Annotated in this window: 44 protein-coding genes and 1 pseudogene (1 of these 45 only partly in view); 16 read left to right on the plus strand and 29 right to left on the minus strand. The window is 67.5% G+C overall.

Annotation, left to right across the window (positions count from 1 at the left end; genetic code table 11):
* The first annotated feature begins 132 nt into the window (after positions 1 to 132).
* The 3 genes and pseudogenes from ACO1P8_RS13015 to ACO1P8_RS13025 all read left to right on the plus strand — a co-directional run.
* On the plus strand, positions 133 to 1,092 hold the full coding sequence (locus tag ACO1P8_RS13015; protein WP_486296303.1) for a Bug family tripartite tricarboxylate transporter substrate binding protein: 960 nt from the start codon (positions 133 to 135) through the stop codon (positions 1,090 to 1,092).
* 43 nt (positions 1,093 to 1,135) lie between these two features.
* On the plus strand, positions 1,136 to 1,375 hold the full coding sequence (locus tag ACO1P8_RS13020) for a GFA family protein (protein WP_486296304.1): 240 nt from the start codon (positions 1,136 to 1,138) through the stop codon (positions 1,373 to 1,375).
* A gap of 166 nt (positions 1,376 to 1,541) precedes the next feature.
* Positions 1,542 to 1,979: pseudogene (locus ACO1P8_RS13025) on the plus strand (tripartite tricarboxylate transporter substrate-binding protein); the annotation flags it as partial.
* Between the two features lie 13 nt (positions 1,980 to 1,992).
* Here ACO1P8_RS13025 and ACO1P8_RS13030 read toward each other — a convergent pair.
* The 3 genes from ACO1P8_RS13030 to ACO1P8_RS13040 form a co-directional block, all read right to left on the minus strand.
* Complete coding sequence (locus ACO1P8_RS13030; protein ID WP_486296305.1) at positions 1,993 to 3,357, minus strand: ROK family protein; 1,365 nt, start codon at positions 3,355 to 3,357, stop codon at positions 1,993 to 1,995.
* A gap of 255 nt (positions 3,358 to 3,612) precedes the next feature.
* Entirely contained in the window at positions 3,613 to 5,439 is a 1,827-nt protein-coding gene (locus ACO1P8_RS13035; protein ID WP_486296306.1) for an ABC transporter ATP-binding protein, read from the minus strand.
* A 143-nt stretch (positions 5,440 to 5,582) separates the two neighbouring features.
* Positions 5,583 to 6,470 (minus strand): LysR family transcriptional regulator, encoded by an 888-nt coding sequence (locus ACO1P8_RS13040; RefSeq protein ID WP_486296307.1) that lies wholly within the window; start codon positions 6,468 to 6,470, stop codon positions 5,583 to 5,585.
* A gap of 192 nt (positions 6,471 to 6,662) precedes the next feature.
* Here ACO1P8_RS13040 and ACO1P8_RS13045 point away from each other — a divergent pair, with 192 nt between their 5' ends.
* The 7 genes from ACO1P8_RS13045 to ACO1P8_RS13075 all read left to right on the plus strand — a co-directional run bounded on the left by ACO1P8_RS13045 (position 6,663) and on the right by ACO1P8_RS13075 (position 12,806).
* Entirely contained in the window at positions 6,663 to 7,625 is a 963-nt protein-coding gene (locus tag ACO1P8_RS13045; RefSeq protein ID WP_486296308.1) for an agmatinase, read from the plus strand.
* A gap of 10 nt (positions 7,626 to 7,635) precedes the next feature.
* Positions 7,636 to 8,049 (plus strand): RidA family protein, encoded by a 414-nt coding sequence (locus ACO1P8_RS13050; RefSeq protein WP_486296309.1) that lies wholly within the window; start codon positions 7,636 to 7,638, stop codon positions 8,047 to 8,049.
* A gap of 256 nt (positions 8,050 to 8,305) precedes the next feature.
* Entirely contained in the window at positions 8,306 to 9,091 is a 786-nt protein-coding gene (locus tag ACO1P8_RS13055; protein ID WP_486296310.1) for a transporter substrate-binding domain-containing protein, read from the plus strand.
* 184 nt (positions 9,092 to 9,275) lie between these two features.
* Positions 9,276 to 10,664, plus strand: a complete 1,389-nt coding sequence (locus ACO1P8_RS13060; RefSeq protein ID WP_486296347.1) for an MmgE/PrpD family protein — start codon at positions 9,276 to 9,278, stop codon at positions 10,662 to 10,664.
* Between the two features lie 20 nt (positions 10,665 to 10,684).
* Positions 10,685 to 11,356, plus strand: a complete 672-nt coding sequence (locus ACO1P8_RS13065) for an amino acid ABC transporter permease (RefSeq protein WP_486296311.1) — start codon at positions 10,685 to 10,687, stop codon at positions 11,354 to 11,356.
* Between the two features lie 13 nt (positions 11,357 to 11,369).
* On the plus strand, positions 11,370 to 12,020 hold the full coding sequence (locus ACO1P8_RS13070; protein WP_486296312.1) for an amino acid ABC transporter permease: 651 nt from the start codon (positions 11,370 to 11,372) through the stop codon (positions 12,018 to 12,020).
* Positions 12,021 to 12,041: 21 nt separating this feature from the next.
* On the plus strand, positions 12,042 to 12,806 hold the full coding sequence (locus ACO1P8_RS13075) for an amino acid ABC transporter ATP-binding protein (protein ID WP_486296313.1): 765 nt from the start codon (positions 12,042 to 12,044) through the stop codon (positions 12,804 to 12,806).
* On the opposite strand, the gene ACO1P8_RS13080 is transcribed toward ACO1P8_RS13075, so the two are convergent.
* Positions 12,803 to 14,191, minus strand: a complete 1,389-nt coding sequence (locus ACO1P8_RS13080; protein WP_486296314.1) for an MFS transporter — start codon at positions 14,189 to 14,191, stop codon at positions 12,803 to 12,805. The two genes, ACO1P8_RS13075 and ACO1P8_RS13080, sit on opposite strands and share 4 nt — an antisense overlap.
* Positions 14,192 to 14,464: 273 nt before the next feature.
* On the opposite strand from ACO1P8_RS13080, the gene ACO1P8_RS13085 reads away from it, so the two are divergent.
* Both ACO1P8_RS13085 and ACO1P8_RS13090 read left to right on the plus strand, forming a co-directional pair.
* A complete protein-coding gene (locus ACO1P8_RS13085; protein WP_486296315.1) occupies positions 14,465 to 15,469 on the plus strand; it encodes a Bug family tripartite tricarboxylate transporter substrate binding protein in 1,005 nt (334 codons plus the stop codon).
* Positions 15,470 to 15,551: 82 nt separating this feature from the next.
* Positions 15,552 to 17,315, plus strand: a complete 1,764-nt coding sequence (locus ACO1P8_RS13090) for an IlvD/Edd family dehydratase (protein ID WP_486296316.1) — start codon at positions 15,552 to 15,554, stop codon at positions 17,313 to 17,315.
* Between the two features lie 43 nt (positions 17,316 to 17,358).
* On the opposite strand, the gene ACO1P8_RS13095 is transcribed toward ACO1P8_RS13090, so the two are convergent.
* Complete coding sequence (locus ACO1P8_RS13095; protein ID WP_486296317.1) at positions 17,359 to 18,261, minus strand: LysR family transcriptional regulator; 903 nt, start codon at positions 18,259 to 18,261, stop codon at positions 17,359 to 17,361.
* A 254-nt stretch (positions 18,262 to 18,515) separates the two neighbouring features.
* On the opposite strand from ACO1P8_RS13095, the gene ACO1P8_RS13100 reads away from it, so the two are divergent.
* Complete coding sequence (locus ACO1P8_RS13100; RefSeq protein ID WP_486296318.1) at positions 18,516 to 19,460, plus strand: dihydrodipicolinate synthase family protein; 945 nt, start codon at positions 18,516 to 18,518, stop codon at positions 19,458 to 19,460.
* 22 nt (positions 19,461 to 19,482) lie between these two features.
* Here ACO1P8_RS13100 and ACO1P8_RS13105 read toward each other — a convergent pair whose 3' ends face one another.
* From ACO1P8_RS13105 to tssA, 18 genes are all read right to left on the minus strand, one after another.
* On the minus strand, positions 19,483 to 23,394 hold the full coding sequence (locus tag ACO1P8_RS13105; RefSeq protein ID WP_486296319.1) for a type VI secretion protein IcmF/TssM N-terminal domain-containing protein: 3,912 nt from the start codon (positions 23,392 to 23,394) through the stop codon (positions 19,483 to 19,485).
* 26 nt (positions 23,395 to 23,420) lie between these two features.
* Positions 23,421 to 24,098: a DotU family type IV/VI secretion system protein gene (locus ACO1P8_RS13110; protein WP_486296320.1), complete on the minus strand. Its 678-nt coding sequence runs from the start codon at positions 24,096 to 24,098 to the stop codon at positions 23,421 to 23,423.
* Between the two features lie 4 nt (positions 24,099 to 24,102).
* A complete protein-coding gene (gene tssK, locus ACO1P8_RS13115) occupies positions 24,103 to 25,497 on the minus strand; it encodes a type VI secretion system baseplate subunit TssK (RefSeq protein WP_486296321.1) in 1,395 nt (464 codons plus the stop codon).
* A 16-nt stretch (positions 25,498 to 25,513) separates the two neighbouring features.
* On the minus strand, positions 25,514 to 26,218 hold the full coding sequence (tssJ, locus tag ACO1P8_RS13120; protein ID WP_486296322.1) for a type VI secretion system lipoprotein TssJ: 705 nt from the start codon (positions 26,216 to 26,218) through the stop codon (positions 25,514 to 25,516).
* 10 nt (positions 26,219 to 26,228) lie between these two features.
* Complete coding sequence (locus tag ACO1P8_RS13125; protein ID WP_486296323.1) at positions 26,229 to 26,633, minus strand: DUF4150 domain-containing protein; 405 nt, start codon at positions 26,631 to 26,633, stop codon at positions 26,229 to 26,231.
* Between the two features lie 15 nt (positions 26,634 to 26,648).
* Positions 26,649 to 27,365 (minus strand): DUF3540 domain-containing protein, encoded by a 717-nt coding sequence (locus ACO1P8_RS13130; RefSeq protein ID WP_486296324.1) that lies wholly within the window; start codon positions 27,363 to 27,365, stop codon positions 26,649 to 26,651.
* 22 nt (positions 27,366 to 27,387) lie between these two features.
* Positions 27,388 to 28,338, minus strand: coding sequence for a pentapeptide repeat-containing protein (locus ACO1P8_RS13135; protein WP_486296325.1), 951 nt, complete (start codon positions 28,336 to 28,338; stop codon positions 27,388 to 27,390).
* Positions 28,328 to 30,964, minus strand: coding sequence for a DUF2169 family type VI secretion system accessory protein (locus ACO1P8_RS13140; protein WP_486296326.1), 2,637 nt, complete (start codon positions 30,962 to 30,964; stop codon positions 28,328 to 28,330). Before ACO1P8_RS13140 ends, ACO1P8_RS13135 begins: the two co-directional genes overlap by 11 nt.
* A 4-nt stretch (positions 30,965 to 30,968) precedes the next feature.
* Positions 30,969 to 33,428 (minus strand): type VI secretion system Vgr family protein, encoded by a 2,460-nt coding sequence (locus ACO1P8_RS13145; protein ID WP_486296327.1) that lies wholly within the window; start codon positions 33,426 to 33,428, stop codon positions 30,969 to 30,971.
* Positions 33,429 to 33,450: 22 nt separating this feature from the next.
* Positions 33,451 to 35,214 carry a type VI secretion system Vgr family protein gene (locus tag ACO1P8_RS13150; protein WP_486296328.1) on the minus strand — a complete coding sequence of 588 codons (1,764 nt, stop codon included), beginning with the start codon at positions 35,212 to 35,214 and terminating at the stop codon, positions 33,451 to 33,453.
* The gene (tssH, locus tag ACO1P8_RS13155; protein ID WP_486296329.1) at positions 35,214 to 38,006 is read right to left on the minus strand and encodes a type VI secretion system ATPase TssH; all 2,793 of its coding nucleotides are present in this window, start codon (positions 38,004 to 38,006) and stop codon (positions 35,214 to 35,216) included. Before tssH ends, ACO1P8_RS13150 begins: the two co-directional genes overlap by 1 nt.
* Positions 38,003 to 39,049, minus strand: a complete 1,047-nt coding sequence (gene tssG, locus ACO1P8_RS13160; protein WP_486296330.1) for a type VI secretion system baseplate subunit TssG — start codon at positions 39,047 to 39,049, stop codon at positions 38,003 to 38,005. The genes tssH and tssG overlap by 4 nt, the downstream gene beginning before the upstream one ends.
* Positions 39,013 to 40,734, minus strand: a complete 1,722-nt coding sequence (gene tssF, locus ACO1P8_RS13165; protein WP_486296331.1) for a type VI secretion system baseplate subunit TssF — start codon at positions 40,732 to 40,734, stop codon at positions 39,013 to 39,015. The genes tssG and tssF overlap by 37 nt, the downstream gene beginning before the upstream one ends.
* Positions 40,735 to 40,762: 28 nt before the next feature.
* Entirely contained in the window at positions 40,763 to 41,182 is a 420-nt protein-coding gene (gene tssE / locus ACO1P8_RS13170) for a type VI secretion system baseplate subunit TssE (protein WP_486296332.1), read from the minus strand.
* Positions 41,183 to 41,218: 36 nt separating this feature from the next.
* On the minus strand, positions 41,219 to 41,707 hold the full coding sequence (locus ACO1P8_RS13175; RefSeq protein ID WP_486296333.1) for an Hcp family type VI secretion system effector: 489 nt from the start codon (positions 41,705 to 41,707) through the stop codon (positions 41,219 to 41,221).
* Positions 41,708 to 41,802: 95 nt separating this feature from the next.
* Complete coding sequence (gene tssC, locus ACO1P8_RS13180; protein WP_486296334.1) at positions 41,803 to 43,296, minus strand: type VI secretion system contractile sheath large subunit; 1,494 nt, start codon at positions 43,294 to 43,296, stop codon at positions 41,803 to 41,805.
* Positions 43,297 to 43,299: 3 nt separating this feature from the next.
* A complete protein-coding gene (gene tssB / locus ACO1P8_RS13185) occupies positions 43,300 to 43,818 on the minus strand; it encodes a type VI secretion system contractile sheath small subunit (protein WP_486296335.1) in 519 nt (172 codons plus the stop codon).
* Between the two features lie 23 nt (positions 43,819 to 43,841).
* Positions 43,842 to 45,455 (minus strand): type VI secretion system protein TssA, encoded by a 1,614-nt coding sequence (gene tssA, locus ACO1P8_RS13190; protein ID WP_486296336.1) that lies wholly within the window; start codon positions 45,453 to 45,455, stop codon positions 43,842 to 43,844.
* A gap of 348 nt (positions 45,456 to 45,803) precedes the next feature.
* Between tssA and ACO1P8_RS13195 the strand changes: the two genes are divergently transcribed.
* Complete coding sequence (locus tag ACO1P8_RS13195) at positions 45,804 to 49,442, plus strand: ATP-binding protein (RefSeq protein WP_486296337.1); 3,639 nt, start codon at positions 45,804 to 45,806, stop codon at positions 49,440 to 49,442.
* Positions 49,443 to 49,460: 18 nt separating this feature from the next.
* Here ACO1P8_RS13195 and ACO1P8_RS13200 read toward each other — a convergent pair whose 3' ends face one another.
* From ACO1P8_RS13200 to ACO1P8_RS13225, 6 genes are all read right to left on the minus strand, one after another.
* Positions 49,461 to 50,813 (minus strand): amidohydrolase family protein, encoded by a 1,353-nt coding sequence (locus ACO1P8_RS13200; RefSeq protein ID WP_486296338.1) that lies wholly within the window; start codon positions 50,811 to 50,813, stop codon positions 49,461 to 49,463.
* On the minus strand, positions 50,810 to 52,411 hold the full coding sequence (hydA, locus tag ACO1P8_RS13205) for a dihydropyrimidinase (RefSeq protein WP_486296339.1): 1,602 nt from the start codon (positions 52,409 to 52,411) through the stop codon (positions 50,810 to 50,812). The genes ACO1P8_RS13200 and hydA overlap by 4 nt, the downstream gene beginning before the upstream one ends.
* Positions 52,408 to 53,139, minus strand: coding sequence for a maleate cis-trans isomerase family protein (locus ACO1P8_RS13210; RefSeq protein WP_486296340.1), 732 nt, complete (start codon positions 53,137 to 53,139; stop codon positions 52,408 to 52,410). The genes hydA and ACO1P8_RS13210 overlap by 4 nt, the downstream gene beginning before the upstream one ends.
* 150 nt (positions 53,140 to 53,289) lie before the next feature.
* Positions 53,290 to 54,063: an ABC transporter ATP-binding protein gene (locus ACO1P8_RS13215; protein WP_094840208.1), complete on the minus strand. Its 774-nt coding sequence runs from the start codon at positions 54,061 to 54,063 to the stop codon at positions 53,290 to 53,292.
* Complete coding sequence (locus tag ACO1P8_RS13220) at positions 54,060 to 54,881, minus strand: ABC transporter permease (RefSeq protein WP_486296341.1); 822 nt, start codon at positions 54,879 to 54,881, stop codon at positions 54,060 to 54,062. The genes ACO1P8_RS13215 and ACO1P8_RS13220 overlap by 4 nt, the downstream gene beginning before the upstream one ends.
* Before the next feature lie 22 nt (positions 54,882 to 54,903).
* Positions 54,904 to 55,908: an ABC transporter substrate-binding protein gene (locus ACO1P8_RS13225; protein ID WP_486296342.1), complete on the minus strand. Its 1,005-nt coding sequence runs from the start codon at positions 55,906 to 55,908 to the stop codon at positions 54,904 to 54,906.
* Positions 55,909 to 56,380: 472 nt separating this feature from the next.
* Here ACO1P8_RS13225 and ACO1P8_RS13230 point away from each other — a divergent pair, with 472 nt between their 5' ends.
* Together ACO1P8_RS13230 and ACO1P8_RS13235 are read left to right on the plus strand one after the other, a co-directional pair.
* Positions 56,381 to 57,115, plus strand: a complete 735-nt coding sequence (locus ACO1P8_RS13230; RefSeq protein ID WP_486296343.1) for a GntR family transcriptional regulator — start codon at positions 56,381 to 56,383, stop codon at positions 57,113 to 57,115.
* A gap of 195 nt (positions 57,116 to 57,310) precedes the next feature.
* Positions 57,311 to 57,671 carry the 5' portion of an amidase gene (locus tag ACO1P8_RS13235; RefSeq protein WP_486296344.1) on the plus strand. It continues 1,196 nt past the right edge of the window, so only the first 361 of its 1,557 coding nucleotides appear in the window; its start codon is at positions 57,311 to 57,313; the stop codon falls past the right edge of the window.

Raw genomic sequence — 57,671 nt, forward strand, 5'->3', positions numbered from 1 at the left:
TCGGAATGCCGTTGCAGTGTACCAATATTTAGGCCCACGGATGATGGGCTGGACCTGCCGCGTCGCGCCTGCGATGACCTGGATCAAATGAAGGCAAGGGGAATTGAAATGGAAACCTGTAGCAGACGAATCATGTGCGCGGCGCTCCTGGTCGCCAGCCTGTGGACGGCGCCCTGGGCAACGGCGCGTGCCGAGCGCTATCCGGAGCGGCCGGTGATGGTCGTGAATCCTTTTCCCGCCGGCGGGTCCCTGGATAACCTCCTGCGCCTGCTTGCGCAGAAAGTAACGGACTCCATGGGCCAGCCGATGCTGGTGGAAAACCGGCCCGGCGCGTCCAGCATCATCGGCAGCGGTTTTGTCGCACGGGCCAAGCCCGACGGTTATACCTTGTTGGCGCAATCGACCAACTTCACCATCGCGCAGGCGGTCGGCGTCGAACTTCCGTACGACACCGAGAAGAGCTTCGAGCCGGTGACGCTGCTGGCGGCGATACCCCAGGTACTGGCGGTGCCGGCCACCTCGGCCGCGCGCAGCGTGAAAGAACTGGTCGATCAGGCGAAGGGCCATCCCGGGTCGGTTACCTACGGCACATTGGGACCGGGCACCGGCGGCCATATGACCGGAGAAGCATTCCAGCGATCGGCCGGAATCACCTTGAGCCAGATACCGTTCAGGGGCTCCTCGCAGACCTTGCAGGCCCTGGCGGGAGGACACATCGGGATGGCCTTCGGCAACCTGCCGGAAATCCTGGAGTACGAGAAGGGCGGACTCGTGCGGCCCCTGGCCATCGCCACCGAGAAGCGCTCCGCGCTGGCTCCCAATCTGCCGACCATGGCGGAGGCCGGCTATCCGGGGGTGATATCGGAACCGTGGTACGGAATCCTGGCGCCCGCCGGTACGCCGGCCGCCATCGTCGATCGCTTGCAGGTGGAGTTCGCCAAGGCCTTGCGTCAGCCGGACGTCGCGCAACGCCTGCGCGAGCTTGGCATCAGGACGATCGCCAGCACGCCGCAGGAATTCAGGCAATACATCTCCGGGGAAATCCGGCAGTACGGGAAGTTGGCCAAAGAGGCCAATATCAGTTTGAAATGACCCAGGGCGGGCGCGCTCGCGCCTGACCCGTCAGGAGCAGGAAATGCAGGGAAGCTGCCTTTGCGGCACCGTTGTTTTCGAGGTTATGGCCGGATATCACCTGTCGGCGCGCCGCAGCAGCGCGCGTGCCGTGAATGGCTACGCACCCGATCTGGCCGAACGCGTCGCGGCGCAGCCGGACTGGTTCCGTGTGGTCAAGGGTGCCGCTTCGTTGAAGATGGGCCCGACCGCAGCCGGCGGCGACCGGTTGATGTGCGAGCAGTGCGAAACGATATTGCTCTAGCGGGTTTTCCGAACTCCACGATGGTGCCCAATATGCATACAAGGCGTCAGTTCATGATTGCCGGCCTGTCCGTGGCCGCCGCGGGCCTTGCCCGGCAGGCGGCGGCGGCAGGCTACCCGGACAGAACCGTACGGATCGTTGTGCCTTTCCCGCCAGGTATCGCGTCATCGACCACTACGCGCCGGTGTCGCTGGTCGCGGCGCCGCCATACATCCTTGTCGTCAATCCGAAAGTGCCGGCGAATTCGGCCGCGCAGCTCGTCGAGTTGGCGAAACGCGATGGGGCGAATCTGAGCTACGCATCGTCGGGGGGCGGCTCGGCGTCTCATCTGGCGGGGCTGCAACTGGAAAGACGGGTGGGAGTGCAACTGCTGCACATCCCCTACAAGGGCATGGGGCAGGCCCTGACGGATGTGATGTCGGGACAGGTGGCGATGATGTTCGCGCCGGCTCCAGCGGTGCTGGCCCATATCGCGGCAGGCAACCTGCGAGCGCTGGGGGTGACCAGCCGCGAGCGTTCGCCACTGTTTCCGATGTATCCGACGCTGGCGGAAGCCGGGGTGCCGGGATACGAGTCCGTGGGCTGGTTCGGCTTGTTGGCGCCGGCCGCCCGTCCCATCACCGGGATGTGCCGGTGGATTTCCTCGCGCGATCGGGCGGTTTTTTGGCCACCGCGGTTCTCGCGGTCGTGGCCCTGGTCCCCGCCTTCTTCGTCGATTTCTTTGCGGCCGTCTTCGTTGACGTTGTCGGCTTTTTCGCAGCTTTCTTGGCGGCCTTCTTCGTTGCGCTCGTCGCGGCCTTTGTCGCAGCCGGTCTCGTCACCTTCTTCGGCGCCCCGCGGGTTGCCGATGCCGTCCTCAGCGCGGGGCCTGCCGCCGCCTTGCCGGGCTTGTCCGCGTCCCGCGCCGTATCGCCATCCCGCGCCGTATCGGTACGCCGACGCCGCATCGTATAGCGGGCATTGCCGACACCGGTGCCCACCGTCAACACGCCCCAGCGCCGGACGTCGTCCACATAAGGCAGCTGGGACAGGCCCTGCACGACGGCGTCGTTATGCAGCATGACCTGCGTTTGCTGGCCGTCTATCTTCGGCAGCCGCTGGGACAGCGCGCTCGGCAGGTGGAAATTCCGATGCGCCCAGTCTCCCGGCAGGTTCTGCGTGCCGCGGCTGATGGTTCCATCCTGGCGGATCCGTCCCGGGCAGGCGACGCCCACCCACGGGGCCAGCTCGATCCTGTGCTTGCGGGCGTACGCGATCAGGGTGATCAGCATATCGGCGATACCCTGTACCACGTGCTCCTTGCGGGTCGTATTCTCGTCACGGGCATGGCTCCACTTTTCGGCAACCACCACCTTGGCCTTGCGCGGGTCCCGGTCCTTGGGCAGCCGCACGATGCCGCAACGGATGTTGGTCCCGCCGATGTCCACGGCCAGCATCGCGCGGTACCGCTCGGCTATATCCTGTGGCATAAGATGCAGCCAGCCGATCAGGCCGCCTTCGTCCGCATGATGGTGCAGCAGCCGCAGCTGGACATGGACGTCGTCGCGGAAGAGCCGCTTGGCCACCGCGTCCACCGCCAGCTTGCCGATGTCGCTCTGCTTGAGACCGCCGCCGATGATGATGCGCTCCACGCCTTTCCATGACCTCTGCGCCAGGAAACGTTTCACCACGCGCGCCAGCTGTTCCGCATAGTCCTCCAGCGCGCCATGTATCGCCGCCGCGGCCGCGCCTTCGCGCTGCATCATCACGTCCAGCTTTTTCTTGGGGATGTCTTCGGTGGGCTTGTCGCCCAGTGGGTCCTCGCCGTGCAGCGCTTCGAACAGCCTGCGCCAGGCTTCCAGGATGGCCTGGAACGCCGGCCGGCTGGCGTTGTCGCCGACGAAGCCGTTGTCGTCACGCAGCGACAGGCTGTAGTTGTCGATGGTGAAGTCCGGAAACTCCAGTCCGCCGTGCTGCTGCGGGTGGCTGTCTGAATCGGGCATGCTCGCTCCAGTAAGCGGGGGGTGGGCCGGTTCAAGGCAACAGGTTCAAGGAAACACATCCTATCCTGATTCGTCAGGGGGGCCGTCCCTGCGTGGCGCGGGCAGCATTTCCCCTTCTAGCGTTAACAGGCCCTAGCACGCCGCATGCCGCATGCCGGACGCGGCAGCCCAAGCCGAATGCCGGATATTGGAATCCGGTTCCGGTTCCCGGCTTCGGCTGTCCGAAACCCGCGACGGCAAACGGCAACCCGGCTGTCATGCCTGGATCGCGGCGTCTGCCTGCGCCGACGGGCTGGTCAAGGACAAGGCCTGGCGCTCGAACAGGCGGCGGTAGACCCCGCCCGGCCGGGCCACCAGGGCGTCGTGGGGACCTTCTTCGATGATGCGGCCTTTTTCCAGGACGATCAGCCGGTCCAGCGCCCGCACGGTGGACAGGCGGTGCGCCACCACCAGCGTGGTGCGCCCCACCATCAGGCGCTCCATCGCCTGCTGGATCAGCATTTCGCTTTCGCTGTCCAGGCTGGATGTTGCCTCGTCCAGAATCAGGATGGGGGCGTCGGCCAGGAAGGCGCGGGCGATCGCCACCCGCTGGCGCTCGCCCCCCGACAGCTTGACGCCGCGCTCGCCGACCAGCGTGTCGTAGCCGCGCGGCAGCGCCGCGATGAAATCGTGCGCGTTCGCCAGCCGCGCCGCCGCTTCGATCTGCGCCGATGTCGCGCCGGGGCGGCCGTAGGAGATGTTCTCGGCCAGGCTGCGGTGGAACAGTATCGGGTCCTGTTGCACGATCGCGATCTGCTGGCGCAGCGATGCCTGCTGCACACCGGCGATGTCCTGGCCGTCGATCAGGATGGCGCCTTCGTTCACGTCGTGCATCCGCTGGATCAGCTTGACCAGCGTGGTCTTGCCGGAGCCGGAATGGCCGACCAGGCCGACGCGTTCGCCGGGCGCGATGCGCAACGAGAAATCGCGGTACAGCGGGGTGGTATGGCCGCCGTACAGGAAGGTCACATGGTCGAAGCGGATTTCGCCCGCGGCAATGGCGATGGGGCCGGCGCCGGGCCGGTCGGCGATGCCCAGGGGCTGGTGTTCCAGGCCGACCAGTTCTTCCATGTCGTTGACCGAGCGCTGCAGATTGCGCACGTTCATGCCGAGGTCGCGCATGTACCCCTGGAGGATGAAGAACATGGTCAGCACGAAAGCGATGTCGCCCGCGCTCGCGCGCTGGCCGGCCCACAGCAGCAGGGCGACACCCACGATGGCCATCCGCATCAGCGCCAGCATGACGCCTTGCGTGCTGCCGTTGACCGTGCCGCGGATCCAGCCGCGGAAGGTGCGCGCGCGCCATTTGCGAATGACCTTCTGCAGACGCGCGTCTTCGCGCGCCTCGGCGCCGAATGCCTTGACCACCGCGTTGCAGCTGATGGCGTCGGCCAGCGCGCCGCCCAGCCGGGTGTCCCAGGCATTGCCCAGGCGCGCGGCGGGGGCGACATAGCCCAGCGACAGCAGGACGATCACGACCAGATAGACCAGCGCGCAGCCGCCCACGACGAAGCCCATCACCGGCCAATGCAGGCCGAGCAGCACCGCGGCGCCGGTCAGCATGACCAGCGTGGGCAACAGCGCCAGCAGCAAGGTGTCGTTCAGCAGATCCAGCGCCCAGATGCCGCGCGTGATCTTGCGCACCGTGGAGCCCGCGAAGGTGTTGGCATGCCAGTCGCTGGAAAAACGCTGCACGCGGCGGAAGGCGTCCGCGCAGATGGCGCTCATCATCCGCAGCGTCATCGCCGAGATCAATGCGAAGGCGCCCTGGCGCAGGAACAGGCTGGCCAGCCCCAGTCCGATCAGGATGGCGAAGGCCGTCAGGGCGGCGTGCCAGGCGGTCGGGTCGGATGCGGTGCCGGCGGTCACGGCGTCGATCAGGCGGCCGGCGTACATGGGCGTGGCGACGTCGGCCAGGGCGGAGGACAGCATCAGGATGGCCGTGAGGGCAACGCGGACCGGCTGCCGGCCCCAGTGCCGGAAAGTGAATGCGAGGGCGTCCCGGAAGACGTGCCCTCGAAAATCGAAGCGGAAACGGGACATGAAGGAAAGGGGGTGCGGTGAGCGCCGCGGCCGCGGGGAAGGGATGCGGGCGGGCAGGCCACATTATCGCCGACTCCGCCGGCGCGGCCGGCGCGTTCGCGGCCTGCTTGTTTCGCTTCGTAAACGGCGGCCCCGCCAGCGGCCTACGCCACGCCCTTGAAGTCGTGCATTTCCCGCAAAAACCCCAGGAACAATTCCGCGCGGTGGCTGAGCGGCCGGGCGGCTTCCGTCACGGCGCAGCCGGCGTGCTGGAAAACCGGGCTGCCGCGCTGCAGCTTCAGCGCGAAGCGCTTTTCGAGCAATTGGCCGTAATGGGTGGGCAGGATGCCCTGGTAGAAGCCGGTGGCCACCAGCGCCCCGACCGAATCGAGTCCGCCGGCATCCGGCCCGCGCGTGTAGCGCCCCGAGCGCAGCGCCTGCTCCACGTAGGGATGGGCGCGATAGACCAGGGGCAGGGCGCGGCCGGCCTTTTTGTCGGCGATGCGGCCCGATACGTAGACGCGGTGCGTCTCGATGTAGAGCGGCAGGTAGTTGAACTCCGGGTCGTCGCGATAGCGGCCGCGGATGGCAATGTCCACGCGCTGTTCGCGCAGCGCCTGGTTCAGGTCGGTGAACGACATGACGATGATCTCGGGCTGCACATTGGGCGCGTGCTGGCGCAGCCTGCCCAGGGCCTCCGGCAGTTTGCACTGCGGATGGGTCAGCGTGTGCTCGCCGATACCGATGGTCAGCGGACCGGACAGCACGCCATGCGCTGCATCGATCTCCGGCCGGATGCGCGATAGAGCGCGCAGTGCGCTGGAGGCCAGGTTCAGCGCCACCACGCCTTCCGGTGTCAGCTTGAAGCCGCCCGGCCCGCGCTCGCACAGTTTGACGCCCAGACGTTCCTCGACCTCGCGCACGTGGCGGCTGATCGATGCCTTGGTCATGTGCAGCTGTTTCTCGGCGGCGGCGAAGCCTCCGGCCTGGGCCGCGCTGCAGAACACGCGCAGCGACCGCAGGTCGCGCTCGTCGAAATCCAGTCTGACCATCGCCGTACCCCGAAAAGGTGAGTCTTTCCGGAATGCGAAAGGTATCGGATTCCGAAACTATCCCGACAAAAAAATCATTTTTTACCAATAAGCGCGCCTCGTAAAGTGTCCTCATCTTCAGCGGCGCCGCCCCGGCGTGCCACGAGACCGGGGTGACGCTCCTTCCTTTCCTGCCGTGAAGGTGCCGTCTACATGGAAACCCTTACTGTCCCGCCGCGTACCGGGCACAAGACCCTGCTCTATTCCGAGCTGGTTACCGATCTGGAGAATCTGCGCGCCGATATCGCGATACTCGGCATGCCTTTCGGGGCCGCCTATGGTCCGCACGCCTTCACCAACGACCAGACCCGCGCGCCGCAGACCATACGGAACCTGACGGATCGCCTGGTGCGCGCGCCCGAGCACTACGACTTCGATATCGACGGGCCGCTGCTGCAGGGACGCACGGACATCCGGTTCGTCGACTGCGGCGACGTCCTGCCCGATCTTTCCAAGCCTGGCGACCACTACCGGCGCTGCGAACTGGCGGTGCGCCGGATCCTGGGCGGCGGCGGGTTGCCTGTCGTGCTGGGCGGCGATCATGGCATCACGACCCCCGTGCTGCGCGGCTACGACGGGCACGGTCCCATCACCCTGGTTCATGTGGACGCCCACCTGGACTGGCGCGATGAAGTGAATGGCGTGCGCGACGGCTTGTCCAGCCCGATCCGGCGCGCCTCGGAAATGCCCCATGTGAAGCACATCGTGCAGATCGGCCTGCGCGCACAGGGCAGCGGCCGGCCGGCCGATTACGAGGCCGCGCGGCGCTACGGGGCGGACCTGATCACCGCCTATGAGCTGCATGACGTCGGGATGCAGGCGGTGCTGGACCGCATTCCGGATGGCGGCAATTACTACCTGAGCATCGATGCCGACGGCATGGACGCGGCCGTCATGCCGGCCGTGGACGGGCCCGCGCCCGGCGGAGTCACCTTCGTGCAGGCGCGCAAGCTGATACACGGCCTGGTCAAAAAGGGGCGCGTCGTCGGGATGGACATCGTGGAAATCCAGCCTTCCAAGGACAACGCCGCCATGCTGACCTGTGTCACCGCCGGCCGGCTCATCGTCAACCTGATCGGCGCCTCCATCCGCGCCGGCTATTTCGACCGCAAGTGAGAAGCGACCCATGGCACACACACGCATCCGTAAATTCAACACCCGCGCGACCTATCCGGAACAGAAGCTGGACAACGACCTCTGCCAGGCGGTGGTGGCACGCGGCACTTTCGTATTCCTGCGCGGCCAGATCGGCCAGAACCTGGATACTTCGGAGTCCGTGTGCATCGGCGACGTGGCGGGACAGACCGAGCAGGCGATGAAGAACATCGACATGCTGCTCAAGGAAGCGGGCAGCAAGCTGGACCACATCTGCAAGCTGACCATCTACATCTCCGACCCGCGCTATCGCGAGGATGTCTACCGCGTGGTGGGCCGCTGGCTGAAAGGCGTGTTTCCCGTGTCCACGGGCATCGTGGTAAGCGCCTTCGCGCGTCCCGAGTACATGGTGGAGGTGGACGCGACGGCGGTTATCCCCGATTGACTTTCCAGGTCGGTAATCCGATAACGGCGTGCCGGTCTGCCGGCGCGCTGTCCGCGAAGAACATAACAACGCAGCCTTTCAAGGCGGCCCGCATCGACCGTCGATCGATGCGGGCAGGCCGCGAGATATCGATGCCGCTGGGAGCAGGCGGAGCGACGCGGGCGTGTCTCGTCCTTATTCACGGACGAGGCCGCACTAGCCTTTTGTTGACGTGCTTTTTGTCCTGCTCCGGCAGATCTCTTCGTAAGGAAGCGGTATGAAACTGAAACTCCTCGCCATGGCCGCCATCGGCGTCGCCGCATCCCTGTCGGCGCTGACCGCGTCCGCCCAGGATGCCTTGTCCACCATCATGGCCCGCAAATCGATACGCGTGGCCGTTCCCACCGACTATCCGCCCTTCGGCTTCGTGGGCAACGATATGCAGCCGCAGGGCCTGGATATCGATATGGCCCGCCTGATCGCCAGCAAGCTGGGCGTGAAGCTGGAGCTGGTGCCCGTCACCGCGCCCAACCGCGTGGCCTATCTGCAAACGAAAAAGACCGACCTGACGATTTCCTCGCTGGGCAAGACGGCGGAGCGCGCCAAGGTGATCGATTTCAGCATCGCTTACTCGCCTTTTTTCGATGCGGTGTTCGGCGCCAAGGGCCTCAAGGCCAATAGCTACGCAGACCTGAAGGGCAAGGTGATATCCGTGACGCGCGGATCGATGCAGGACGAGGAGTTGCAGCGGCTGGCGCCGGGCGCGGATGTCAAGCGCTTCGAGGATAACAACAGCACCATCGCGGCTTTCCTTTCGGGCCAGACGCAGCTGTTCGCCAGCGGTACCGCGGTAGCTTCGGCGATCCAGCAGAAGAACCCGTCCGCAGATCTGGAGCTGAAGGTTGTTCTGGCGAACGCGCCCTGTTATGTCGGCGTGGGCAAGGGGGAAACGCAACTGCTGGACAAGGTGAACGCGGTGATCCGCCAGGCCAGGCAGGACGGCACCATCGATAATCTGTCGCGCAAGTGGCTGGGCGCGCCGGCGGGCGAGCTGCCGGACTGACGTCGTCCGGCCGTTGCCGTAACGATATCGCCCGGCAGCCGGCCGGGTAGCAGGACCAGCGGGTCCGCCGCCACCGATAAGGCGGCGCCCGCCGGCACGCGCGGCCAGGGCCCGTCAGCCATGGCCGGCACATGCTCCCGCGAGGGCGTGGCGCGGGCCGCCGGATGTACAAGGGGAACACGTGATGCAAGCGGAACGGGATGCGAGCGCGCACATCGCGCGCTGGGTGGCGTCGCTGCGGCCCGATGCGATGCCGCCGGCAGTGCGCGCCCGCGCGCGGGCCTGCCTGCTCGACACCGTGGGCGTGGCGCTGGCCGGCTCGGCCACGGCGGCGGCGCGGTATGCCCGCGCCCTGGCCGACGAGACTTCGGCGCAGGGCGCCTGTACCGCGCTGGGCACCGCCCGGCGCTACGACGCATGCGCGGCCGCCTTCGTCAACGGTACGGCCGCCCATGCGCAGGATTTCGACGACAACTGCTACGCCGGCTTCGTCCATGGGTCGGCCGCCATTGTTCCCGCGGTGCTGTCCGTGGGTGAACGGCAGGACGCCACGGGCGCCGACGCGGTCAGCGCCTGCGTGGCGGGCGCCGAGTGCGAATACGCGGTGGGTGCGGCCACGCGGTCGCGGCTGTATGAGCGCGGCTGGTGGACGACGGGCGTGCTGGGGCCGATCGGTGCCAGCATGGCGGCGGCCTGGCTGCTGCGGCTGGACGAGTCGCGCACGCACGCGGCGCTGGGGTTGGCGATTGCCGGCGCCGGCGGCATGAAGGCGTGCTTCGGCTCGGATGCCAAACCGCTGGGCGCGGGGCACGCGGCGCGGGCCGGCGTCGCCTGCGCGCTGCTGGCATTGCACGGAGCCTCCGGCCCCCGGCAGGCGCTGGAAGGCGCCAACGGTCTGGCCGATCTGTTCAACGATGGCGTTTTCGACGAGGCTCGCATCGGCACTCTGGGGCGGCACTGGTACCTGGAGCAACCCGGTGTGGACGTGAAGCGGATCCCCGTTTGCCTGTCCTCGCACGCCGCGGCCGACGCGGTCGCGGAACTGGCGGCCGAACATGGCGTGTCGGCGGACGATGTCGCGGAAGTCCTCTGCGATGTGCCGCCCATCGTCCTGGCCAATCTGAAGTACGACGCGCCCGCGTCGCCGCGCGAGGCGCAGTTCAGCATGCCCTTCGCCATCGCGGCCACCTTGCTGCACGGCAAGGTTTCGCTGCGCCATCTGTCCGGCGATATCCTGGCGGATCCGGGCCTGCGGGCCCTGATGGCACGTATCCGGCAGTACAGCGGCGAGCGGTGGCGGGATGACCGCCTGCGCGAGCGTGCGCCGGAAGGCGCGGCCGTGCATCTGCGCCTGCGCGATGGCCGGACGCTGGAGCGATTCCGCGCCGCCGCGCGCGGCGGCACCGCCGATCCCCTTTCCGACGACGACCTGGCCGGCAAGTTCGGCGAATGCGCCGGCCCGGTACTGGGCGCGTCCCGCGCCGCCGGCCTGCTGGCGGGCTTGCGGGAGGTCGATGGCGCCACGCCGCTGCGCCACATACTGCGGGGCGCCGCCGGCGCCTCGACCGCCTGAGCCGACCGAGAGCGATATCGATGCTGCAATTTTCCGATGTGCTGGCCGCCTGGCCCATGTTCCTGGGCGGGCTGGGCTTTACCGTATTCCTGACCGTGGTCTCGTGCACGCTGGGCACGCTGCTGGGCATCGCGTGCGCGGGCGCGCGGCTGTACGGTGGACGCATTACGCGCGGCATCGTGGCCTGCTATGTGGAGTTCTTCCGCAATACCCCTTTCCTGGCGCAGATCTTTTTCATTTTCTTCGGCCTGCCCTCCGTCGGCCTGAAGCTCGGCAGCACCAGCGCGGCATTGCTGTCCTTGACGCTGAACCTGGGCGCCTATGCCTGCGAAATCGTGCGCGCCGGCATCGAGGCCACGCCGCGCGGGCAGATCGAAGCCGCCGAATCGCTGGCGCTGAACGGCTGGCAGATATTTACCCGCGTGATCGTGCCGCCGGCGCTGGGGCGCATCTGGCCCGGGCTGACCAGCCAGCTGGTCATCATGATGCTGGCCTCCGCGCTGTGCAGCCAGATATCGACCGCGGAGCTTTCCTACGTCGCCAACTTCATCGCCGGCAAGACCTTCCGCAATTTCGAGTCGTACATCGTCGTGACCCTGGCCTACCTGGTGCTGGCCATTGCCTTGCGGGGGCTGCTGGCATGGCTGGGCCCGCGCTTTATCTTCGGCCGCTTGCCGCACCCATCCGCATGAACAGGAGCCGGTCATGAATGCCTTTTCGAATTGGGACATCATCCGCAACCTGCTGCTGGCCGTGCCCTGGACGCTGGCGCTGTCGGCCATCGCTTTCATCGGCGGTTCGCTGCTGGCGGTGGCGATGCTGGTGGCGCGGCTGTGGAAGCCGGTGACGCTGGGCCGGCTGATCGGCTGGTACGTGCAATTGTTCCAGGGCACGCCGCTGCTGATGCAGCTATTCCTGGCCTATTTCGGCCTGGCGCTGGTGGGTATCGATACCACGCCGCTGATGGCGGCGACGGTGTGCCTGATCCTTTACTCCTGCGCCTATCTGACCGAGACCTGGTACGGCTGCGTGCGGTCGATTCCGGCCGGCCAATGGGAGGCATCGGCCAGCCTGGCGCTGAACCTGCGCGAGCAGCTGGTGCACGTCATCTTCCCGCAGACCTTCCGCATGTCCGTGCCGCCTACGGTGGGCCTGCTGGTGCAGATCGTGAAGAACACCTCGCTGGCTTCGGTGGTGGGGTTCGTGGAATTGACTCGTGCCGGGCAGATGATCGCCAACGTCACCTATGCGCCTTTCCTGGTGTACGGCCTGGTATCGCTGATCTACTTCGCGATTTGTTTTCCCTGTTCGCTTCTGGGCCGGCGCCTGGAAAGACGGACGCGTATCCAGTACTGAAACCGAAAAAGGAAGCTCGCCATGCCCGGCAACGATATCAGCCGCGACCGCAACGCCTGCCTGGTGGAGATCAAGGGGCTGCGCAAATGTTTCGGCGACCAGGAAGTCCTGAAGGGCATCGACCTGTGCGTGCGGCGCAGCGAGGTCGTATCCATCATTGGCCGCAGCGGTTCGGGAAAAAGCACCTTGCTGCGCTGTATCAACGGCCTGGAGCGTTTCGACGCCGGCAGCCTGACGGTCGGCGGATATGCCTTGCGGCATCGCGATGCTCATGCGATGCGGGAATTGCGGCAGAACGTCGGCATGGTGTTCCAGCAGTTCAATCTGTTTCCCACGATGAGCGCGGGCCGCAACATCATGCTGGCGCCGCGCCTGGTGCGCAAGCTGCCCGAGGCCGATGCGCGCAGGCTGGCGGAGTCCCTGCTCGAGCGCGTCGGCCTGGCGGGCCGTTTCGACAGTGCGCCGCACCAGCTCTCCGGCGGCCAGCAGCAGCGGGTGGCCATCGCCCGCGCCTTGGCGATGAATCCGGAAGTCGTGCTGTGCGACGAAATGACCTCGGCCCTGGACCCGGAACTGGTGGGTGAAGTCCTGCAGGTGATCGAAAATCTGGCGCGCGAAGGGTCCACGCTGATCATCGTTACGCACGAGATGGGCTTCGCCCGCAAGGTCAGCGACCGGGTCGTTTTCATGCACCAGGGCCGGGTGCACGAGGAGGGACCGCCGCAGCAGATCTTCGATTGCCCGCGCACGCCGGAACTGCGCAGCTTCTTGTCCCTCCCGGCCTAACGGGCCTGGCCGGCCCGTGAACGCCGGCGCAACACCGCCAGCTGCACCGCGGCCATCAGCGCCAACTGGATCGCCACGACGAAGAAGGGGATGCGGTAATTCCCGGTCAGCGTGACCAGTACCGAGAACATCGAAGGCCCGACGAAATAACCCAGGAAAGAGATCAGAACCGAAGCTGACGTCGCTTCCACGATTTTTTCCGGCGGCGAAAGCCGGGCGATCTCGGCGAGGTAAATGCCGTTCCAGCTGGCGGCGAAAAAACCCGCCGCGCCGGCGGCCGTCCCGGCCAGCAGCAGCGACGGCGATGCCGGCAGCAGCGCGTAGGCCGCCACCAATGCGGCGGCGATGAAGGCCTGGATCGTCAGGTTGTAGGCGGGGCGGCCGGTACGATCGGCCAGCCAGCCCAGGAAGATGCGCGCGAAGACGCCGGCGAACTGCATGCAGGCATAGGCGATGCCGGCGGTCGCCAGCGGCATGCCGCGCGCGGTGACCAGATACGTGACCGAAAACGAGAACAGCGAGCCCTGCACGATGGCGAACGAAAAGGCCAGGGCGGATACCGTCAGCAGCGACGGCGCGGCGCGCAGCACGCGATAGGGCGTCAGGAAGGCGCGCGGATGAATCAGCGCCTTGACGTGTATCGACCGGCGCGGGTCGCGTTCGGTATCCAGCCGCTGGCGTGCCGGCGCGATCACGCAGGCGGCGGCGATGCCGATGGCCATGGATATCAGCATGGCGCCTTCCCAGCCCCAGGCGGCCGCCGCCGGCGCCAGGATCAGGCCGGCGCAGGCCGCGCCCGCCGGCGCGCCGGCCTGCTTGATCGAGAAAATCAACGTGCGATGCCGTGGCGGCGCGGTCGCCGCCAGGATGCGGCTGCCCGCCGGCGGCGACGGGCCGTAGCCGATGCCCATCAGGATGGCGCCGACGATCAGCAACGGCCAGTAGCCGGTGGCCGCCAGGCCCAGGCCGAAGACGGCCAGCAGGGCGCCGGCCTGCAGCATGCGCACCGGGCCCAGCCGTGCCAGCAGCGGCGCGCCGAACAGCAGGAACAGGACGGTGCCCAGCGAATTCAGCGAGGACAGATTGCCGACCCGTTCCGGCGAGAGGCCGGCGCCGGCCGTGAGCAGCGGCGCGATCACGGGCAGGCTTTGGTCGAGGAAGGAGGCCACGGTTTGCATGCCCAGCGTGGTGGACAGCGCCAGCACCCACAGCGGAACGCCGCCGGCCGCGCCGGCGAAGGGTTCGTCCGGCGGCCCGGCGGCGGGCGGGTTCCCTTGGGATCGTGCGGCATCCGATGCCTCCGCGCCGGCACCCGGGTGGCGGGACGTCGGCGCCTCGGCGTCCCGGGAATCCGGCGAAGGCAAAGACGGTGGCGTGTCTTTCATTGCGGGCATGGCGTCCGGGTGCGCAAGCCGCGGGCGGCGGTTCGCATCGCGCGACATGGTAACGCGTGTCGTCGCGAGCGCGTTGCCGGTGTCTTCCCGACCGCAGGGGCACCCTTCGGGCGCACCTGCGGCCGGCGCGCGCCGGACCTGAACAAAATTTCGTTCTGAACCATACAAAACCGAGGTATTCCTCAGGTCCGGCCATCAATAATGGTCGTCGGCCGGACGCCGCCTGCGCGATCGGGCCATCAAAAACACAACGGAGACAAACGCATGCCCATCCGCCCCTACGCGCCGCGCAGGCGCTTGCTGACCACCGCCGCCGCCTGTGCGCTGGCTGTCCTGGCGCCTTTCGCGCAAAGCGCCCAGGCCGCTTTCCCGGATCACGCCCTGAAACTGGTCGTGCCGTATCCGCCCGGCGGCGCCACCGACGTGGTGGGCCGCGTCGTCGCGATGAAGCTGGCGGAAGTGCTGAAGCAACAGGTGGTGGTGGAAAACCGCGGCGGCGCGGGCGGCAACCTCGGTGCCGATGCCGTCGCGCGCGCCGAACCGGACGGCTACACGCTGTTGATGGGCGCGATCACATCGCATTCCATCATGTCGACGCTGGAGAAAAAGACCATCTCGTACGACCTGATGCGCGACCTGACGCCGGTGGCCATCATCGCCGCGGTGCCGCTGGTTTTCGTGGTCAACCCCAAGCTGCCGGTGCACGACCTGAAGGAATTGATCGCCTATGCCAAGGCCAATCCGGGCAAGCTGACCTATGCGTCGTCCGGCGCCGGCGCGCCGCAGCGCATGGCTGCCGAACTCTTCAAGCGCCAGGCTGGCGTGGACATCCTGCACGTGCCGTATCGCGGCAGCGGTCCCGCCATGACGGACCTGGTCGGCGGCCAGGTGCAGACCATGGTGGAAACCGTCCCGGCCGCGCTGCCCTTCATCAAGAGCGGACAGCTGCGCGCCCTTGCGGTTACGATGCCCGATCGCATCTCCATGCTGCCCGATACGCCGACCGCGGCCGAAGCCGGCCTGCCCAACTTCAATGTTGCGTCGATGTTCGGCGTGCTGGTTCCGGCCAAGACCCCCAAACCCGTGGTGGATACGTTGAACGCCGCATTGGCCAGGATCCTGGTCATGCCGGACACCAAGGAGAAGCTGTTGCAGCAGGGCGCCTACGCGGTGGCGCCGGCCTCGGCCGACGACGCGCGCAAGCGGCTGCAGGCGGAGGTCGACCAGTGGGCGCAGGTCATCCAGGACGCGAAGATCACGGTGGACTGATGGCCTTGCGGCGCCACGAATCGCAGTATCGGTATCGCGGCGCACCCGCCCACGGGTGCGCCGGTTTCAATGAAGGATAGTCATGTCATCGAAGTCTTCGTCTCCATCCGATGCGGCCGCCGCCAGCGGCATGCGCAAGGGCCTGACCAGCTACGGCGATGCGGGGTTCTCGCTGTTCCTGCGCAAGGCCTTCATCAAGGGCGCCGGCCTGACCGACGATGCGCTGTCGCGGCCCATCGTCGGCATCGCCAATACGGGCAGCGGCTTCAATCCCTGCCACGGGAATATGCCGCAGCTGGTGGAAGCGGTGAAGCGCGGCGTAATGCTGGCCGGCGGCCTGCCGGTGGAGTTTCCGACCATCTCGGTCCATGAAAGCTTCGCGTCGCCCACGAGCATGTTCCTGCGCAATCTGATGTCCATGGATACGGAGGAAATGATCCGGGCGCAGCCCATGGACGCGGTGGTGCTGATCGGCGGCTGCGACAAGACCGTGCCTGCGCAGCTGATGGCCGCCGCCAGCGGCAAGGTGCCCGCCATCCAGCTGGTCACCGGCTCGATGCTGACCGGCTCGCATCGCGGCGAACGCGTCGGGGCCTGCACCGACTGCCGCCGCTTCTGGGGCAAGTACCGCGCCGAGGAAATCGACGATACCGAGATCGCCGACGTCAACAACCAATTGGTCGCCAGCGTGGGCACGTGTTCCGTGATGGGCACGGCCAGCACCATGGCCTGTATCGCCGAGGCGCTGGGCATCGCGATACCCGGCAGCGCATCGCCCCCCGCGGTGACGGCCGACCGCATCCGCGTGGCCGAACGCACCGGCGCTCAGGCCGTGGCGATGATAGGCGCGCAACTGACGCCCGACCGCATCCTGACCGCGAAGTCCTTCGAAAACGCATTGCGGGTACTGCTGGCGATCGGCGGTTCCACCAACGGCATCATCCACCTGACCGCGGTGGCGGGGCGGCTGGGCATCAGCCTGGACATGGAGGCTTTCGACCGTATCGGCAAGGAAACACCCGTGCTGGTGGACCTGAAGCCGTCCGGACAGCATTACATGGAAGACTTCCACAAGGCGGGCGGCGTGCGCACGCTGTTGCGCGAATTGCGGCCGCTGCTGCATCTGGACGCGCTGACGGTCACCGGACGCACGCTGGGCGAAGAGCTGGACGACGCGCCGCCGCCTTTCCCGCAGGACGTCGTGCGCCCCTTCGGCCAGCCCGTCTTCGCGCAAGGCGGCATCGCGGTGCTGCGCGGCAACCTGGCGCCAGGCGGTGCGATCATCAAGCAATCCGCCGCCACCGCCGCGCTGATGGAACATGAAGGCCGCGCCGTCGTGTTCGAGGACCTGGAAGACCTGGCCCGGCGCGTGGACGATGACGGCCTGGATATACACGCCGACGACATCATGGTCCTCAAGCATATCGGCCCGGTGGGCGCGCCCGGCATGCCGGAGGCCGGCTACATGCCGATTCCGCGCAAGCTGGCTCGTGCGGGCGTGAAGGACATGGTGCGGATTTCGGACGGGCGCATGAGCGGGACGGCGTCCGGGTCCATCGTGCTGCACGTCACGCCGGAATCCGCCATCGGCGGGCCGTTGGCGCTGGTGCGCAACGGCGACCGCATCCGCCTGAGCGTCCAGCGGCGCGAACTGACGCTGCTGGTCGACGATGCCGAACTGGCGCGCCGCCAGGCGGCCTGGCAACCGCGCCCGCCGCGCGAGGGCGACGAGCGCGGCTACCGCAAGCTGTTCCTGAGCACGGTGACGCAGGCGGACAAGGGTTGCGACTTCGACTTCCTGCGCGGCACGAACGACAACGGCAGCACGCCCGTGGGCAAGCCCTAGGCGCGTCCGGGCCGCCTCCGCCGCGGCACGGGCCGGGCGCGATTCAGTCCCCGCGCGCCGCGCGGCGCGCGGGGGCACGCGGAAACACCGCGCGCGCGTCTTCCAGCAAGGTCCCGGCCAGCGCCGCGCGCGCGCCATGCGTCTGCCACACCAGGCCGACGCGGCGCACGGGCGCGCGGCCGGGCAGGGGCACCCGCGTCAGCGCGTAGCGCGACGACCACAGCGAAGACCAGTCCGGCAGCAGCGCCACCCCCAGGCCCTGGTCCACCAGGGCGGCGACACCGAGCAGGCTGTCCATTTCCAGCCGCTGGTGCGGCACGATGTGGTGGTCGCGCAGATAGCGGTCCGCCAGCTGCCCGCCCAGGACGGAGCGGTCGTAGCGGATGAAGGGCTGGGTGCGCAGCAGCTCGTGGGCGTCGCGGCCCTTCATGGCGGCCGGGGCCACGACGACCAGGGGCTCTTCCATGATGGATTGCCAGCGCACGGATTTGCCGATGGCGAATTGCGGCTCTACCACGACGGCGGCATCCAGTTCGCCGGCCGCCACGCGATGGCACAGGTCCACCGACGCTCCCGGCATGACGAACACCGACAGGCTGGAATGGCGCTCGTACAGCCGCTTGAGCAGCGGCGGCAGCACGCTGGTCATCGCGGATACGAATACGCCCAGGCGCAGCTCGCCGATCGAGGCTTCGTCATCCGCGAGGGCCGCCAGGTCGCGCGCATCGCGCAGCAGCGCGCGGGCGCGCTCCAGGATGCGCATGCCGGCCTCGGTGGGGCGCACCGAACGGCCGGCGCGCTTGATCAGCGACAGGCCCAGGGTGTCTTCCAGCGCCTTGATGCGCGCCGCCACCGCCGTCGGCGTCAGGTCCAGCCGCCGCGCCGCCTGGGCGAACGAACCGCTTTCGGCGACCGTGACGAAGCTCTGCAGGTAGCGGGTATCCATCGCGATGATTTCCGGGCGGGGTCGGTCCAGGGCGCACTGCCCGGCGAGCGTGGCGCCGGGCGAATGCTGAAAAATATTGCGGTGTGATAGTAACGGAACCGGCTTTTTTTCTGTTTCCGGCACAGCCACACTGGCAGGCTGCGGCATGGCGTCCGGCCCCGGTATCCCCGGTACGGACGCCCGGAGCCATAATGATCATTCAATGCGCCGGCGTCCGAACCTCGAACGACCGGTCCGCCCGGAGGAGTCCGTCCATGTCCCATCACCACGACCATCGCTTGCGCGGCGTCCTGTCGCCTGTCCTCACGCCGTTCAACCTGGACCGCACGCCCAGCGCGGACGGGCTGGTGCGCCATTGCCGCGCGCTGGTCGAGCAGGGCGTGGGGCTGGCGGTCTTCGGTACCAATTCAGAAGCCGCGTCGATGTCCGTCGCCGAAAAGCGCGGGCTGCTGGACGCGCTGCTGGCGGCCGGCCTGCCGCCGGAGCGCATGATGCCCGGCACCGGCGCCTGCGCCGTGCCGGATGCGATCGAGCTGACGCGCCATGCCGTGCAGGGAGGTTGCGCGGGCGTGCTGGTGCTGCCGCCGTTCTATTACAAGGGCGTTAGCGACGAGGGCCTGTTCCGTGCCTATGCCAACCTGATCGAAGGCGTGGGCGACGACAGGCTGCGGGTGTACCTGTATCACATCCCTCCCGTCAGCGGCGTGCCGATCACCCTGGGGCTGATCGAGCGCCTGCTGAAGGCCTATCCCAAGCAGATCGCGGGCGCCAAGGACAGCTCCGGCGACTGGCACAACACCGAGGCAATGGTGCGCGAATTCGCGGCGGACGGCTTCGATGTATTCCCGGGCAGCGAAGTCTTCCTGCTGCCGGGACTGCGCGCCGGCGCGGTCGGCTGCATTACCGCCACGGCCAACGTCAATGCGGCGGAGATCATGCGCGTCTATCGGGAATGGCAGACGCCGCAGGCGGACGCCTGGCATGAGCGTATCCGCCAGATCCGCGGCATCTTCCAGGCGCTCCCCATGATTTCGGCGATGAAGGAAGCGGTGGCCTGGCAATCCGGCGACGATGCCTGGTCCATCGTGCGCCCGCCGCTGGTCGAGTTGACCGAAGCCCAGGGGGCGGAACTGCGGCGCCAACTGGCGGACGCGGATTACCGCATGCCGATGGCGGAGACGCTGCGGTATTCGGAATAGCGGGCTTATTGCCCGCCTGCATCTATCCGTCCAGCCGGATGACTTCCGGCTTCAACCGCAGCAGGCGCCCGATCTTCGCCGCCGCGTCCTCGGCGGCGTCCCGATTGGTGTAGCCGGTGACGCGTATCTGCCGATAGGTACCGTCCTTGATCGTGATGCCGGAGTCCTGCACCGCGTATCCGCCTTTCTTCAAGGTCTCCAGTACGGCTTCGGGGTGCGAGAAGATGCCGACCTGCACTGCATAAGGGCCCTTGGGACCCGCGGCCCGGGGCGCGGGCGCCGGCGGGCGCGCGGGCGCGACGGTGCCGCGAGGCGGAGCTGACGGCACCGCAATGGGCGGCGCCGGTGGCGGCGCGAGATCCAGCGGAATGTCGTTTACCGGCCCCATGCAATAGCCGACGATGCGTTGCGGCACGGAAGGCAGGGGCGCGGGCGTGGGCATCGTCGAGCCCGGCGCCGTCCCGGGCTGCAGCTCGGCCAGCCGCGCCTTGATGCCGTCCGCCTGCGCGCCAAGCGTCGCAGCCTGCGAGAACGCGCCCACCAGCGGAGCCTGGCCCTGTTGGCGGTAGGTAATCACCAGGTATTGGACATCCGCCTGCGACATGTCGGCCTTCTGGTCGGGAAAGTCGGCCGGCGTGTAGCGTCGCTGGCCGCTGGCGAAATCGCGCAGGAAGTCCACGAAACCGGTCGCGCCGCTCCATTGCCGGGTCAGGTCGAAATTGGCGTAGTGAATGCGCAGCGTCGTATCGCCGCAGGTCTGCATCGACCACGGGAACACCGCGCTGTTGGGGAAGTTCAGGTTCTCCAGATTGATCGTTCCGCTGGCGCATTGCAGGCTCAGCGTCACGCTCTGCGGCAGCGCATGCGCGGTCGGATTGGTTTGGGGCGGCACGGTGTTCAAGGTCACCGTGCCGGTGGTCGCCTGCAATTTGGAGATCTGCTTTTCCAGTTCCGCCTGTTGCTGCGTCAGCGCCTGGGCTTCGTCCGCCGACCGCTTGGACTGCAATTGCTGCGTGGCCAGGGCCACCTGGCGCAGTTGCGTCATGCTGGCGAAAGCGAAGAACTGGCCGTTCAGGGGGACTTTCTTCTCGTCGGCCGGCCGCGCCTGGAAGCGGACGGCATCCTGGTCCACGAAGTATTTGACGTCGCCGTCCATGAACGCCTTGACCTGGCCCCGCTCGCCGTACAGCAGTTGATTCGCCAGATCCGAATCGGTCACGCCCTGGATGGCGCTGAGCACCTTGTTTTCCCATTGCTGCTGCAATTGGCAACCCGCGTTGCGCGCGGCGTAGTCCAGTACGAAATCCATCGGCCCTTCGGCGATGTTCCAGACGACGTGCGACCGCGCGCCGGACGCGCCCTGTTGCGTGCGCAGGCTGTCCAGCGCGGTCTTCGCGTCGTTCAGCGGCACGCTCTTCAGATTGGGGTCATGGCCGTACGACCAGATGTCGATGGCCGCCTTCATCGCGGTACCCTCGCCTTGCTGCAGCGGCGTGATGGTGTCGTGGATGCCTTTGCGATAGGTCTGCAGCAGTTGCAGGGCGGCGCCGTCGCTCTTCAGCTGCGTCAGGCCCTGGTTCAGCGATCCAACCTGGGGCAGCGCCTTGACGACTTCGCCACCGAAGCGCTGCACCACGTCGACTTTCTGCAAGGCTCCGGCGGCTCCCTGGCCGGCATCGGCCAGGCCGTTCAGGGCATCCAGCCTGGCGGCCTGCACGATCCAGTCCGGCCGCGAGCCGATGGGCAGGCGCTCGCCGACGGCGGCCAGCCGCCGCATCAGCCGCAGATAGGGATCGTTCCGTGTCAGGAGCGTGGACATGACGGCGCGGCGCGCCGTGCCGTCGGACAGAAGATCGGGCACGCGGGGGAACACGTCCGCGAACTGGAACCACGCTTCCAGTCCCGCGCTTTGGTAGTGCTGCTGGAATTCGCGACGGCGGGTCGCCCACTCGTCGGTGTTTCCGGTGGCGCGACCCAATTCGTCCAGGAAGCCGGAGGCCGCGCGCTCGCCTTCCGGGGTCAGCGCGGCCGGGATCAGCGGCAGGCCCGGGCGGTCCTGGATGTCCCAGAAGTCGCTCATGCGGACGGGTTTCAGGTTGCCTTGCATGTCGACCCAGGCATAGAGCCAGTGCGTGGACCGGTCCGTCAGGTCCAGGCTTGCCAGGACCTGGCGCAGCCCCCGCGACTCGTCCTTCAGGATCTGCGGATTGCCTTGCCAGGTCAGGTAGTCCCGGTACATATCGCCCAGCAGGACGCCGTCCATCGGATCCCCCAGGGTCTGGTGCGTGCTGGCGAGCAGGACGGGCAATTCGCCGCCCGGGGCGGGCAAGCCGTACACGTCCTTGCCGTCGATGGCGGTGTCGAGCAGGTTCAGCCGCCGCACGACGGTTTGCGCCCAGGCCGCCAGCAGCCTGTCGTTCTGGCCGTTGGCCAGCTGCGGCAGGCTGTTCAGCAGCAGGGGATCCAGATCGGCGGCGATGACTTCGCGATGGAACTGGCCCACGAAGCGGCTCATCAGCGTGCGCTGCAAGGTGTTCACGCGCCGTTGGAAGGGCATCCAGCGCTGTTCCCAATCCGGACGCGCCAACAGGGCGTGAATGGTGGCGCGCTCGCCCTGCAGCGCGTGCAGGTCGCTGGACATCGGGCCGGAGAAGTCCTGGGGCCCGTAGCCCTGGACCTGGGCCATCCGCATCTGGTCGCGGGCGGTATTGCCCGCGCGAATCAAAAATGCCCCGAAGGCGACGCAGGCGCCCAGCCATACGACGACCACCACATGGCGCATCAGGCGGCGCCAGATGCGCCAACGCTCCACCGGACGCCAGGCATGCCGCTGCGACGGCAGCGCGCTGTTGAACAATCCCGGCGCGAACCATCCCGGCTGGCCCCGATCGCTGCCGGGCGCCTGTCCGGTCAGGAACAGGCCGCGCATCAAGGGGGTTTCCGCGTAAGGCGTGGGTTGGAAGGCTTGGCGCAGCACCTTGGACAACTGCTTGGCCAGCGGCGCCATGCGTTCGGGAAGCGCGAACGCATCGGCGGCGGGCTGGGCGTGTACTCCCTGCAGCACCCGCAGGTCGAACAGGCGATGCACGATGCTGTTGAAGGCATCGCTGATGAATTGCGTGACGCTGGCGTTCGGCGTCGGGCTTTGGAAGCCCATGGCATGGCGGGTAAGATCCGGCCCGAGCGCCGTGGCCCAGGCGGAAAAGCCGGGAATGGCCTGGCAGCCCGTCAGGACGATATAGACCGGAATACGGGCATCGTAGATGCGTGTCAGCTCGTCCAGGCGTTTGCGCAGGCCCTGGCCCGCCTCGTTCAGTTCGGCGTCGGTGCCATCGGCGAGCCAGATCGCGTTGAAGGCCACGATCAGGCCGTTCAGCGGTTCGCGCCGGCGCGTGCGCATCATCCAATGCAGCAGCCGGCGCCAGTTGGGCGAATCGGGCGCGCGCTGTTCCTCCGGCATTTCGTCGGTCGGATCCAGCACGACGCCGCTGCGCAGCAGCCACCATTGCAGTACCGCGGGTTCGTCGCCTTGCCCCTGGACCGGAGCCGTGCCCGCTACCCGGCGCAGCAGTTCCGTCTTGTCCGTGTCCCGCGGACCCAGGATCAGGTACCAGGGCAGGACATACAAGGGCGAGCCGAAGCGCGACAGGCGCGACTGCTTGAGCGCGGCCAGGCCGGCGCGCCAGTCGGAATCCAGCCGCGCCGTGCTGACGCTGGTCACGCCGACCGGCCGCGCGAGCCTGCGCCGCAGGCGCCAGGCCAGCCATTGGCCCCGCAGCCACCAGAGCAGCCACAGTCCCACCAGCACGCCCGCGAACAGGGCAACGGAACGCCACAGCGGCCAGCCCAGGTACAGGCCCAGCACCCAGCATCCCAGTGCCAGCAGCAGCAGGCCCAACAACCAGGCGACGACGACAAACAGTTTTTTGATCATTGCGCGGACAGCGTAAGGAATTCGGGTCAGGGGCCGGTGCGGCCGGAAGCGGTAATCTGCGCCGCTTCCACCGCGACGCCGTAATCCAGGTACAGGTACAGGCCCAGCAGGGCGCACAGCGGCAGGACGATCAGGACGAAGGTCGCCAGCGAAGGCGCCAGGCCGCGCCGGTACTGGGCCATTTTGGGACGGCGCGCGCCCGCCATGGGGAACAGCGGCTGGTCGGGATCCAGCGGCGACATCTGGCGCTCGCGCGCGATGCGGTCCAGCAGCGCGGAGCGATACGCGGCCAGTTCACCCGGCGGCCGATGGATATAACGGCCGGCGAAGCCGGCCAGCAATACCAGGCCGTATACCTCGCGTACCTCGATGGCGTCCTCGGGCAAGGCCTCGAGCTTTTCGAAGAATTCCGCGCCGGCACGCGTGGTCGAAAAGTAATGCCGCTGCAGGGGCGTCAGCCGCCACGCCGCCCCGCCGGCCCAGTCGCGCGACATGGCAAGCTCGTCGATCCAGGCCACGACGGCGAATAGCGCGGACTGCGTTTGCGCGGCGGTGTAGCCGCCGGCCTGCGCGCGCGCCACGGTCGCATCGAGCGATTGCTTGAGCTGCTCCGCGACCGCGGCCGCGTCCAGGGCACTATCGGGACCGCCGATCGCGGCCCTGGCCTGCTCCATGGAAGACACCCAGATATTGCTCAGCCGCACGGTTCTATCCCTTGATGACGATGAGTTGCAGGCGCATGTCGCTTGGCGAGTCCGGCAGGAACAGGGACAGGCGGCCGTCCCGGACGACGGCGTCCCAGGCTTCGGACAGGCTTTCGATGCGGAAATAGGCGCTGCCGGCGCGGCGCGGCATGCCCAGCGGCAGCGTTTGCAACGGCATGATTTCGATACCGGGCAGCGAGCGGGTCACCAGCGTTTCGATCTGATCCGGGGTGCCGAGCTTGGCCTCCAGCAGGATGGACTCGGACAGAGCGGCGGGTTCGACGCTGCTGCGCGCCATGATGTAGTAGCGGTGGCGCGGTCCGAAGAAGGACGGCGGCATGTCCGCGCGGAACAGGTTGCCCGAGGCGCCATCCTGTTCGAAGTGCACGAGCATTTCCGGTCCGATGGTGATCTCGTTCAGCAGGCGCCTGATCAGGTCCAGCACGCCCATGAAGGTGGGGCCCAGGTCCGTGTGCTTGTAAGGCCGGACCAATTGCTGGTTGTCGCGCGTTTCCCCGAGGAGGTCGCAGTATTCGGAGAAGGTGCTCAGTTCGCCGGCCAGTTGGCGCAGTACGCCGTACAGATGCCAGGGGTGGGTTTCGCGGGCCTCGACCAGGTGCATGATCTGCGGGCCGTAGCGGTTCAGGACGGACAGGGCCAGCAGGGGCGCGAACTGGCCGTCTTCGCCGGAGCGGCTGGCCACGGGCTGCTTGAAGACCTCCAGCTGGCGCGCGCGGCCGATCACTTCGTCGCGCAGCTCCATCATCATCAGCTGCAGCGGCTTGGACGCGGCCAGATTCAGACATGGCGGCACGAAGCGGGGGACGAGGCGTACGATTTCGCCGTCCTGCTCCAGGCGCGCGATCGGCATGACGTCGTAGTCGCTCAGGTCGTTGACTTCCTCTTCCCAGAACAGCCGCAGGACGTAGGTCATCAGGGTGACGCGGCCCTTGGCGCCGTTGGCATAGCGGTCGGGGACTTCCAGCGGGTCGGCCGGCACCGCCAGCCGCGCATCGGCCTGTACGGCATCGTCCAGGTTCTCGTACTTTTGCACGTTGGCCTGGTCTTCGATGTGGCGGCGCAGCCCCACATAAAGGGTGCGCGGGCCTTGCGAAAAATCGCCGAGCTCGAAGCGCCGCGATTCGATGCGGGCGTTGCCCGGTATTTCCGTCAGGGTGCCGTCACGCCAGCGCAGCGCCAAGTGGTCGACCACGATTTCGCGCGCGGCCAGCGCCGTGTCGTTGATGTCCAGCGCACCGAACCCCCAGCACCACGGCAGGGTAAGTTCGATCTGGCGCGCCAGCAGGCGTTCGGTCCAGGCGTCCTGGTACTGGAAATGATGGGGCTGCAGGAACAGGCCCTGGTGCCAGAACAAAGGTTGATTCAGGTGCGTAGCCATGCTTAGCCGTTGCGGTTCATTGTTTGGACGGAGCCGTCGCGGGGGCCGGGGATGCTTGCCCGGATGCGGGGTACGAGGGTTGCGCGAGAGGCGGGGAAATCTGGCCTCCCTTGGGGCGCACCGGTTCCACGGGCGGTGTGCGGGTGCCTGGAGATTCCTGGATGCCATCGGCGCCCAGGCGCAGCTCGATCTTCAGCGGTTCGGGCGCCGCGTTGCGGGTCTTGACCACGATGCCGCTTGAATCGATTTCCACGCCTATCTGGTACAGGCGCGCGCTGCGCGCCGGGTCCAGGTGGTAGTAGCCGGTCACCAGGCCGACGTACTGCGCCTTTTCGACGCGCGGCAGGACGATGACCCGGTTTTCTCCCGGCGTGACGAACAGCCGGTTCAGCGCCAGCAGCCCTGGCGGCGGCGCGTCGGCCAGGAGCAGCGCCGACATCTTCGACGAGCTGGTGGCGTACGGCGCGAAGACGCTGGGGTCCTCCATCTGCACGACCGTCATCGCCAGCGTATGGGGTTGGCCGGTGGACTGGTTCAGCTTGGGATCGGCCGTGACGGCCAGCTGTATGCCGTCGCCGGCATAGGTCCATTTCATGGCTTTCAGCGCGTCGCCTTCGGAATTGCCGCCCATCATGCTGTTCAGGGAACTGCATGAGGACAGCGCGGCCGCGCACAGCAGGGCGGCGAAGGCGCGGCGGGTCAGGTGGCGGGTGGAATTCATCGCGGTGCGTTCAACCGAGCAGCATGACCACGGTCTGGCTGGGCGCCGAGACCAGGCCGATGGTGTTGTTGGCGTTCTGGGTGGTCATGCAGGTAAGCCGCACGCCGGGAGGTCCGCCCACCATGATGGTGGGGGTGCCGGTCACGAAGGCCACTTCGCCCATGATCTCGCCGCAGGCAACGCCGCCTCCGGCGGTGCCGGCCTGGTCGCCATTGGTCAGCAGGATGGTCGACGCCTGGTTCATCGCGGGCATGCCGCATACCAGGACGTTTTCGACGATGCTTCCCGGGTCCGCCATTTCCGTGGTGCCGATGTTCGGATAGGGCACGGGGATGGGGGCCGGCGCGGCCGGCGTCAGGCAGACGTCGGGCACGGTTGCCATGGCCATCGCGCCGCCGATATTGAGCATGAACATGGTCGCTTCTCCCTATCAACCGATCTGGACGGAATTGGCGTCCACCGCGACGCGGTCGGTCGCCTTCAGGTCCGCCGTCGCGGCCTGGACGGACCAGTCCTCGGCGACCGTCTGCCGCAACGAGCCCGCGGTTACCTCTTCGTGCCCGGCGACACGCCGCACGCTTTGCGCCAGATGGGTCTCGCCGCGCGTGGCGATGTCCAGCCGCGTACCGCTGACATCGGTGCGCGCGGTCCAGGTGGTATGCAACGTTTCCCCCGCGATGCGCAGCGAATCCACGCAGGCCTCGACGCGATGGAAGGCCGCGTCTGCCTCCCGCGCCTTGAGGGAAAGCGACGGGCCGGCGTCCAGCGACACGCCGTGGGCGGCATCCAGTTCGAGCCGGCCCTGCGGCGCCGACAGGCGCAGGCTGCCGGGGATCTCGATACGGGCGACGGCTTCTGGCGACCCTCGCTCCAGCACGCTCAGAACATAGCCGCGGCCGTCCGCCACGCTGACAAGCACGAGATCGCCGACGTCGGGCTGCAGCAGGCAGCCGGCGGCCTGCGCCACCCAGAATGCCCCTTCGTCGGTCAGCGCGCCGTAGCGCGCGCCGTCGCGCATGACGAGCCGCGCATGGTACATGCGGGCGCCCGCGAATGCATCCGTGGAGGGCGGCGCGTCAGGCGGTTCTGCCTGTGGGCCGGTGTGGGGTGCGGTGGCCGATCGAAGCGCGGATTGAGGACGGGTCATGGCAATTCCGGTCGCATAAGGGTTAAACGGGTGGCCGCCAGAGTTCCGCGGCACGCAGTTCGGGATCGTCGCGGCGCACGTTTTCAAGCACGGTCTCGCGCCAGGATGCGTCGGGCAGTTCGGCGGCGTGCAGCTTCGCGCCGGTCATGTCCGCGCGGCTGAAGTCCGCGTGCGCCGCTCGCAGATGCGATAGATCGGCATCCGCCAGTCTGCTGCTCCCGAAGGAGATGCCTACCGAGCTGGCGGCGTAGAACCGCGCGCCTTGCAGCGATGCGCCGGCAAAGCTGGCACGGTCCAGGCGGGCCTGGTCGAATATCGCGCCGTCCAGCCTCGCGCCATCGAAGCGGGCGTTCTCCAGCACGGCGGTGTAGAACGACACGCCGGGGGCGGTAATGCCCGTGAAGTCGGCATCGGGCGCATGGGCGCGATTGAAGCTGCATTGGGCCAGGATGGCGCCTGCCATCGATGTCCCTGCCAGTTTGGTATCGGGCAGATGGCTTTGTTGCCAGGCGGCACCGGCCAGGTCCAGGCCGGACAGGTCGCATTCCGAAAGCCAGGCGCGGTCCAGCTTGGCGGTCTTCAGCCGCGCGCCCGGGAATGCGGTATTCTGCGCCGCCAGGCGTGCCAGTTCGGCCAAATGGAAGTCCGCTTCCTGCCATACGCAATCCTTCATCCAGACCTTGGTCAGTTTGGCCGCGCGCAGCGAAACGGCGTGGCCGCGACAGGCCGTGAAGGATGCGCTCTCCAGCGCGGCCCCATCCATATTGGTGCCGTCCAGTCGGCAGCGCGCCCAGATGGTCCGCCGCATATCGGCGCCGTCGAAACGCGCGCCCCGCACGTCCAGGCCGGCCAGCCGCAGGCCCGACAGATCCGCCTCGCGCAGGTCGGCCCCGGCCAGCGCGTCGGGTGGCAGGGTTTCGCCCGCGCGCAGCGCTTCCAGCAGGGTGTTCCGGTTCTGATCGTCACTGGCCACGGGCGTATTCCTCCAGCAGCCGGCAGCGTGTCAAAAGCGCCTGTTCGAGTTTGATTCCCTGCACGGTGGCGGTACGGGTATCGGCGGCGTGCAGGTTCGCGCCCGTCAGGTCGACGTCCTGCAGCACGACCTGGCGCAGCCGCGCCTTCATCAGGTTGGCGCCGCGCCAACTGGCCTGGACGATACGGCTGCCGGTGAAATCGCAGGTGCGCGCCTCCAGATGCCAGCCGTCCGTGCCGGACAGGTCGCAGTTTTTCAGGAAACCCCGGTCCATGCACGTTTCGCGCAGCGTCGCATGGCCGAGATCCGTGTCCTGCAGCACGGCCCGGTCCAGCCGCGCGCCATTGAAGCTGGCATCGCGCAGGCTGGTGCCCTTGAGCGTGCGCAGGCCCTGCAGGTGCGCGCCGCCGAAGCGCGCACCGCCGGCCTTGCAGGCCGTCAGCGTGGCGCCTCCCAGCGCGGCGCCTTCGAGCGTGGCGCCTTCCAGGCTGCACTTGTCGAACAGCGCTTTGTCGAAGCGGCTTTCGGCGGCGTCGGCCGCGGCGAAGCTGCAGGACTTGTAGCGCGCCTCCATGCCTTGCGCGCGGCGCAGGATAGTCTTGGCGAAGTCGCAGCCGATGGCCTGCGCGTGCGTCCAGGTGCTGGCGCCCAGGTCGGCTTGCGCGAAGACAGTCTTTTGCAGTCGCGCCAGGGTAAAGTCCGCGCCCGCGGCGTCGGCCTTGGCCGCCCGGCAGCCGTTCCACTGCGTGCGCGCGAAACGGGCCTTGGCCAGCCGCGCGCCGTCCAGGTCGCAGTCCTCCAGCAGGCAGCCGGCCAGGTTGGCGCCCTGCAGGTCGGTCCCGCGCAGCACGCATCGGCGCAGCACGGCATCGGTCAGGTCCACGCCGTGCAGGTCCAGGCCGGAAAGATCCAGGCCGGTCAGCGACGTCCAGCGCGCCGATGCGCCGCCGGCATGGCGGGCGAGCAGGGCGGCGCGATCCAGCACGTCGCGCGGTCCACGCGGCAGCCCTTCTTCCGGGATCGGGATATCGGGTGGTTTCTGCTCGCGCAACGCATCGGCCTTGGCGGCGATGTCGGCCGCCTTCGCCTGCACGCCGGCGATCCTGCCCTGGAATTCTTCGTATTGCTTCAGCAAGGCCTGCTTTTTGTCCGGTGCGATGCGCAGGGATGCGATCAGCGCGGCGGGGTCGACGTCGACTTGCGGCCGCGCCTTGGCGCGCGCCATCGCGGCGTCGAAATCTCCGCCGAATTCCTTCCACTTGGCGCGGACCTCGGCTTCCCCGGCGGCCAGGGCGTCGGCGACATACTGCCGGACCGCCGCCTTGAAAGCCGCCGGTTCGCTGGGCCACGCCGGCGCCGGCGGCAGCGGCGCGACGCCGGCGGGATCGGCCTTGGCCAGCTTGTCGGCCAGCGGGCCGAAGCCGAACGCGCGGCTGTGCTGGTCCGCTTCGGCCAATGCGCCCTGGCGCGCATCGGCAATTGTCTTGGCGACGTTGGCGCGATGCGCCTGCGCGGCCTTTTCCGCATCGGCCGTGGCCTGGGCCGCGGCGGCGCTCAGCGCCTGGGCCTCGGGGCCGGGCGCGGGCGGCGCGGAGGGCGTCGGCGTCGCGCGCATGTCGTCCTGCTCCTGCCACTGGCGCGCCCAATATTGCAGTGTCGCGGGCTCGTCGGCCATGCGCTCGGTGAAGACGGCGACACCCAGGACGTCTTCCGCGTCCTCGCGCCGCACGGCCGTCTCGGCACGGTACAGCACAAGGACGCGCTGGTCGTTGGGAAGCAGCCAGACGGTGTCCAGGTCCAGGGGCAATTCGGCGCGCTGGTCGGGCGTGGCCGCATGGCGGAGCAACAGGCGCGGGCGCATGCCGGGCAGCTTGCCGCGCAGTTCCGCGTGGCGTGGATGCATGTTTTCCGCAAACCACGCTTCGTCGCCGCGCCAATAACCCTGGCCGCACTGATCCTGTTCGAAGCGGTCGAACCAGCGGGGATCCGTATCGTCCGGCAGCCATGGCAGGCGATCGCGCTGCCAGCGGGCATCGAAGGATCCCAACCAGCGCGTCAGGTCCGGGCTTCCTTGCGGCAGCACCCCGAGGACGGCGGGCCGCGGCGTGTCGGCCGGCCGCAGCACCGGCGCCTCGGGGCGTTCCACGTTGGGCAGGGCCACGCCATCGGCCTGGTCGGCCGCCGCGCAATGGCCGCGCCCATGCGGGTTGGCGGCCCAGCCCTTGCCGCCGTAGGCCCGCTCCAGGCCCAACGGCATGCGCGCGAAAGGCCGCGGCTGGCTCGCCTGCCAGCCGGCGATGCCGCGGGTCCAGATACGGTCGCCCTGCACCAGCACTTTCTTTTCCAGGCCGCCCACCCCGACGCGGACCGTCAGGCCGGTTACCTCCGAGCCTTCCGGCGCGCAGGCGTCGCCCGCCACGCCGAAGCCGGCGCGCGACTTCTTTTGGGAGAGATCGAAGGGCTGCTTGCGGAACAGGGGCATCAGGGCTGCCCAGGTATCCTGCTCGGATACCAGCTTGCCGTCCAGGCCGCAGCAATAGCCGACGGTCACGGTCAGCGAGGGTTGCCCGCCGCGGGACTGGTGGCCCAGCAGCAGCATCGCGTCGGCGGGTTTGTATACGCGCATCGTGTTATCCGATCGTGACGATGGTGCCGTTGATCGAGACGTCGCCGAACGTTTCGATTTCCACGCCGGTCGTGGCCGACACCGAAAGCGTGGACGTCTCCATGGCGATGGCGGCGTTGGTCAGCTCCATCGTCGAGATCCCGCCCTCGATCGTGGTGGTGGCCAGGCTGGTCAAAGTCGCCGTGCCCCAGCCGTCCAGGGTCAGCGTTTCGCTGGTCAGCTTGGCGCCGGCGGGCTCCAGGCTCAGGCTGGAAGCCACGGAGCCCAGCCATGCATCCGGCGTGAACAATTTGTAGGTCTCCAGCGCGGCGATTTCCATGGCGCCCACCTTTTCCTCCTTTTCGGCCAGCACGCCGCTCCATTTCGCGGCGATCCAGGACGTCAGGGCATTGGTGTGGGCCGATGCATCGTGGACATGGTTCTTTTCGAGCAGGTTGATTTCCTTGGAAAGAACCGCTTCTAGGGAAAGCTTGGCGCCCAGGGTGGTTTCGAACGTGGCGGCTTCGTTCATTTCGGCTTTCGCGCCGAAGTAGTTGCCGATGGTGATGGCCTCGACGCTTTCGATCTTCATGCCGAGGAAGTTCTCGATGACGATGCCGCCGCTCTGGCCGATGCTGACGCCGGTGGGCAGGTCCTGCACTTCCGACCCGGTGAAGTTTGCCAGGCCCTCATTGGTGTCCGATCCCGCCGCCACGCGGTAATGGCCGGGAACCTCGATCAGCATGCTGGTGCCGGAGAACAGTTCGCCGTGCTGCTCCGTTTTCAGGTGCCAGCCGTCGCCCACGCCTTCCTCATCCGATTTGCCCAGGTTCAGCGAGGTCTCCTGGACGGGGCTCGACAGGTAGACGGCCTGCTCGTCCTCGGTGCCGCCCGGCGCGGAGTCCGCCAGCACCAATTGGTTGCCGCCGGGCGTGGTAATCGCGTGGTGCGCGGAGTTCTGCGCGTTGACCACGCTGGGCGCCTCGCTGTTGGGCAGCGCGGAAACAATGACCGGGCGGTCCGGGTTGCCGTTCAGGAAGGCGATCAGCACCTCGGTCCCTTCGCGCAGCGGAAAATGCATGCCCGCGTTGGTCAGCCCTTGCGAGCTTGCGCCGCCGGCGTAGGGCGTGGCCATGCGCACGAAGGCGGAATTCCGGTCGCCGTCGTACCGCTGGCGCGCGAACAGGAAACGCACCTTGTAGCGGCCGTCGGCATCGGGCTGCGCGTAGCGCTTGGGCGAACCCGGCGTGGCGACGTCGACGAAGCCGTTGATCAGGCGCGCGACCTGCGGCACCGGTGTATCCAGCGGGGCCCGGAACTGCAGCGGGCCGGAGGCGCTGTCCTCCGGGTCCAGCGTGCGGGGCAGGGCCACGAATGCGGCGCGATAGGCTTGCAGATCGGTCTGCGGTTCGGTTTCGACGGCTTGCGTGCCTTCATGGGAGACCTGGACCACGTAGTACTGGCCCGGGTCCATGCCGCGCAGGTATTCCGATACGGACAGAAAGCGGCCGGCGCGTATGCCGGGCGTGCGCGCTTCGCCTTCCACGCGCAGGCGTTCGCATGCCAACTGCTGCGCGCGCCACGCGGCCAGCGTGGCGCCGGAGATAACGGTGTCGCCTTCCAGTTGCTCGAAGTGATCGGCGGCGCTGTGGATCTCTCCAAGCGTTTGCACGTCGCCGGGCTTGGGCACGTCGGCCTGGCTGGACAGCGTCAGGGTGGTGTTGCCCTGTTCCTGGAAATCGTGCAGCACGACCATGCCCGGCGGCAGCGCGACACGGCGGTTCAGTTGCGTGATGGCGATTTCGCGGGCGTCGGGATCGATCATGCCCTTGGGATAATGGACGGCGTTATCCGGCGTGTCCGGCTGCTGCGATACGTCATTGGCGAAGACCACCGATTCCCTGTCCGTGCCTTGCTCGAACCAGAAGTACACGCCGTAGTACTCCAGCTTGCGCTTCAGGAAGTCGAGGCAGGTCTCCTCGAACTGGCATGTGAACTCGGTGCGGGTGGACGTCAGCTGCGTGGCCGAGATGCGGTAGTCGTAGGGCGCATTGTCGGTGCTGTACGGCTCGTCCAGGCCGGCATAGCCCAGAAGCTGCTTGATCAGGTCGGCCAGGTCGCGCATCAGGTAGATGTCCGACCAGCGCATGTTGCGCAGGCGCGCCATGCGCGGTTCCAGCGTGAGCCGATAGTAATGGTGGACCTCGTCGCGGCCGCGCTCGACGCCCTGCGTCACGATACCGCTCCATTGGCGGACATCCCCGGCGGGGGTGCGGCAGGAGAGGGTCGCGGGCTGGTTCAGCAGTTTCTCCAGCGCGATGCCGCCCTGGCTCACGGCCAGCGTGATGTCGAACCGGTAGAGCAGCGATATCCCTTCGGTACCCTGCCAGTGCGTCACGAGGACGTCGTCGGCGGGCGACGCCGACGTCCGCAGCATGCCGCTCAGGGCTTCGCATCGGAAGCTGTAGTCGTAGGTGTTGGCCATGGCGGGGTTCCCTATTGTCTTGTCATCCGAAGGTGATCAGCGGTCCGCTGGCGTAGAGGTTTCCGACCGCGACGAACTCGATGTTTCCCAGCGAATGCAGTTCGACCGACGTGCTTTGCACCGTGGCGCTGGCCGGCGTCATCGTCAGGGATGTCGTCTCGCCGACTTCGATCGTGGTCAGCGCGGTCGACTTGATGGTCGTGCTGGTGACGGCTTCGAAGTACAGGCTCGCGCCCAGCAGGCTGGCGCCGCTGACATTCAGGCGCATGAAGGCGGTCGCCGGCGAGCCGATGGCGGTGTTCGGCGAAAGCAGTTCGAACTCCGACGTGGCCACGGTATTCCACGTTCCCACCAGCGTATTGCGCGTCGCGGCGACGCTTTTCTCCGACTCCACGACCTTGGTCGCGGACACGTTGACGTCGCTGACCGCCGCCTCCACTTTGTCCTTCTTGAACGGGGTGAAGACTTTCGACGTCGACATGTCGACGGCCAGCTTGGCGCTGAGATTGAAATCGCAGTTCAGCGACTCCTTCATTTCGGCCTTGACGCCGAGGAAGTTGCTGACCGCCACGCCCGCCGTGTTTTCCACCTTGGCGCCGACGAAGTTGGTCATGACGATGCCGCCGGTGGTGGCCCCGCTGATGCCCGGTGCGAACGACTTGACCGAACTGAGGAAGCCCGCCAGGACCTCGTCGGAGCCGCCGGCCGACATGCGCAGGTGGCCGGGTACTTCGATCAGCATGCTGGTGCCGGCGTTGCTCAGGCCCTGCGTGGACGCGCCGCCCGCATAAGGCGTCGCCATCCGCACGAAGGCGGGGGTGCGCGCCAGCCCCTCGGCGCGCAGGCGCCCGCAGGCCAGTTCCTCGGCCCGCCAGCGTGCCAGCGTGGCGCCGGAAATCTGCGTATCTCCTTCCACCTGCTCGAAGTGGTCGTCACCGCTATGGATTTCGCCCAGTCCCTTCTCGGCCTGCGGCAGCGGCACTTCGGCCTGGCTCGTCAGCGTCACCGAGGTGTTGGCGTAATCCTGGTGGCCGTGCAGGACGACCGTCCGGGGAAGCAGGCCGACGCGGCGGTCCAGCCGGGTAATGGCGATGTGGCGGGCGTCCGGATCCTGATGCCCGCGCGGATAGTACACAGCGGTGTCGGCGGCCGACGGCTGTTGGGTGACGTCGTTGGCGAAGACCAGCGATTCGCGGTCCGACCCCTGCTCGAACCAGAAGTAGACACCGTAGTACTCCAGCTTGCGCATGAGGAAATCCAGGCAGGTCTCCTCGTACTGGCAGGTGAACTCCGTCTGCGTGCGCGTCAATCCGGTTGCGGCGATACGGTAGTCGTAGGGACTGTGCTCGCTGCTGTAGGTGTCCGTCAGGCCGGCGTGCCCCAGCATCTGCTTGATCAGGTCGGCCAGATCGCGCTTCAGGTAGACATCGGACCATTGCATATTGCGCAGCCGCGCCAGGCGCGGCTCCAGCACGACCTGGTAGTAGTAGTGCGTCTCGTCGCGGCCCGCTTCGCCTGCGCGGGTGATGACGCCGTGCCAGCGCCGGGTATCGCCGCCAGGGACCCTGGCCGTCAGGGTGACGGTCTGGTCGAGCAGGGTTTCCAGCGCGAGATCGGCCCGGGCCACGGCCAGGGTGATCTCGAATCTGTACGGCCGCGACAAGGCCTCGACGCCGTGCCACCGGGTCACCAGCACCCGGTCGGCATGGCTCGTCGAGCCCTGCAGCGCACCTTCCAGCGCGGTGCACTGGAAGGTGTAGTCGTAGACGCTGGCCATGGTGGGCATCAGTCGGCGGCCGCCTCCGTGGTCGTGATCTTCCAGTCACCGTTCTCGCCCGGTTCCACGAGCATGGCGCTGAGCGTGCGGCCGTCCGCCATCGCGGACAGCACCGCGTCGGAGAGGACCGGCGTCAGGCTCTTGCGCAGGATGAAATCGATGTTGCGGGCGCCGCTGTCCACCTCGGTGCAACGGGCGGCGATGGTGTCGGCCACCGTCGGCGCGAACTCCAGCCTGATGCGGTTGGACGCGGCCAGCCGCTGTTGCAGCTTGCCCAGCTTGAGTGTGACGATGCCGGCCAGTTCGGAGGCCGGCAGGGTGTAGTAGGGCACCACGGTCATGCGCGCCAGCAGGGCGGGCTTGAAATGTTTGGCGAGAACGGGATGTATGGCCGCGGCGAGGGTGTCGGCGTCGGGCCTGCCGTCCTGCGTCAGGCGCGTGATTTCTTCGGTCGCCAGGTTGCTCGTCAGGAAGACCACCGTGTTGCTGAAGTCGATGACCCGGCCTTCGCCATCGGACAGGCTGCCCTTGTCGAAAACCTGGTAGAAGAGATTGACCACGTCCAGGTGGGCTTTCTCGACTTCGTCCAGCAGGACCACGGAATAGGGGCGCTTGCGTACCGCTTCCGTCAGCACTCCACCTTCGCCATAGCCGACGTAGCCCGGGGGCGAACCGACCAAGCGGCTGACCGTATGCTTTTCCTGGAATTCGCTCATGTTGATCGATACCAGGGCCTGGTCGCCGCCGAACAGTTGGTCGGCGACGGCAAGGGCGGTTTCGGTCTTGCCCACGCCGGACGGGCCGACCAGCAGGAACACGCCCATCGGCTGCTGCGGATCGCGCAGGCCGGATTGCGCGGCCTTGACGACGGCAGCGATCTGGTCCACCGCGTGGTCCTGGCCCCGGATGCGTTCCTTCACATGGTCGGACAGCGCCATCACGCCGCTGACCGCATCGCGCTGCATCTTCCCCAGCGGCACGCCGGTCCAGTCGGATACCACGCGGGCGACGGCGTCCGGATCGGTCTCGACGAACACCAGCGGTTCGCGGCCCTGCAATTCCTTCAGCCGCGTGCGCGCCTGGGCCAGGCGCGCATCCAGCGCCGCGGTATCGACGGGGTCCGCCGTGCCGGCCTCGCCGTTATCCGCCGGGGCGGCGGTGGCGGTTTCCGGCTCGCCCGCATCGGCGGACGCGCCCGGATCCCGGGTATCGGCGGTGCCGGTGGCGTCGCCCGCCTGCGCGCCGGCGGCGCCGGTGGGATTGACCGGCGGCGTACCCTGCGCCTGGCCCAACTGCCGGCGCAGGTCCAGTACGGCCTGCGCCGCCTCTTTCTCTTCGAGCCAGCGGGCCTGCAAGGCGGCGCGGCGCGCTTCGAGGCTGGCGCGCTCTTCGACAATGGCGTCCAGGCGTTCGCTGTGGCTGCCCGGTTCGTAGCGCACATCGCGCGTCAGGGCTTCGCGCTCGCGCTCCAGGCCCGCCAGCAGGCTCTCCAGGTTTTCGAGTTCGGCGGGCTTGATGCCCAGGCCGATGCGCACGCGCGCGGCGGCGGTATCCAGCAAATCCACGGCCTTGTCCGGAAGCAGACGGCCGGTGATGTAGCGGCTGGACAGTTCCGCGGCGGCCACGATGGCATCATCGCGCACCGTGACGCCGTGCGCGGCCTCGTAGCGGTCCTTCAGGCCGCGCAGTATCTGCACGGCGGTGGGGACGTCCGGCTCGTCCAGTTTGACCACCTGGAAGCGCCGCGCCAGCGCGGGGTCTTTTTCGAAGTACTTCTTGTATTCGCTCCATGTGGTCGCGGCGATGGTGCGCAGCTCGCCCCGCGCCAGCGCCGGTTTCAACAGGTTCGCGGCATCCGTGCCGCCGCTCTGCCCGCCGGCGCCGATCAGCATGTGCGCTTCGTCGATGAACAGGATGGTCGGCCGCGCCGAACCCTTGATCTCGTCGATGACGCCGCGCAGGCGGTTCTCGAACTCGCCCTTCACGCTGGCGCCCGCTTCCAGCAGGCCCAGGTCCAGGCCCAGCAGCCGGGTGTCGCGCAGGAAGTCGGGGACGTCGCCGTTGACGATGCGCAGGGCCAGGCCTTCGACCACGGCGGTCTTGCCCACGCCGGGTTCGCCGACGCAGATGGGATTGTTCTTGCGGCGCCGCGCCAGGATATCGATCATCTGCCGGATTTCGGCGTCGCGGCCGAAGACCGGGTCGATCTTGCCGGCTGCCGCCTTGGCGGTGAAGTCTTCGCAGAAGCGCCCGATGGCGGCATCGCCGGCCGCCGCGGGTCGCGTGCCGCCGCCGGCCGCGCTATCCGCGATCTGCGTGCTGGCCTCGGTGGATCCATCGACGATGTTGCCGAATTCCGCGGTCAGTTGTTCGCGGGAGATCGCCCGCAGCGTTTCAGCGTAGCGGGTGCCCGCGCCGTAGTAGCTCAGCCGCGATACCAGCGCCAGCAGCATCGCGCCGCTGCGCACCCGGCTCTCGCCCAGGGTGATGGATGCCGTCAGCCAGGATTCCTGCACCCACTCGGTCAGCAAGCCCGAGAAGACGGGACGTCCCGGATTGCCGTTCTTCAGCTGGGCCAGCGTTTCGTCCAGCTGGGCGCCCAGCCGCAGGGGATCGATGTCAAAGCGGGCCAGAATGCGATGGACGTCCCCCGCGGGCTCTTCCAGCAGCCGCCGCAGCATATGTTCGACGGCGATCTCATAATGGTTGCGCGCCAGCGTCAGGCCCGCCGCGCCTTCGAGCGCCGCGGAACACGTCGGGTTCAGGCGCGCGAACAAAGGTTTCAGTTCTACCAGCATCATTGCAAAGCCCCTTCGGATATCCGTGATGATTCGGTGTCGATCGGCAGGAATACATCGTCGTAGCGCGGCCACGGCACGGTGGCGTCGTCGGGATCGTCTTCCGGCAGCCAGGTGTTCAGGCCGAGCTGGTGCCATCCGATGCCCAAGCCCGCTCCGGGCCGTTGCCGCGGCGATACATGCAATGCCAGGACGCATCGCAATGGTGTCTTCAGATACAAGGCGATGGCGTCGACCAGTTCGGTGTGCCGCTTCGTCCCGGGAAGCAGGTCCGGCAGGCGGTCCGGCGGAAATGGCCCGACGTGCACTACCAGGCCGCCGGAGCGTTCCTCGATGCGGCTGCCCAGCAGCGCGTCTTCGCCCAGCACGCAGGCCTGCTCGTCAAGCAGGCAGCGCGCGGGACGCGGGATGAACACGGTTTCCGCCACGCACGGCTCGACCGAAACCGGCAGCTTGTCGAGCAGTCCCGACACGAGCGATTCCAGGCCCAGGGCAGAGCGCGGGAACTGGTTGAAATTGCCTGCGTGCGGCAGCAGCGCGCGCGCGGCCTGCCGTCCCGTCAGGCGGGTGCCGCTCAAGCCGACCAGCGAGAAAAGCTGGTCCAGCCGCTTGGGGTCGCGCCGCTCGGTGACGGCCAGCCACAAGCGATTTTTTTCCCATGCGCGAAACAGCAGGGGGTAAAGCGCGGCGTGCAGGATGTCGACGAAGTCGCGCGCGGTCGAATTGCCCTGCAGGTGCTGGTCGATCAGGTCTTCGGTATAGAAGGTCGGCAGGGGCGAGGTCACCCCATACAGCCCGAAGAAGTTCGCGGTAATGCGATACGTGCCGGCGTCGTCGCGTTCGATCGTCTCGATGTCGCGGTCGGGAAAGGAAAGCGACAGCGCCGGCCGCACGCGCACGTTGGACGTGAATGCGGCTTCGTCCGTCGCGCGCAGCCGCAACAGGCGCAGTGCCTGGAAAAACGCGTAGCGGTGGCCCTCCGCCAGCAGCGGATCGGCGCCTGGATCCACTACAGCAGACGGTAGCGGCCGATCTTCGCGGGCCATTTCAGGGTCTCTCCGTTGACGGTATCCACCAGCGTCAGGGCGCTGTAGGTATTGATCGCGGTCGTGCCCGCCAGGAATTCATCCAGGACGGTGCCGAAAAGGAACAGGCTGCCCGGCCCGGGGAAGTGATCGCCGCGGCATTCGATGGTGACCTCGCTGCCCTGCACCGGCATGCCGCGCACGATGCGGCGGGCAGGCTCGACGGCGACGCCCGCGATGGATTCGATGCTGCGCCGCGCCGCCGCGTTGCGTTGGGCGTCGACCTGGCGCGGCGGAATGTAAAGCGACAGCAGGTCGCGCAACTGGCCTTCGCTGGCCAGCGCCAGGTGGTTGGCGTTCAGGTGGGAAAGCACGCGCCACAGCAGGGCGCTGTCGATGACCGGCGGGCAGTGCGGCGTCACGCCGTGGATGTTGCGAAAGCCGATGCGCGGCGGCGAGTTGTCCGTCGGCTCGCTGATGTCGCCCAGCCGCAGGCCTTCCGGCAGCGCGCCATGCGTGCACGTCAGTCGTATCGATAGCGTCTGCTGCTGCGGGGGATCGCTGGCGGTATAGGGCAGGCTCAGGAAGTGGTCGTAGTCGCGATGCAGCGCCGACGCCCGTATGCTGACGTTGTAGGAGGTCTCGTCGCCCCGGAACGCGGAGACCGGATGGTATTCGCGTTCGCTGCCGTCGCTTGCGCGGGCCCGCACGCTGTCGACAGAGAAAATGCGCTCGACCGCCTTGCTGCTGCGCGCGACCGGGTGAACCCGATAATCGGGCTGCAGGTGGTCGACGCGGATGGGATGCGCATCCTGGGTGAAGACATTGGCCGCGGGCGTGGCATGCATGATGAAGCTGGACGTGCCGACGGCGGGGGCCCAGTCCGGTACCTGGTCGAACAGTATCTGCACCGAAAACGCCGTCGCCTTGCCGCGGCCGGTCCACTGGGACAGGCCGCTCAGGTCCAGGAACATCAGCTTTTCCGGCAGCGCGAAATATTCGTGCAGTACGCGCCACGCGGGATGGGATCCCACCGGCCACGGCAGCAGTTCCAGGTCGGGCCGCAGTCCGGCGGGCTCGATGCTGGAGGGCGGCAAGGTCGTGACCGGCCCGCCTTCGGCGCTGATCCGCACCTCGCTGACGTAGCGCTGCAGCAGCAAATAAAGGCGCGCGGCGTCGGCCGGCGCATCGCCCAGGTACAGGCGGATACGGTCGCTCTTCCAGTCCGCCGCAGCGGGCCCCACCATGGCGAACTGCAGGCGCAGCGAGCGCGGCCGCGTGCCGCCGCCTTCCCACTGCACGGATTTCAGTTCGACCGGCTCCAGCGTCACCGGAAACGAGGCGCGAAAGAGGGTACGCTGGCCATCGACGGGCACCGATGCGAACTCGGTCCCGGCGGGAATGACGACCGGTTCTTCCAGCGTGGCGCGCGGCTCGTAGCGCATGATCGTCATGCACGGCAGCGGCCGCAGCATGTGCGGAAAAAGCAATTGCGCGACGTTCTGGATGAATTCGGGAAAATCATCGTCCAGGCGGTGCCGGACCAGGCCGGTCATGAAGGCGACGCCTTCCAGCAGGCGTTCGACGTCGGGATCGCTGGCACTGTCGGCGCCCAGGAGCGGCGCCAGCGCGGGATTGCCGGCGGCGAATTCGGCCGCGAGGGTGCGCAGATACCCCAGTTCCTGTTCGTAGTAGCGGTTCAGCATGCCCTTACTGCCTCATGACGGATAGCCGTTATTGCCTGCGCAGCGATACCCTGCCGTTGGATGCGACGTGCGAGGCCAGCCGCACGGCGATCTCGCGGTCGTCCACCGCGATGAAGCCGGAAATCGCGAAGGCCAGGGACAGCACCTCGTCCTGGATCTCCGTGAAGGTGATCCGAGGTTGCCGCAGGCGCGGTTCGTAGCGTTGGATCATGCGGGTCATGTCCTCGATCATTTCCCCCGTGGTGCCCGTGCTGAAGGACCCCGCCAGGTTGGTGAAATCCGGCACGCCGAACGTCAGATCGATCGGCACGCTGCCTTGCCGGGTATTCAGGATGCGGCGCAGGTGTTCCAGGATGGAGTCCACCAGGATCTCCGCCCGCGTGATATGGGAGCGTTCGTCGTCGGCTCCCAGGCTGGCGATGCGTTCCAGCAACCGGTGTTCGCGCATGGCGGCGAGGCGGACGCGAACGTCCGCCTTCCATCCTTAGGCCTTCGGGGCCAGCCACGAATCTTCGGATTCGATGCCGTCCGGCTCCCACGTCCACGTGATCTTTTCATAGGTCAGCTGGACGTCTTCCATGTGGCCGAGCTGGCGGTTGTCGGGCTGCAGGCAGTTCGGCACCCACAGATGCGTGCCGACGACGACCGCGTTCTCCAGCTTGATGGTGTAGTACTTTTCCTCGGTTCCCTTCGGGCTGATGCGGTAGAACTCCAGGACGGCGGTCTTGAGCTGTTCGCCGGAGCACAGCGCCTGGTAGATCTTGGGCGACGACTTGTCGATTTCCTTGGTCAGCGTCATGCCCAGGTGCTGGCGCTTGCCGGAAGGCAGGCCGGACTGGGGATTCTTGGGGATCTCGATGTTGTGTTCCACCGCTTGCACCAGGATCTTGCCCTGGTGGCCGGTGATTTCGCACGAACCTTCGATCTTGCCTTGGTTCTGGCCTTCGAGGGTGAGGTAGCAGGGCATAGCCATGTTAAATTCTCCTTGCAGTTGATGACGCTAAAGGCAGCATGAGACCGGTGGCGTGCCGGTGGCAGCCGGCACGCCAGTTCCGGTAGTTCCTGTGATCAGCTCTTGTCGAGCTTGCCCACCAGCGACAGCGTGAAAGACGCCCCCATGTACTTGAAGTGCGGGCGCACCTTCAAACCGACGCGATACCATCCCGGGTCGCCTTCGACATCCGATACGGTAATTTCCGCCTGGCGCAGCGGGCGGCGGCTACGCACGCCCGGCGCAGGATTGTCCATGTCAGCCACGTACTGGCGGATCCAGTTGTTGAGCTCGGATTCCAGGTCGGTGCGTTCCTTCCATGTCCCGATGTTCTCGCGCTGTATCACCTTGATGTAGTGGGCCAGGCGGCTGACGATGAAAATATAGGGAAGCTGGGTGCCGAGCTTATAGTTCAGCTCGGCTTCCTTGCCTTCCTTGTTGTTGCCGAAGAACTTCGGCTTCTGCACCGAGTTCGCCGAGAAGAACGCGGCATTGTCGGTGTTCTTGCGCATGGTCAGGGCGATGAAGCCCTGTTCGGCCAGTTCGAATTCGCGGCGTTCGGAGATCAGCACCTCGGTGGGGATCTTGGTCTGGGTCTCGCCCATGGCCTCGTAGTTGTAGATGGGCAGGTCGCTGACCGTCCCCCCACCCTGCGGGCCGATGATGTTGGCGCTCCAGCGGTATTGCGCGAAGCTGTCGGACAGCCGGCTGGCGAACGCGAAGGCGGCATTACCCCACAGGAAGTCCGTATTCCCCCCGGTGACGTCTTCGTTGTAGCGGAACTTCTTGCTGGGTACGGTCTCGTCGCCGTAGGGGACGCGCAGCAGGAAATTCGGCATGGTCAGGCCGACGAAGCGGGCATCCTCGGTCTGGCGGAAGGCATTCCATTTCGTGTACTGCGGGCCTTCGAAAACGGCGGACAAATCCTTCAGGTTGGGCAGGCTGGAAAACGAATCCATGCCGAAGAACTGCGGCCCGGCCGACGCGATGAACGGAGTGTGCGCCATCGCCGCGACGCTGGCGATCGACTGCAGCAGCTTGATGTCCTGCCCGCCCGGGTTGAATGCATAGTTGCCGATGATGGTGCCGAAGGGCTCGCCGCCGAACTGGCCGTATTCGGCGGTGTAGACCGCCTTGTACAGGCCGGAGCGGGTGATGTCCGGCGCGTCCTCGAAGTCCTCCAGCAAGGCTTCCTTGGAGACGTTCAGGATCTCGATGCGGTTGTTCTCGCGGAAATCCGTGCGGTCGATCAGGAACTTGAGCGAGCGCCAGGAAGACTCCAGCTTCTGGAACTGCTCGTTGTGCATGATCGCGTCCACTTGCCGGCACAGCTTGCGGTCCAGGCCGGCGATCATCTCATCGATCAGGCCCTGGCTGACTTTCTGCTGCGCGCGGCTCGGCTCCAGGAGTTCGGCCACGAAGGCTTCCAGGCCCTGGCGGGTGATCGAATACGCTTCGTCGCCGGGCTTGACACGCGTGGACTCGATCAATTGGTCGATCAGCGAACTGCCTGGCTGCGCTTCGCCCTGCGCGGCCGGGGCAGTCTGTTGCTGGGGGGAATCCTGGCTCATGGCTTACTCCTTGGTCTGGTCCGCGGACCCGTCGGACGCCTGCACGCCCAGTTCGCCCAGCAGGCGTTCGCGCGTACCGTCGTCCTGGATCAGGGACTGCAATTTCTTGCGGAATTCGGGCAGGTTGCCCAGCGGGCCTTTCAGCGCCTTCAGCGCCTCGCGCAGCTCGATCAGCTGGCGCAGCTCCGGTACCTGGCCGACGATCGAATCGGGTTCGAAGTCGCGGATGTTCTCGAACTTCAGCGCCACGGCCATCGCTTCGTCGGTTTCGCCTTCGGCCAGGCGGTTGGGGACCGACAGCGTCAGGTTCAGGTTCTGTGCCTTGAGCACATCGTTGAAATTGTCCTTGTCCACGCGTATGGGCTTGCGTTCGTCCAACGGCGTGTCGGACTGCTGCAGCGTGAAATCGCCGATCACCAACTGCTTCAGGGGCAATTCGACTTGTTCCTGCGCGTCGCCGGTCGCCGGCTTGTAGACGATATTGACGCGTTCCTTGGGGGCTACCGATCCTTCATTGGCCATGGTTATCTCCTGGGTTTCGGTGATCAGGCTGCGGCGGTTGACTGCGACAGTTGCCAGGCGGCCCTGCAATCCACGCTGGCCAGTCTGGCCAGCAGCGCACTGGAGGACCCGGCGTCATCGGCGCCGTATCGCAGTTCGACGGCCGCCGCCAGCGCCAGGGTCTGCCGGGCGAGTTCCGGCTCCCATGACGGCAAACGATGGGCGTCGAGTTCTTCAATCAGGGGCGACAGCAGCGGCCGGATGTCGGCCCTGCCGTCGAAGCGGTGCAGCAGGGCGCACTGCGCCAGGCGCAGGCGGAAGCGGGCGCGCGCGCTCTCGCTGCGGCGGCTGGCCTGTTGCAGGCGGTCCAGCGCTTCGTCCAGGTTGCCGGCGGCGGCCTCGGCTTCGGCGGCACCGGCCAGGGCGGCCAGGTCGTCCTGCTCCTTGCCGGCGGGCGGCTTTTGCGCGCCCCCCAATCCTTCCAGCCAGGCGCGCGTCTCGGGGTCCGCGAAAGGCTGGCCGTCATTGAATTTCAGGTCCGGCAGGCCGGGCAGGCGCTCGATCAGGCGGCTGGTCTCGAAAGCGACCGTCGCGGCCGCCTCCGCGGCGCCCAAACGGATCAATGCGGCATGGCTGGCGCGGTTCAAGTCCAGCCAGTAGCGGTGCGCGATCAGGTGCGATTCGGCGAACTGCACCACCGCGTCGGGTTCGCCGGTCTGCGATATCCGCTTGAATCCGTCGGCCAATTGCATGGGCGGCGGCATCAGCAGGGTGGCGCCGGCGCGGGCCGGCGGCAGGCCTTCCAGGGCCGTCCAGGCGCAGAGCCGATTCATACGGAAGAGCAGGGGCAGCGCCGGCTGGGTTTGCAGATACCACTCCACCAGCGGCCGCAAGCTGGCCAAGGCCGACTCGGCGGCGGCCGCGGGGTCGCTGCCGGCGGCCGGCGCGGAAACGGCGATGGCCGGGGCCGGCGCCATGGCCGTCGCCGGGGCCGCAATCGCGGGCGCGGCGGCGGTAACGGACGGCACTGCCGCTGTTTGCGGCACTGGCGCCACCTCGGCGGACGGATTCCCCGGCGGTTCGGTCGCAGGCTCCTCCGGTGCCGCTTGCACCGGTACCGCGCGCAGGGCCGAACGCAGGCCGTAGAACGCCGGCGGCTCGTCGTCGTGGCTTTGCCAGGCGGAATCCAGCGCTTCCCAGTCTTCCAGCATGGCGGCGTGCAGATCCGGCGGCAGCGGCGTCTCGTCCTCGCGATTCGGCTGGAGCCGGTCGCCCAGATGATCGAGCAGCCATTGCACCTGGTTGCGCCGGCCGCGCAGGCGGGCGGCCGGCGGCGACATGTCGTCCCAATAGACCTCGACCAGGTCGCGCAGCACATGAATGCCGTCCGCCAGCCCTTGCGAACCCGCGGTTTCGTAAAGGCCGGCAACCAGCCAGGTGCCCGCGGCCAGGTCCTTGCCTTCTTCCCCGAGTATCCGCGCGGCCAGCGCGACCACGGACGGCCAGTCGACGGGAGCATTCGCGTGGATGTCCGTCATCTGGTCGATCTGCGACTTCAGGGCAGCGAACGCTTCGCCGTCACGCGGGCTGTCACCCGCGGCACGATCGCTGCGGATGGGAGCTCTTCCTACGTCACGGTTGAAGTTGACTGCGGACACGTCGTTTCACCTTGTATCGACCGGCGCGGCGACATCTGCAATAAGCTGATACCGGCCGCTGCAACGATTCGAGCGATTTCGGGAGAAAGCGTTAAATCGGCTTTCTCATGCAGCGCATGCTAGCGAGGGAGCGTTAATCGCCCGTTGAAGCACGGCGTCAGAGGACCGTTACAAAGTGAAATCCGTTAAACGTTGTTTTAACGTTTATTCTGTACAAGCTGTTTTGTAGGAATTGTCTGGAAACGACGAGGAAACATATATAAATGGGGGATGGCAGGATGAAAACGATGATGTGGGTGTGTGCCGGCGCCGGTTTCGCCTGTTGACCATCGCCGCTTCCGCGCTGCCGTGCACCCAGCCCTGTCCCGCCCCGTCCAACTGCGCCTGCTCGGTGAATTCGACGTCGCCGTGCGCGACGCCAATTGCACGCGGGCCCTCAACTACAGCAAGCCGCGGCTGCTGCTGGCGCTGCTGGCGCTTGCTCAGGGCAAGCCGTATGCGCGCGCCGAACTGGCCGATATGCTGTGGCCGCATGAATTGCGTGACGGCCGCGCGAACCTGCGCCATGCGCTGTTCGTTTTGCGCCGCCTTTTCGAGCCGGTGCCGGCCGTATGGACGGCCGCCGGCGCGACACTGGCGCTGAATCCGCAGGCCATCATGGTCGACGTCCTGGCGCTGACCGGCGCGCCGGGCTACGAGAGCCTGACGGCCGAGCAGCGCCTCTCCTATGACCGCGGCCGTCTCCTGGAATACACCGAACTGCCGGAAAGCCCGGCCGTCGCGAGCTGGCGCACCAGCTGGCAGTCGCGCATAGAGCGCGAAGTTTCGGAAACCCGGAAGTCCCTGTTGACGCGGCTGCGCGAAGAGGGGAGAGGCGCCGATGCCCTGGAGCAGGCCAAGCTGTGGGTGCAGGCGCATCCCGAAGACGAGGGCGCGCACAGGCACCTGATCCGCCAACTGCTGGACAGCGGCAACCGGGAAGCGGCGCGGTTGGCCTACGACGATTGCGCCGCGCTGATTCGCGACCGCTACGATTCCGAGCCTTCGGCCGAAACGACCGCGCTGATGGAAGGCGCGGCGCCGGCGTCGCTTCGCATGGAAGGCCTGGATGTCCCCGCGGATCGCCAGTACCGGCCGCTCGCGGTCCTGGCGGTCGTGTTGTCGCCGGACGACCAGGACCTGCATCTCGAACAGACGCTGCACGGCCTGCAGATGGCGCGCAAGCACCTGCTGGATCTGGCGCAAAAGGAAGGCTGCCACGTCATGCTGGGGCTGGCCAGCAGCCTGGTGGTGGTGTTCGGCTACCGCGCGCTGAGCGAACGCCCCGCGCACGCGGCGGCCCGGCTGGCCTGCGCCATCCGCCAGCTGGCCCTGCCGCCGGGGGTGCGGGTCGGCATGGGCCTGCATTCGGACATCGCCCTGGTGCAATCGGATGAACGCCCGGACGCCGGCGCGCTGGTGACGCAGGAAGCGGTGCGCATGGCATACCTGGCCGAAGCGGGCGAGGTGATCGTCAGCCAGGCCGTCCATGAGCGCCTGTCCGACGGATTCGACGTGCGCGACGAGAAGCGCCACGGCCGCCGGCTCTGCCTGCTGGAATCGCAGGTGGAAGCGCAGGCCGTCGGCCGCATGTTCGGGCGCGCGCGCGAATTCGACGCGCTGGTCCATGTGTGGGCCCGCCTGCCGGTTGCCCGGCCCCCGACCGCCATGATATTGCGCGGCGAACCGGGCATCGGCAAGTCGCTCCTGGCCGGGGTCATGGCCGAGTATGTCCGGCGCACGGGAGGCGAAGTCTGCCAGCTTTCCTGCCATGAGGGCCATGGCGCCACGCCGTTTCGCCCGGTTCGGGAATACCTGCTGCGGCGGCTTTCGCTGGAGTGGGGGACCGCGGACGTGGCGGACGTACCGTCCGGCGATCTGCAGACCCGATCCGTGGATATTCTTTGCAAGCGCGTGGGGCTGGATCCCGGTGTGCGGCCGGCGTTGAAGCGCGTGCTGTACCCGGAGACCAGCCGGGGCGAAGCCGGCACCGCCGCGCCCGCCGACACCCCGCAGGCGGTGCTGGTGGACGTGCTGGCGTCCATCCTTGCGCATCACGACTTGCCGGGCCGGCCCCGCCTGCTGATCTGGGAGGACCTGCATTGGGCCGACCGGTCCAGCCTGGCGCTCATCGAAGCGCTGGTGCGGCGCACCCGGTCTTCGCCCATGATGCTGCTGGCCACCGCACGGGAGGAATTCACGCCGACATGGCCCGTGCATGAGATCGCGCTCAAGCCGCTGGAACGCCAGGCCATGGCGGAACTGGTGATGAATCGCGCCCGCGGACAGCGCCTGGTGCCCAGGCTGCGCGCCCAGATCGTCGACAGCGCCGAGGGCATACCGCTATATGCCGAGGAAATGGTGCGCCAGGTGACGCTGGGCACCGACGTCGGCGTCACCCCGGCGATCGCCGACCTGGTCGCCGCGCGGTTGTCGGCACTGGATCCCGCGGCGCGGCGGCTCGTGCAGTTCGCCGCGGTCGCGGGGCGCCTGGACGATCTGCTGCTGACGTGCGCGGCGGCCGAAGGCGGTTTCAGCCGCCGCGATATACCCGCCGTGCTGAGCGAACTGCACCGCCGTGGGCTGTTCGACGGCGGCGTGCCGGCAAATTTCCGTCACGAGCTTATCCGTGCGGCCATCTACCGATCGCTCAGCCCGAACGAGCGGCGACGCCAGCACGATCAGGTCGCGCAGTACCTGATCGGCGCGAATACGCAAGCGAAGCCGGTCGACCCCGCGTATATCGCGCTGCACCTGGACGAGGCGCGGAATCCGCAAGCGGCGCAATGGTGGTGCATGGCGCTGCGCGACGCGCTGACGCAATCGGCGGTGCAGGAGGCGAAGGACCTGGCTGACCGTGCCCTGGCCGCGGTGGCCCTGGTAGAGGACGCCGCCGGCCGCCGCAAGGCCGAAATGGAGTGCCAGCTCTTGCGCGGTACGCTCTATTCCGCATTGCGCGGCGGCGGCGCGCCCGAAACCGCCCGTGCGTATGCGCGCACCGCGGAACTGCGCGACCGCGACGATAGTGTGCATGTTCAATTCCAGCAGTTGTGGGGCGACTGGACGGTGGCATTCTGCACCCGGCCCCATCGGGAAAGCCTGCAACTGGCCGATCGTTTGCTCCGTTACGCGGAGCAGACGCGCGACGGCCTGCACCTGGGCTGGGCCCAATACGGCTACGGCTATACCAGGCTATGGACCGGCGATGCGGCCAGCGCCGAGCGCTGGCTGCGGTCCAGTATCCAGACGCTGTCGCTGCAGCCGGAACATACGCTGCGTTATGCGTTCTGTGGCGCGGATGGCGTCAGCCTGGCGCGCGCCGTATTGGGCCTGGCCCTGGTATTGCAAGGCCGCGACGAAGAAGGCCTGGCCAGCGCGCGGGCCGGCGTCGCTGCCGCGGACGCGCTGGATCATCTGGCCAGCCGCGTACTGGCCCAGAGCCTGCTGACCAAGCTGCATTGGCTGCGCGGCGACGAAGCGGCAACGCGCGAGGCGGCCGATCGCCTTGGGCAGTTGACGGCCCAAGGCGACTTTGCCTTGTGGAAGGGGCTGGGGCAGGGGTGGGCGGCGTGGAGCCGCGCGCAAGGCGGGGACGTGGCCGCGATCGCTCATATCGAAAGCGCATTGCAGGCCTGTCGCGACGGATTTCCGGTCCTGCAGTCGCATTTGGAACTGCTGCTGGCACAGGCGCACCTGACCGGCTGCAACACCGGCGCGGCGATGGCGGCGCTGGAGCGCGCGGGCGTCCTGCTCGACACGTTCAGCAGCGAATTCCTGCGTGGCGAATATCTGTGCCTGCTGGGCGACGTCTGGGAGCGGCGCGGCGACGGCGGGCGTGCCGTCGCCTGTTGGCGCCTGGCCGTGACGGAAAGCCGCCGGCTGGGCCTGCTGCTGTCGGCACGCCGATCCGAGGCGCGAATCTGGGACAGCGCGAGCCGGGCCGCCTGAGCCTTATCCGGCCCGCGGTTAATGCGCGCCGGCGCGGCGCGCCTTGTCCCATGCCTGCCGCGCGGCCGTGCGGCCTTCCTGGCAAATGCGATCGAGGTCCCAGCCCACGGGCCGGCCATCGTCCACGACAAGTTCGCCTGCGACGATGACGGCCTGTACATCGCGCCCCTGGCCGGTGTGGACCAGGGTACCGACCGGGTTGGTCAACGGTACCCAGTGCGGGCGATCGGCATCGAGCAGCACGATGTCCGCTTCCTTGCCCACGGTCAGGCTGCCCAGGCGATCGCCCAGGCCCATCGCGTCGGCGCCGCCCTGCGTGGCCATGTGGAAAACATCCGCCGGCTGCCAGGATTCGTCGACCTTGCCTTCCTGGATGCGCGCCGTCGCCAGCGCCCAGCGCATCAGCTCGATCATGTCGCCGTGCTGCGTGTCGGTGGCCAGCGCCATGTTCAGGCCGGCCCGGCGCAGCATGGGCGTCGGCGCCAGGCGGCCCGATGCCGCGTTGCATTTGGGAATGTGCGCCACATGCACACCGGCGGCGGCCAGCCGGGCGGCGTCCTCCGGCGTGACGTAGATGCAGTGGCCGGCGATCAGCCGGTCGTTCAGCAGGCCGGCTTCGTCCATCACCTGCGTCGACGTCTTTCCGCTGCGCGCATGCACCCGGTCGACCTCGGCCTGGCTCTGGCCCAGGTGCGTATTGACCCGCAGGCCGCGCCGTCCGGCGTGGTCGGCGATCCGCGCCAGCAGGCGATCCGAACAGGTGTCCGCGGCGTGGGCGGCGAGCTGCACGCTGACGCGCGGATGGCCGGCCCAGCGGTCCGCCAGGTGCAGGCCGCGTTCCAGCAGCGATTCGCCGATCGCCGGTTCGTGCACCCATTCGCGCGTGCGCGCGACGCGGTCGAAATCGACGTCCAGGATGCGCCAGCTGGCGGCGATGCGCGCGCCCAGGCCGGCGATGGCGTCCGTGGTGCTGTCGGCGTGGGTGAAGTGGTCGCCTATGACGGTGGATCCGGCCAGCAGGGCTTCCATCGCGCCCAGGCGCGCCAGCGCGCAAGCCTGTTCGTCGTCCAGGTGCGAGGCTTTGGGGATGCCGGGGGTGTAGGAAGGCGCGAAGCCCAGGTCCGCGGCGACGCCGCGCACCATCGTCAGTACGGAATGGGTGTGGACGTTGACGAAGCCGGGCGTGGCGACGCGGCGCGCGCCGTCCAGCGTGCGTGTCGCGGTCGCGCCGGGCGGCGGCGCGTCGTCGATCCAGGCGATGCGGCCGTCGCGCACCCCGATGCAGGCGTGTTCGATGCAGGGACGCGCGGGATCCGCCGTCAGCGCGGTGACGTCCGTGATCATCAGGTCGAAAGCGGGTGTCTGGTTCATGCGGAGCCTCCTGCGGCCGCGTCCATGCCTGGGGCCGTTCCGTCCGAGCCGGCATCGACAGGGTCCATGCGGGACAAGGCGGCAAGCCAGGGCGCGTGCCGGGCGGCCGCGCGGCGCGGGCGCGCCGGCGCCGGCCGTTCGCAGGGCAGGAAGCGGCCATGGCCGGCATGCCCGTGAAAGGCGCCGTCCGCATAGACGACCTGGCCGCGGCTTAGCGTTATCGCCGGCCACGCGCGCACGGTGCGGCCCTCGTAAGGCGTGTAGTCGACGTTGTGATGGAGTTCGGCGTTGCGGATGACGCGCATGATTCCGGTGTCCCAGATCACCATATCGGCATCCGCGCCGATGGCGATGGTACCTTTGCGCGGATACAGGCCGTAGAGTTTGGCGGGCTGTGTCGAGGTCAGCGCGACGAAGGTGTTGATGTCCATGCGGCCGTCCAGCACGCCCTCGGAAAACAGCAGCGGCAGGCGCGTTTCCAGGCCCGGTATGCCGTTGGGGACATGATTGAAGGACGTATGGTCGCCTTGCGGCTTCTTTCCGCCCGGCCCCTCGAAGCGGAAGGGAGCGTGGTCGGACGAGAACACCTGGAAGGTGCCGTTGGCCAGGCCGTTCCACACGGCCTGCTGGGCGGCATGGTCGCGCGGCGGCGGGCTGCAGATGCAGCGCGCGCCTTCCAGCAGGTCGCCTTCCAGGTCCGCCGCCGTCAGGAACAGGTACTGCGGGCAGGTCTCGGCATAGATCTTCAGGCCGCGCGTCTGCGCCCAGCGGATCTGCTCGATCGCGTCCGGTCCGGACACATGGACGATCAGGATCGGCGTATCGAGCAGCTCGGCCAGCGAAATCGCCCGGTGCGTGGCTTCGCGCTCGGCCACCGGCGGCCGCGACAGCGCATGGTAGGGCGGCGTGTCCAGGCCTTCGGCCAGCATGCGGTCCGCCAGCCAGGCGATGCAGTCGCTGCTTTCGGCGTGGATCATGGTCATCGCGCCATGGCGCCGCGCGGCGTACAGCACGTCCAGGATCTGGCGGTCGTCCAGCTTCAGGTCGTCGTAGGTCATGTAGATCTTGAACGACGTGTAGCCCTGTTCGATCAGCGCCGGAAGTTCCTCTTCCGTGACGCGCGGCGTCGCGTCGGAAACGATCATGTGGAAGGCATAGTCGATGCAGGCACGGCCGTCGGCCAGCGCATGGTAGTCGCGCACCGCCTGCACCAGCGATTCGCCCTTCAACTGCGCGGCGAAGGGAATGACGGTGGTGGTGCCGCCGCAGGCGGCCGAGCGCGTGCCGGACAGGAAATCGTCGGCCATGACCGAATCGTCGCCCGTCTTTTGCGCCAGGTGGCAGTGGGCGTCCACGCCCCCCGGCAGGACCCAGCGGCCGGCCGCATCGATTTCCCGCGCGCCCGGCGGCAGGCCGCGCGCCAGCGCGGCGATACGGCCGTCGCGGATACCGATGTCGGCTTCGAAGATATCGCCCGCGGTGGCCACGCGCGCATGGCGCACCACCAGATCGTAGGGCCGTTCATCCGCCGCGCCGCTCCCCTGGCGTCGCGCATCCGCCACCGGCGGCGTTTCGCTTCCGGATGGGGCGGGCTTCATGCCACCTCCTGGAACAGCGATCCCCAGCCTTGGACCCGCCGCGCGTCGCCGCCGGCCAGCCGCAGGGATTTCCAGACCGCCGTGGCGATGGTGTCGTAGATGGGGATGCCGGTTTCGCGTTCCAGTTCTTCCACCAGCGGCGCGCCGCGCAGATTGGTGCAGAAGATCGAGATCGCGTCCGGCCTGGCCTTGGCCGCCTCGCGTACCATGCCGCGCAGCGTGTCGGCGTCGACCTCGGAGAACGAAAAGTTGTCGCGCCTGCCCAGGTGGCGTTCGGCGACGCATTCATAGCCGGCGCCGGCGTAGTTGGCCAGGATGCGCGTCTGCACGTCATCCGTGTACGGCGTGACCAGGGCGTACTTCCTGACCTGGGTGCGTTCGAAGATTTCGTTCAGCGCCAGCACCGATGTGCAGGCCTTGATGCCGGTAGCGCCTTCGATGCGCCGGCACAATTCGACGTCCGCGTCGAATCCCAGCCAGCCGGACGATGTGCCGTTCCAGCAGATCACGTCCATTTTCGCGTGCGCCAGCAGTTCGGCCGCGCGCAGGATGGGGGTGTCGTCGAATTGCGCCAGCGCGCGGTCCGACAGGGCGATTTCCGTGACGGGAAAGCGGCCGAAATGCGCGCTGGCATCGTCCAGCCCGGCGAGCATGGCGCTGGTCACCGGCTCCAGCACGGTGTTGGAGGAAGGGGTCAGCATGCCCAGCAGCAAGCGGTTCGTGGTCATGGGGAGGTTCCTGCGTAGAAGGGGAGGCCGGCGCGCGTGCCGGCGCCGGCGGGGTCTAGGTGGGAGGGCGGCTGGGGCGCGGCCGAGCGCGCGTCCGCGCCCCGCGCGCGGGCGCCAGGCGCCGCGGGCCGCCGATTCCCGGCCATGCGTTCACGCGGCGCGCGCCAGCGCGGCTTCTTCGCGGATAAGCGACAGCACATGGCGCTTTAGCTCGTTGAATACGGCGGATGTGGTGTCGCGCGGGCGCGGCAGGTCGACGGGTATCAGTTCGCGGATGCGGCCGGGCCGATGCGTCATGACGGCGACCTGGGTGCCCAGGATCAGCGCCTCTTCGACGCTGTGCGTGACGAACACGATCGTCGATTGCGACTTCTGCCAGATGGAGACGAGTTCCTCCTGGATGTCGGCCTTGGTCTGCGCGTCCAGCGCGGCGAAGGGTTCGTCCATCAGGATCACCCCCGGGTTGAGCAGCAGCGCGCGCGCGATGCCCACGCGCTGGCTCATGCCGCCGGACAGTTCGGACGGGTAGTGGTCCTCGAAGCCGGTCAGGCCCACCAGGTCGATATAGGGTTGCGCCAGCTTGCGCCGTTCGTCCTTGGACTTGCCGCGCAGGCGATAGGGAAAGGCGACGTTGTCCCAGACCGGCAGCCACGGCATCAGGGTGGCCTGCTGGAAAACCATGCCACGGTCCGCGCCGGGCCGCGTGACGGGTTTGCCTTCCACGGTCACCCTGCCCGTGGTGGGATGTTCGAAGCCGGCCAGCATATTCAGCAGCGTGGACTTGCCGCAGCCGGACGGCCCCAGCAGGCACAGCAATTCGTGGCGGCCGACGCTCAGCGACACGTCCTTCAGCGTCAGCAGCTCGGTATTGCGGCGCGCGTCGTAGAAGGTCTTGCCTATGCTTTCGAAAACGACGTGGCTCATCGTGGACTCCCGGCGGCCTGCTGGCTGCCCTGCAGCGTGGATCCGCGCTGCCAGTGCAGGCAGGCGTTCATGATGGTCTTCAGCAGCAGGTCGGACAGATAGCCGAGCAGGCCGATGCTGACCATGGCGGCAATGACCAGGTCGTAGCGCAGGAAGTAATACGAATCCCACAGGGAATATCCCAGGCCGCTTTTGACCGCCACCATTTCCGCCGTGACGGTCAGCATCCATGCCGAGCCGATGGCGATGCGCAGCCCCGAAAAAATGCTGGGTAGCGCCGCGGGCAGCACGACATGGCGCAGCAACTGCCATTGCGTGGCGTCCATCATGGCGGCGGCGCGGATCAGGTTGCGGTCGACGTTCTTCACGCCATGGATGGTATTCATCAGGATCGGGAAGAAGGCGCCCAGGAAGACCAGGAAGATCGCCGGCTTGTTGGCGATGCCGAACCAGATGATGGCCAGCGGAATCCACGACACGGGCGGTATCGGACGCAGCACCTGTATCGTCGGCTCGATGGTCTTTTCCACCCAGCGCCACCAGCCGATGGCGATTCCCAGCAGAATGCCGCTGGCCGCCGCGATCGAGTAGCCGGCCAGCACGCGCAGCAGGCTGGCAAAGGCGGCCGGCAGCCATTCGCCGCTGTACGACTGCGTGCTGCCGTCGGTGCCGAATATCCAGTCGGCCCAGGTCAGCAGCACGCGCGAGGGCGCGGGCAGCAATGCGGGCGGGATCAGCCCGGACCGGGAGAAGGCCTCCCAGGCGAGCAGGATGACGACCGGGACCACCAGCCGCTCTTTGTGGGCGAATAGACGCATGGGATTCTCCGTGCCCCCGGCGTCAATCGCCGAGTTCGCTCTTGGGTTTGCCGGTGGCCTTGACCAGGAAGCTGTAGTCCATGTGCGCCGGGATCTGGCCGCTGACGTCGGTCGACACGTAGTGCAGGTCCTTCATCATCTTGGCGATCGCCAGCGTCTGTTTCTGGTACATCGCGTAGTCGGGGTAGGCGTTGTCCAGGGCCGCGGCGGCGATCTTGGGATCCAGCGCCGTGTACTTGGTAATGCTGTCTATCCAGACCTGGCGGTCGGTCTTCAGCTTGCCGACCAGGGACACCACGGCATCGACCGTGGCCTGTACGGCCTGGGGCTTGTCCTTGATGACGTCGGAACGGGTGACGATCAGGTTCGTCAGCTTGCCCGCGGCCTGGTCGTAGGGGAAATCGAAATGCTTGCCGGCGCCGTTCATGCGGATCTGCGACGCGAAGGGTTCCACCGTGGACACCAGGTCGATTTCATTGCGTTGCAGGGCGGCCGCGTGGTCGGCGGGATTGGGGATATTGATGAACTGCACGTCCTTGTCCGGATTGATGCCGTGCGTGGCGAGCACGCCGCGCATGTGCAGGTCCTGGGCGTTGCCGCGCGAGGCCGCCACGCGCAGCGGCTGGCCGGCCTTCTTGCGCTCGGCGATCAGCTTCTTCAAGCCGTCCCAATCGTCGGCCTTCAGGTTCAGCGCAGGCGCGGACAACATTTCCGAGCCGCCGTTCACCTGGCCGGAAATGGCCACGACATCGAAGCCCTTGTCCAGCGCGGTGACGAAGTGCAGGTACGTGACCTGGGCGACGTCGATGCTCTTGGACACCAGTGCCGTCAGTACGTCGTTGCCGGAGGTAAAGGCGGTGGCGTCTATGGCCACGCCCTTGGCGAGCTGCGGGGTCAGGCCCATGGGCACGCAGTGCGCGCATTTGGCGAAGCCCAGTTTGATTTCCGGGTCGGCGGCCTGCGCCGCGCCGTGTGCCCCGGCCAAGGCCGCCAGGGCGATGGCTGCCACCGCTTTGATGAAAGACATGGAAAGGCTCCTGTGTTGCGTGATCGGTACGGGTCGGGGGCCGGGCTGCCGGTACGGCGGGCCGGTATCCGGAGGGGATCAAGCAATAGGTGTGCCAACTTTTTCAACGGATTGTGCACAATCACAAGTGCCTTTGTACTCAGGTGAATCGTGACGGCCGAGGGGGAGCAGGCAAAAGGGGAACGTTGTAGCCATGCGCCAGGATGGGGCCTCGTGCACCGCAAATGCGCAAGGCGCGGTGCGTGCCGGCCCGCTCGATGCGGCGGGGTCGGCATCGGTCTGCGCGGGCCGTTCGCGCGTGTCGCCGTGGCGCAATGGTCGTCGGCTGTATGGACGGCGCCACGATATGGCGCTTCCCGTTTTCCTTTCGATTGCGCACAATCTAGAATGTCGCTCACGCGCGGCGAAGCGGCGCGCATCGCGCCCCAAGCTTCGCCGCAACGCCGTTTTCCTGGATACCGCCCGCCGCCGTATGGACTCCCAGATCGACAAAAGCTCGTCTTCCCGCCGCCCCGATAGCGACGGCGCGCCGTCCGCCATGCTGGCCAACGAAGAGATCTACCGCAGGCTACAGCAGGCGGTGTTCGAACACCGCCTGCTGCCCGGCACGCGCCTGGTGGAAGACCATCTGGCCGAGGTCACCGGCAGCACGCGCGGACGCATCCGGCAGGTGCTGGCGCGTCTCGCGCACGAAAACCTGGTCACCCTGGTGCCGAACCGCGGCGCCTTCATCGCCAAGCCCAGCGTCGAGGAGGCGCGCGAGGTCTTCGCCATGCGCCATATGATCGAGCCGCCCATGGCCGAGCTGCTGGCGCGCGCGCCCAAAGCGGCGCAGATCCATCGCTTGCGCGCCCATGTGCGGCAGGAAGCCGCGGCGCGCGCCTCCGGCGAGCGATCCGTCATCATTCGTTTGTCCGGCGAATTCCACCTGTTGATGGCGGAGCTGACGGGCAATCGCATCCTGATGCGCACGCTGCGCGAGCTGTGCGCGCAGACCTGCCTGGTCATCACGCTGTACGACAAGCCCAATACGCCCGCGTGTCCCTATCACGAGCACGAGGACGTCATCGATGCGATCGAAGCGCGCGACAGCGGGCGGGCCGCCAGCCTGATGCGCCACCACCTCCAGCACATCGAAGCCACGCTTGCGCTGGAGGAACCCGAAGCCGCGCCGCGCGTGGACCTGCAGTCGCTGTTCGCCGGCTGAACCTATCGGCCGCCGTCCCGCGGGGCTGGCCGCGCATCGCTCGCGCGGGCAGCCGGTACGGATCGCTGGCATGGTGGATTCTTCCGGGGCATCGCGCTTCGAATTTCCAGAACGTCCGCTGCGAAAATCTGTAATGGACACGCCGGTGCGCGGCTTCCAGAATCGGCTTGGTCCTTCTCCTAGCGGAACATCGCCATGCCGGCTTCCTCCGATTCCCTGGTTTCCTGGTCCACCGTGGACCTGCGGCGCGCCATCGGCGACAAGACGATCTCGCCGGTCGAACTGTTGCAGGCCTGCCTGGCGCGCATCGAGGCGCTCAATCCGCATCTGAACGCCATCACCGCCACCTGCTACGAGCGCGCGAAGGAAGAAGCGCGCGCGGCCGAGGCGGCGGTCCTGCGCGGCCTGCCGCTGGGTGTGCTGCACGGGCTGCCGCTGGGCGTGAAGGACCTGGAAGAGACCGAGGGCCTGTTGACCACCTTCGGCTCGCCCATGTACCGCGGCCATGTGCCCGCCGCGGATAACCTGATGGTGGCGCGCATGCGGCGCGCCGGCG

It is taken from the genome of Bordetella sp. (assembly GCF_057362025.1).

What these genes read in the sequence shown, in the direction of transcription:
- ACO1P8_RS13100 (WP_486296318.1), top strand. Translation starts at nt 18,516, where the DNA reads ATGTCCCATCACCACGACCATCGCTTGCGCGGCGTCCTGTCGCCTGTC.
- ACO1P8_RS13055 (WP_486296310.1), top strand. Translation starts at nt 8,306, where the DNA reads ATGAAACTGAAACTCCTCGCCATGGCCGCCATCGGCGTCGCCGCATCC.
- ACO1P8_RS13140 (WP_486296326.1), bottom strand. Translation starts at nt 30,964, where the DNA reads ATGCGCGTATACAAACCCGCCGACGCGATGCTGCTGCTGGGCCACCAG.
- tssB (WP_486296335.1), bottom strand. Translation starts at nt 43,818, where the DNA reads ATGGCCAATGAAGGATCGGTAGCCCCCAAGGAACGCGTCAATATCGTC.
- ACO1P8_RS13050 (WP_486296309.1), top strand. Translation starts at nt 7,636, where the DNA reads ATGGCACACACACGCATCCGTAAATTCAACACCCGCGCGACCTATCCG.
- tssH (WP_486296329.1), bottom strand. Translation starts at nt 38,006, where the DNA reads ATGATGCTGGTAGAACTGAAACCTTTGTTCGCGCGCCTGAACCCGACG.
- tssC (WP_486296334.1), bottom strand. Translation starts at nt 43,296, where the DNA reads ATGAGCCAGGATTCCCCCCAGCAACAGACTGCCCCGGCCGCGCAGGGC.
- ACO1P8_RS13020 (WP_486296304.1), top strand. Translation starts at nt 1,136, where the DNA reads ATGCAGGGAAGCTGCCTTTGCGGCACCGTTGTTTTCGAGGTTATGGCC.
- ACO1P8_RS13105 (WP_486296319.1), bottom strand. Translation starts at nt 23,394, where the DNA reads ATGATCAAAAAACTGTTTGTCGTCGTCGCCTGGTTGTTGGGCCTGCTG.
- ACO1P8_RS13045 (WP_486296308.1), top strand. Translation starts at nt 6,663, where the DNA reads ATGGAAACCCTTACTGTCCCGCCGCGTACCGGGCACAAGACCCTGCTC.
- tssE (WP_486296332.1), bottom strand. Translation starts at nt 41,182, where the DNA reads ATGCGCGAACACCGGTTGCTGGAACGCATCGCCAGCCTGGGAGCCGAC.
- ACO1P8_RS13125 (WP_486296323.1), bottom strand. Translation starts at nt 26,633, where the DNA reads ATGTTCATGCTCAATATCGGCGGCGCGATGGCCATGGCAACCGTGCCC.
- ACO1P8_RS13200 (WP_486296338.1), bottom strand. Translation starts at nt 50,813, where the DNA reads ATGAACCAGACACCCGCTTTCGACCTGATGATCACGGACGTCACCGCG.
- ACO1P8_RS13095 (WP_486296317.1), bottom strand. Translation starts at nt 18,261, where the DNA reads ATGGATACCCGCTACCTGCAGAGCTTCGTCACGGTCGCCGAAAGCGGT.
- ACO1P8_RS13225 (WP_486296342.1), bottom strand. Translation starts at nt 55,908, where the DNA reads ATGTCTTTCATCAAAGCGGTGGCAGCCATCGCCCTGGCGGCCTTGGCC.
- hydA (WP_486296339.1), bottom strand. Translation starts at nt 52,411, where the DNA reads ATGAAGCCCGCCCCATCCGGAAGCGAAACGCCGCCGGTGGCGGATGCG.
- ACO1P8_RS13130 (WP_486296324.1), bottom strand. Translation starts at nt 27,365, where the DNA reads ATGACCCGTCCTCAATCCGCGCTTCGATCGGCCACCGCACCCCACACC.
- ACO1P8_RS13070 (WP_486296312.1), top strand. Translation starts at nt 11,370, where the DNA reads ATGAATGCCTTTTCGAATTGGGACATCATCCGCAACCTGCTGCTGGCC.
- ACO1P8_RS13060 (WP_486296347.1), top strand. Translation starts at nt 9,276, where the DNA reads ATGCAAGCGGAACGGGATGCGAGCGCGCACATCGCGCGCTGGGTGGCG.
- tssJ (WP_486296322.1), bottom strand. Translation starts at nt 26,218, where the DNA reads ATGAATTCCACCCGCCACCTGACCCGCCGCGCCTTCGCCGCCCTGCTG.
- ACO1P8_RS13030 (WP_486296305.1), bottom strand. Translation starts at nt 3,357, where the DNA reads ATGCCCGATTCAGACAGCCACCCGCAGCAGCACGGCGGACTGGAGTTT.
- tssG (WP_486296330.1), bottom strand. Translation starts at nt 39,049, where the DNA reads ATGGCCCGCGAAGATCGGCCGCTACCGTCTGCTGTAGTGGATCCAGGC.
- ACO1P8_RS13090 (WP_486296316.1), top strand. Translation starts at nt 15,552, where the DNA reads ATGTCATCGAAGTCTTCGTCTCCATCCGATGCGGCCGCCGCCAGCGGC.
- ACO1P8_RS13085 (WP_486296315.1), top strand. Translation starts at nt 14,465, where the DNA reads ATGCCCATCCGCCCCTACGCGCCGCGCAGGCGCTTGCTGACCACCGCC.
- ACO1P8_RS13215 (WP_094840208.1), bottom strand. Translation starts at nt 54,063, where the DNA reads ATGAGCCACGTCGTTTTCGAAAGCATAGGCAAGACCTTCTACGACGCG.
- ACO1P8_RS13220 (WP_486296341.1), bottom strand. Translation starts at nt 54,881, where the DNA reads ATGCGTCTATTCGCCCACAAAGAGCGGCTGGTGGTCCCGGTCGTCATC.
- ACO1P8_RS13175 (WP_486296333.1), bottom strand. Translation starts at nt 41,707, where the DNA reads ATGGCTATGCCCTGCTACCTCACCCTCGAAGGCCAGAACCAAGGCAAG.
- ACO1P8_RS13035 (WP_486296306.1), bottom strand. Translation starts at nt 5,439, where the DNA reads ATGTCCCGTTTCCGCTTCGATTTTCGAGGGCACGTCTTCCGGGACGCC.
- ACO1P8_RS13040 (WP_486296307.1), bottom strand. Translation starts at nt 6,470, where the DNA reads ATGGTCAGACTGGATTTCGACGAGCGCGACCTGCGGTCGCTGCGCGTG.
- tssK (WP_486296321.1), bottom strand. Translation starts at nt 25,497, where the DNA reads ATGGCTACGCACCTGAATCAACCTTTGTTCTGGCACCAGGGCCTGTTC.
- ACO1P8_RS13150 (WP_486296328.1), bottom strand. Translation starts at nt 35,214, where the DNA reads ATGCCCACCATGGCCAGCGTCTACGACTACACCTTCCAGTGCACCGCG.
- ACO1P8_RS13080 (WP_486296314.1), bottom strand. Translation starts at nt 14,191, where the DNA reads ATGAAAGACACGCCACCGTCTTTGCCTTCGCCGGATTCCCGGGACGCC.
- ACO1P8_RS13230 (WP_486296343.1), top strand. Translation starts at nt 56,381, where the DNA reads ATGGACTCCCAGATCGACAAAAGCTCGTCTTCCCGCCGCCCCGATAGC.
- tssF (WP_486296331.1), bottom strand. Translation starts at nt 40,734, where the DNA reads ATGCTGAACCGCTACTACGAACAGGAACTGGGGTATCTGCGCACCCTC.
- ACO1P8_RS13145 (WP_486296327.1), bottom strand. Translation starts at nt 33,428, where the DNA reads ATGGCCAACACCTACGACTACAGCTTCCGATGCGAAGCCCTGAGCGGC.
- ACO1P8_RS13075 (WP_486296313.1), top strand. Translation starts at nt 12,042, where the DNA reads ATGCCCGGCAACGATATCAGCCGCGACCGCAACGCCTGCCTGGTGGAG.
- ACO1P8_RS13015 (WP_486296303.1), top strand. Translation starts at nt 133, where the DNA reads ATGTGCGCGGCGCTCCTGGTCGCCAGCCTGTGGACGGCGCCCTGGGCA.
- ACO1P8_RS13065 (WP_486296311.1), top strand. Translation starts at nt 10,685, where the DNA reads ATGCTGCAATTTTCCGATGTGCTGGCCGCCTGGCCCATGTTCCTGGGC.
- ACO1P8_RS13210 (WP_486296340.1), bottom strand. Translation starts at nt 53,139, where the DNA reads ATGACCACGAACCGCTTGCTGCTGGGCATGCTGACCCCTTCCTCCAAC.